Source organism: Dickeya dadantii NCPPB 898 (assembly GCF_000406145.1).
Lineage (GTDB): Bacteria > Pseudomonadota > Gammaproteobacteria > Enterobacterales > Enterobacteriaceae > Dickeya > Dickeya dadantii.
Genome location: NZ_CM001976.1, coordinates 4,788,634 through 4,829,443, shown reverse-complemented (window position 1 = coordinate 4,829,443; position 40,810 = coordinate 4,788,634). Strand labels below are relative to the sequence as shown.

The following is a 40,810-nucleotide window of genomic DNA, read 5'->3' as shown; positions in this document are numbered from 1 at the left end:
TAAATAGCTTTAAATGCCGGGTAAAACCAGTAGTTATCCAGATAATAACTCCAGATGGTTTTTTGAGCTGTGTATAATTACCCTTTCAGATCCCAGCTAATACAGGCTGGGATCACCGATCATTCACAGCTAGTGATCGGTAATAACCCATTGATCTTCTTTTTGGATCCCGCCTTATCCACAACCAACCGGGATCCTAATAAGAGATCTAATAAAGAGATCTTTAAATAAAAAGATCTTTCTTTAACTACCCAACGATCCAACAGGCTTGGTCGACGGCACAAACTTAAGTAGAATCCCCCACCCCAGGGCAAGTAACGATCGTTCGCAACCACGCGAGGTGTAGCACCATGTTTTATCCGGATCCTTTTGACGTCATCGTGATCGGTGGCGGTCATGCGGGCACTGAAGCCGCCATGGCCTCGGCCCGAATGGGACGTCAAACCCTTTTACTGACGCACAATATTGATACGCTGGGCCAGATGTCCTGCAACCCGGCGATCGGCGGTATTGGGAAAGGCCATCTGGTAAAAGAGATCGACGCCATGGGCGGCCTGATGGCGCGCGCCATCGATCGCGCCGGCATTCAGTTTAGGATACTAAACTCCAGCAAAGGCCCGGCGGTACGCGCCACACGCGCTCAGGCGGACCGGGTACTGTATCGTCAGGCGATACGCACCGCGCTGGAGAACCAGCCTAACCTGACGCTCTTCCAGCAGGCGGTGGAAGATCTGATTGTGGAAAACGATCGAGTGGTCGGCGCGGTTACCCAAATGGGGCTTAAATTCCGCGCCAAAGCCGTGGTGCTGACAGTTGGCACCTTCCTGGACGGCAAGATCCATATTGGCCTGGATAACTACAGCGGCGGGCGTGCAGGCGATCCGCCTTCCATTTCCCTGTCGCACCGTCTGCGTGAGTTGCCGTTGCGCGTCGGTCGCCTGAAAACCGGCACCCCGCCGCGTATCGATGCCCGTACTATCGATTTCAGCGTGCTGGCGCCGCAGCATGGCGACGATCCTATGCCGGTCTTCTCCTTCCTGGGCAAAGCCAGCGAACACCCGACGCAGATGCCGTGCTACATCACCCATACCAATGAACGCACCCACGACGTGATCCGCAGCAATCTGGATCGCAGTCCGATGTACGCCGGGGTGATCGAAGGGATCGGCCCTCGCTATTGCCCGTCTATCGAAGACAAGGTGATGCGGTTTGCCGATCGCAACGCGCACCAGATTTTCCTGGAGCCGGAAGGACTAACCAGTAACGAAATTTACCCGAACGGTATCTCCACCAGCCTGCCGTTCGATGTGCAGTGGCAAATCGTTCGTTCTATGGACGGCATGGCGAACGCGCGTATCGTTCGGCCAGGATATGCCATTGAGTATGATTATTTCGACCCGCGCGACCTGAAACCGACGCTGGAAAGCAAGTTTATCCACAATCTGTTTTTTGCCGGGCAGATCAACGGCACTACCGGTTACGAAGAAGCCGCAGCGCAGGGGATGCTGGCGGGATTGAACGCCGCCCGTCTGGCGTTTGATCAGGAAGGCTGGACGCCGCGCCGCGATCAGGCCTACATCGGTGTGCTGGTGGACGATCTCTGCACGCTGGGGACGAAAGAACCCTATCGCATGTTTACCTCCCGCGCCGAATACCGGCTGATGCTGCGCGAGGATAATGCCGATCTGCGCCTGACCGCGATGGGTCGCGAGCTGGGCATGGTGGATGACGAACGCTGGGCGCGTTTCAACGAGAAGCTGGAAAATATCGAGAAAGAGCGCCAGCGTCTGCGTGACGTGCTGGTCCACCCACAGACTGAAGGCGTAGAGCAGATCAACAGCCTGCTGAAATCGCCGTTATCGCGCGAGGCCAATGGCGAAGAACTGTTAAGACGCCCGGAAATGGATTACGCGCAGCTGACCGGTTTAGCGATGTTCGCGCCAGCGTTGAGTGACGCCGAGGCGGCCGAACAAGTGGAAATTCAGGTCAAATACGAAGGCTATATCGCCCGCCAGCAGGATGAGATCGAAAAGCAACTGCGTAATGAAAACACCTTGCTGCCGGCGGATCTGGATTACCGTCAGGTGACTGGTTTGTCAAACGAGGTGATCGCCAAGCTCAACGATCACAAACCGGGATCGATTGGTCAGGCATCGCGTATTTCCGGCGTCACGCCCGCCGCCATTTCGATTCTGCTGGTCTGGCTGAAAAAACAGGGTATGCTGCGCCGCAGCGCCTGAGAAACGCTACCGCTTACGTTGACGCATGGCCGCTTTTCGCGGCCATGTTGCATTAACCGACAATCAGGATTCATTCGTGCTCGATACACTCAACAGTCTGCTACAGCGCGCCGGAATAGCGCTGACCGATCGGCAGAAAGACCAGTTGCTTCAGTATGTGGCATTACTCCACAAGTGGAACAAAGCCTATAACCTGACATCGGTACGCGAACCGGAGCAGATGCTGGTCCGCCATATCATGGACAGTCTGGTGGTTGAGCCGCATCTGGCTGGAAGCCGTTTTATCGATGTCGGCACCGGCCCCGGCCTGCCCGGCGTACCGTTGGCTATCGCCCGTCCGGATGCGCATTTTGTCCTGCTGGATAGCCTGGGAAAACGGGTTCGTTTCCTGCGTCAGGTTCAGCATGAGCTGAACCTGGGCAACATCGAACCCGTGCAGAGCCGGGTGGAAGATTTTCCGGCACAGCCGCCGTTTGACGGCGTGATCAGCCGGGCGTTCGCGTCGCTGCAGGATATGGTGAATTGGTGCCATCACTTGCCGTCGCGCCAGCACGGGCGCTTTTACGCTCTGAAAGGCATTGTGCCGCATGACGAGATGGGATTACTGCCGCAGGGCGTGACGGTCGAGAAAGTAGTTCCATTGTCGGTTCCCGGACTGGAAGGGGAGCGGCATTTGGTGGTGCTTAAGCCCAACTGATTTTGTCATTTATCAAAAAAATCATGAATAGTTGTAAAATTCTCAGGCTGATAGCTAAAAATGAAATAATGACCTGAGTAACCTTCTGCATTCACCGAAATTTTACAACTCTGCTGTATAGCCTTTTATCGAGGAGGCTGAAAATCGATCTGGCGGTAGAATGCTTTCATGATTCTAAAGCGTTTTGATGGCAAAACTGTGTTAAAAACATGAGAAAAAAATATCCTGCTTGTCAACAGATGGTTTTGAGGCTGTATTCGTGCTGTTTTGTGAATGTTCTTTTTTAAATTATTGAAATTAAAAAAGATAAATGGCTTTTTTTGCTAAAGACAAAAAAAAATCAATTCAGATATAAAAGCATCAGTTCAATTTTATGTGAGAAATATCACATATTGTCGGCACCAGAGGCGCCAGGTCTCCAAAATGGACTTCGGGGATAGTTGGTGAAAATAAGGCTTCGGAAATAAATTTAAATAATCGTTCACCTTTTTGCTACTTATCGATTGAATTCGCATGGATGACCCGTATAATTTGCTCGTTTTTCGCTGCTTGACTCGGTACTGCAAAGGCAGTTTTATACGGTCATTCAGCATACCTCTGAAAAGGTACGGAGAATCGCCATGTCTGTATCCCTTTACAGTGGGAAAATAGCCCGGTTGTCACTGTTGTTGCAGCTAACGGTGATTCTTGTTGTCAGCGCGGCGTTCTGCGTCGGTGGCATTAAAGCGGGCGTTTCCGCACTGGCTGGGGGGCTGGCAGCCTGGTTGCCAAACATGGTGTTCATACTGTTTGCCGTGCGGCATCAGACGGACAAGCCACCGGAAGGTCGGGTAGCCTGGTCGTTTGCCGTTGGGGAAGCGCTGAAAATGCTCTTCACCATCGTGCTGTTGGTGGTGGCGTTGGGTGTGTTTCATGCGGCATTTTTTCCGCTTGGCCTGACGTACTTAGTGGTGCTGATCACGCAGATCGTGGCACCGGCTGTAATTAACCGTTACCGTAGTTAACAACAAAAGGGTAAGAGACATCATGTCTGCATCTACTCCGCAAGAGTATATCGGTCACCACCTGACCCATTTGCAGGTGGGCTCGGGATTCTGGTCGATTAACGTCGACTCGATGTTTTTCTCCGTGGTTCTCGGCGTACTCTTTCTGGCCGTCTTCCGCAAGGTTGCCAAGACCGCGACCAGCGGCGTTCCGGGTAAACTGCAAACGGCGGTCGAACTGGTGGTGGGCTTTGTCGATGGCAGCGTGCGCGACATGTTCCATGGAAAAAGCAAGCTGATCGCACCACTGGCGCTGACTGTTTTCGTCTGGGTCTTCCTGATGAACCTGATGGATCTGTTGCCTATCGATTTGCTGCCGCAAATCTGGGCGCATATCTATAGCGCTCTTGGTCATGATCCTGCGCATGCTTACCTGCGTGTGGTGCCTTCCGCCGACGTGAACGTCACGCTGTCCATGGCGCTGGGCGTGTTCATCCTGATTCTGTTCTACAGCATCAAGATGAAAGGCGTGGGCGGGTTCGTTAAAGAACTGACCATGCAACCGTTCAATCATCCTGTTTTTATTCCCATCAACCTGATTCTTGAAGGGGTCAGCCTGCTGTCCAAACCGGTTTCTCTCGGCTTGCGACTGTTTGGCAACATGTATGCGGGTGAGTTGATCTTCATCCTGATTGCCGGTCTGTTGCCGTGGTGGTCACAGTGGATTCTGAATGTGCCCTGGGCCATTTTCCACATTCTGATTATTACGCTGCAGGCTTTTATCTTCATGGTTCTGACGGTTGTTTATCTTTCGATGGCATCTGAAGAGCATTGATTTTTCACAACACTACAAACGTTTTAACTGAAACAAACTGGAGACTGTCATGGAAAACCTGAGTATGGATCTGCTGTACATGGCTGCCGCTGTGATGATGGGCCTGGCGGCAATCGGTGCTGCAATCGGTATCGGCATTCTGGGTGGTAAATTTTTGGAAGGTGCTGCCCGCCAGCCTGACCTGATCCCGCTGCTGCGTACACAGTTCTTTATCGTTATGGGTCTGGTGGATGCTATCCCGATGATCGCGGTAGGTCTGGGTCTGTACGTGATGTTCGCAGTGGCCTAAGCAAGCGTGAGCTTGCCAGGTAAAAAGACATCGACTCATTTAACTCATGAAAGAGGCATTGTGCTGTGAATCTTAACGCAACAATCCTCGGCCAGGCCATTGCGTTCGTCCTGTTTGTCTGGTTCTGCATGAAGTATGTATGGCCGCCGATTATGGCTGCCATTGAAAAGCGTCAGAAAGAAATTGCTGACGGTCTTGCTTCTGCCGAACGTGCCAAAAAAGATCTGAACTTAGCGCAGGCCAATGCGACCGACCAACTGAAGAAAGCCAAAGCGGAAGCTCAGGTGATCATCGAGCAGGCAAGCAAACAGCGTGCTCAGATTCTGGACGAAGCCAAAGCGGAAGCGGAAGCGGAACGCAACAAAATCGTGGCGCAGGCGCAGGCTGAAATCGAAGCCGAACGCAAACGTGCCCGTGAAGAGTTGCGTAAGCAGGTTGCCATTCTGGCGATTGCCGGTGCCGAGAAAATTATTGAACGTTCCGTGGATGAAGCTGCCAACAGCGACATCGTTGATAAACTGGTCGCTGAACTGTAAGGAGGGAGGGGCTGATGTCTGAATTTGTCACGGTAGCTCGCCCCTACGCCAAAGCAGCTTTTGACTTTGCCGTTGAAAACCAGGCGTTGGATCGCTGGCAGCAGATGCTGGCGTTTGCCGCTGAAGTCGCGCGTAACGAACATATCGCCGGGATGCTGGCCGGAGCTATCGCTCCTCAGACCATGGCGCAAACGTTCATTACCGTGTGTGGTGATCAACTGGATGAAGCGGGCCAGAACCTGATCCGGGTGATGGCTGAAAACGGACGTTTGCCGGTGCTGCCTGAAGTGCTGGAACAGTTTGTTCAATTGCGTGCGGAGCTGGAATCGACCGTGGATGTCGAGGTTATTTCCGCCGCCACGTTGAGCGAGCAGCAGTTATCCGGGATAACCGCTGCGATGGAACAACGTCTGTCACGTAAAGTGAAGCTGAATTGCAAAATTGATAAGTCTGTTATGGCCGGCGTGGTGATCCGCGCGGGCGATATGGTGATAGACGGCAGTATTCGTGGTCGTCTTGAACGTCTGGCAGACGTCTTGCAGTCTTAAGGGGACTGGAGCATGCAACTGAATTCCACCGAAATCAGTGAACTGATCAAGCAGCGGATTGCTCAGTTCAACGTCGTGAGCGAAGCTCACAACGAAGGTACGATTGTTTCCGTTAGTGACGGGATCATTCGCGTACACGGCCTGGCCGATGTTATGCAGGGCGAAATGATTTCCCTGCCGGGCAACCGTTACGCGATCGCACTGAACCTGGAGCGCGACTCCGTTGGTGCGGTAGTGATGGGTCCGTACGCGGACCTGGCCGAAGGCATGAAAGTCAAATGCACCGGCCGTATTCTGGAAGTGCCGGTTGGCCGTGGCCTGCTGGGCCGCGTAGTGAATACGCTGGGTGCGCCGATCGACGGTAAAGGTCCGCTGGAGCACGATGGGTTTTCTCCTGTAGAAGCTATCGCGCCGGGCGTTATCGACCGTCAGTCCGTTGATCAGCCGGTGCAGACCGGTTACAAGTCCGTTGACGCCATGATTCCGATCGGCCGTGGTCAGCGTGAACTGGTCATCGGCGACCGTCAGACCGGTAAAACCGCACTGGCGATTGACGCGATCATCAACCAGCGCGATTCCGGCATCAAATGTATTTATGTCGCTATCGGCCAGAAAGCCTCCACGATTTCCAACGTGGTGCGTAAACTGGAAGAGCATGGCGCGCTGTCCAACACCATCGTGGTGGTGGCAACGGCGTCTGAGTCTGCTGCGCTGCAATACCTGGCGCCGTATGCCGGTTGCGCCATGGGCGAATACTTCCGCGATCGCGGTGAAGACGCGCTGATCATTTATGATGATCTGTCCAAGCAGGCTGTCGCTTATCGTCAAATTTCCCTGCTGCTGCGTCGTCCGCCAGGTCGTGAAGCCTATCCGGGCGACGTGTTTTACCTGCACTCCCGTCTGCTGGAGCGTGCCGCGCGTGTTAACGCCGAGTACGTAGAAGCCTTTACCAAAGGGGAAGTGAAAGGGAAGACCGGTTCTCTGACCGCACTGCCGATCATCGAAACGCAGGCTGGCGACGTTTCCGCGTTCGTTCCGACCAACGTTATCTCGATTACCGACGGTCAGATCTTCCTGGAATCCAACCTGTTCAACTCCGGTATTCGTCCGGCGGTTAACCCGGGGATCTCCGTATCCCGTGTGGGCGGCGCCGCGCAGACCAAGATCATGAAGAAACTGTCCGGTGGTATCCGTACCGCGCTGGCGCAGTACCGCGAACTGGCGGCGTTCTCCCAGTTTGCTTCCGATCTGGACGACGCGACCCGTAAACAGCTGAGCCACGGTCAGAAAGTGACCGAGCTGCTGAAACAGAAACAGTATGCGCCGATGTCCGTTGCGCAGCAGTCTCTGGTGCTGTTCGCGGCGGAACGCGGTTACCTGGAAGACGTTGAACTGGCGAAAGTCGGCAGTTTCGAAGCCGCACTGCTGGCCTATGCCAGCCGTGAGCACGGCGAGCTTCTGCAGCAGATCGACCAGACTGGCGCTTATAACGATGAGATCGAGGGTAAATTCAAAAGCATCCTCGATACCTTTAAGGCAACCCAGTCCTGGTAACGCCCCGTGGCCTGCCTTAATGGCAGGCCGCTAGGCATTGAGGAGAAGCTAAGATGGCCGGCGCAAAAGAGATACGTAGTAAGATCGGAAGCGTCCAGAATACGCAGAAGATCACCAAAGCGATGGAAATGGTCGCCGCTTCCAAAATGCGTAAATCGCAGGATCGTATGGCGGCCAGCCGTCCTTATGCGGAAACCACACGTAAAGTGATTGGTCACCTTGCGTTAGGGAATCTGGAATATAAACACCCGTACCTGGAAGAGCGTGAAGTTAAGCGTGTCGGGTATCTGGTGGTGTCTACCGACCGTGGCCTGTGTGGCGGCCTGAACATCAACCTGTTCAAGAAGCTGCTGGGTGACATGAAAGCCTGGAATGAAAAAGGCGCCGAGATCGATTTGGCGATGATTGGTTCCAAAGGCGTTTCTTTCTTCGGTTCAGTGGGCGCAAACATTGTTGCTCAGGTTACCGGCATGGGGGATAACCCTTCGCTGTCCGAACTGATCGGGCCGGTGAAAGTCATGCTGCAGGCCTACGACGAAGGTCGTCTGGATAAACTGTACGTGGTGAGCAACAAGTTCATCAATACCATGTCTCAGGTTCCACAAGTTGTTCAGCTGCTGCCATTGCCTCCGGCAGAAGAAGGCGAGCTGACGAAGAAATCCTGGGATTACCTGTATGAACCCGATCCTAAGTCGCTACTGGATACCCTGTTGCGCCGCTATGTGGAGTCTCAGGTTTATCAGGGCGTCGTAGAAAACCTGGCCAGTGAACAGGCCGCGCGAATGGTAGCGATGAAGGCCGCAACGGATAACGGCGGCAACCTGATTAAAGAGCTGCAGTTGGTTTACAACAAGGCTCGTCAGGCAAGCATCACTCAGGAACTCACCGAAATCGTATCGGGAGCCTCCGCGGTTTAAATCAGGTTTTACGAATTACGTATTGTCGAATTACGTAGAGGATTCAAGATGGCTACTGGAAAGATTATCCAGGTAATCGGCGCCGTGGTGGACGTCGAGTTCCCTCAGGATGCCGTACCGAATGTGTACGACGCCCTTGAGGTAGAGAACGGGGCTGAGAGGCTGGTGCTGGAAGTACAGCAGCAGCTGGGCGGCGGCCTGGTTCGTTGTATTGCAATGGGTTCTTCGGACGGTCTGCGTCGTGGTCTGAAAGTCGCTAACCTGGCGCATCCGATCGAAGTACCGGTTGGTAAGGCTACGCTGGGCCGTATCATGAACGTACTGGGTGAACCGGTCGACATGAAAGGGCCGATTGGCGAAGAAGAGCGTTGGGCGATTCACCGCGCGGCGCCGACGTATGAAGAGCTGTCCAACTCCCAGGAACTGCTGGAAACCGGCATCAAGGTTATCGACCTGATCTGTCCGTTCGCGAAGGGCGGTAAAGTCGGTCTGTTCGGTGGTGCGGGCGTAGGTAAAACCGTAAACATGATGGAGCTGATCCGTAACATCGCGATCGAGCACTCCGGTTACTCCGTGTTTGCAGGCGTGGGCGAGCGTACCCGTGAAGGTAACGACTTCTACCACGAAATGACCGACTCCAACGTTATCGACAAAGTATCGCTGGTGTATGGCCAGATGAACGAGCCGCCAGGCAGCCGTCTGCGCGTGGCGCTGACCGGTCTGACCATGGCGGAAAAATTCCGTGACGAAGGCCGTGACGTTCTGTTGTTCGTGGACAACATCTACCGTTACACCCTGGCGGGGACCGAAGTATCCGCGCTGCTGGGTCGTATGCCGTCCGCAGTAGGCTACCAGCCGACGCTGGCGGAAGAGATGGGTGTGCTGCAGGAGCGTATTACCTCCACCAAGACCGGTTCAATCACCTCAATCCAGGCCGTTTACGTGCCTGCGGATGACTTGACTGACCCGTCTCCGGCGACCACCTTTGCGCACCTGGACTCTACGGTAACGCTGAGCCGTCAGATCGCGTCTCTGGGTATCTACCCGGCCGTTGACCCGCTGGATTCCACCAGCCGTCAGCTGGACCCGATGATTGTGGGTCAGGAGCACTACGATGTGGCGCGTGGCGTGCAGTCCATTCTGCAGCGTTACCAGGAACTGAAGGACATCATCGCGATTCTGGGTATGGACGAGCTGTCTGAAGAAGACAAGCTGGTGGTATCCCGTGCGCGTAAAATCCAGCGCTTCCTGTCCCAGCCGTTCTTCGTAGCTGAAGTCTTCACCGGTTCTCCGGGTAAATACGTAACGCTGAAAGACACCATCCGTGGCTTCAAAGGCATTATGGAAGGCGAATACGACCACCTGCCGGAACAGGCGTTCTACATGGTTGGTTCCATTGACGAAGTAGTGGAAAAAGCCAAGAAACTGTAACGCCTTGATAGGAGGGTGATATGGCTGCTATGACTTACCATCTGGATGTCGTTAGTGCGGAACAGGCAATGTTTTCCGGTCTGGTGCAGAAAATCCAGGTGACCGGTAGCGAAGGCGAACTGGGAATCTATCCTGGCCACGCCCCCCTGCTCACGGCCATTAAGCCTGGTATGGTGCGCATTGTTAAACAGCACGGCGAAGAAGAGTATATCTACCTGTCCGGCGGTATCCTTGAGGTACAACCGAACATGGTGACCGTGCTGTCCGATACCGCCATTCGTGGGCAGGATCTTGATGAAGCGCGTGCGCTGGAAGCGAAGCGCAAAGCGGAAGAGCATATCCGCAATTCACACGGTGATGTGGATTATGCTCAGGCTTCTGCCGACCTGGCAAAAGCCATTGCCAAGCTGCGCGTCATCGAGCTGACCAAAAAAGCGATGTAACAGATGCAGATTTAACCATCATGCAGATGTAAAAAAGCCAGCTGATTTAGCTGGCTTTTTTTATGCCCGACGCCCTGTCAGGCTGGTGTTGACGGGCGCCGGTTTCGGCGCCCTCTGGTTTATGTCGGTTATTTCTTCTTCAGAAAATCGCCCAGTTGCAGATTGCCTTTTTCATCGCGGCTGAACACCGCCGGCACCGTAACGGATTTGTAGTTCGCCGTCGTGATTTCCTTGCCCTGACTGTTGACCGAACGGTTATTCTTGATGAAGTAGTTGCTGGCGTCCACCCGGCCCACCACGGCATCGTCATACTTGCCGGGTTGAGTACGCAGTGACACGTTGTTTTTGAAAATCCCTTGTTTTTCCGGGCCATAATAAGGGCTTGGGCGGAAGATAAAGTTGAAGCGAACGTTATCCAGCGCAATGTTGTTGGAAACTTGCAGCGCGCCTGGGTTGAAGTTGTCGCTGAACCCGTCCATGTGGTTGCCGATAGCGATGCTATTTTTCACCTGATGGGCCACTGGCTGGCCTTCGCCCCCCAGTTTAAAGCCGTTGCTGGTGTTGTTGACCGAAATGGAATTCTCGATCACCACAACCCCGTTCGGGCCGTCTTCAATTTTGTTGAACAGGTCGAAGCCGTCGTCAACGTTGTCGTGGGAGAACGCGCCGCGAATCACGTTACCCTCGCCGACGCGCATTTTCACGGCGAAACCGTCGGCGTCTTTTTTGCTGGGATCCTGATTGCTATGCGATTCCGAGTTCAGAATCAGGTTATGGCTGGCCCACAGCGGACGGCCCACGCTGTCGTTGGAGGACACCTGAATACCGGTGTTGTCACAGTGGTGCGCCAGCACGCGTTCAATCTGGTTGTAGCTGCCTTCAATACGGAAGCTTTTTTCCGTGATTTCAATCCCTTTGACTTTCCAGTAGCTGGCGTTGAGCTGCAGGCCGTGGAATACCGCTTTTTTGCCGACTGGCATCAGCGTTTTAATGCCGTTGGCGTTGCCGCTGGCGCTAACCGGAATCACGGTGGCGCTGTAATCGCCGTCCATCAGCCACAGCGTGCCGCCGGCCTGCAGGGCGTTGATGGCCGTTTTGATATCCAGCGGCGCATCCTTGCTGCCGTTGTTGTCGGCTTTGCCTTCCGGAGAAACATACAACTTTTTGGCATCGGCCAGCTTGATTTTTTCCACGCTGAACGAGGTTTCTTTCGCCGTTTTGTCTTCGCCTTCACCCGGCACATAAACCAGTTTGAAATCCGACTTGGGCTGCGTCAGCTTCGCGGTAAGCGAAAAATAATCGCCGGCGCGAATCTGTTGCGGTTTGCCGAGCGATTTGCCGTTCTGGAACACTTCAATGGTGCCGCTGTAATTGACCCGCGCCTGTACCGGGTAGGTATCGCTGGCGGAAAGCGGTGAAGACGCTACCTGCAACAGCGGTGCGTTGGTTTCCGCTTTGAATGGGGCGGAAGGTTTGGTGTGGGCCGGGCTGGTGGTCAGACTGGCGTTGCTGATGGTGATCTTCGCATTACGGGAGGCGAAGAACCCTACATAGTAGTGATCCTTGTCCTGATGAGTGACTAAATCCGCACCTTTTACCGTCTTGCTGACCCACTGGTCACTGCCCTTGGGCGCATAAGAGGTGATGAACCCGTCGTCGGTGCGTTCCAGTTTCAGACGGAAAGTCGGCGTCTGTTCCAGATTGATTTTTTCCTGGTAGCTGGTGCGGGTGATCTGCGCGTTGGTATTACCCCAGGGTTGCGTAACGCCATCGCGGCTGATGAGCTGCATCTTCACTTCGGTTTTCGACTTCTTATCCTGCGTCATGATGGCGTTCATCACCATGTTCGATGCCGCCGGAAACTCTTCGTACCCTTCTTTCAATGGCTCCTGACGCGGCACGCCGAGAATATCGCGCACCAGCAGACCGGCGCCTTCCTGGGCGTTGGGTTTGGCGTCGCTTTCCGGGCCGAACTGATCGACCGTCACCTCGGATTGCAGCGTGAAATTCACGTTGGCGGGCAACTGGGTGTAGAAGAAGGTCAAACCGTCATGCGTATTGGCGATTTTTCCTCCCCGGCTTTCGATCGTGATCGGCGCGGAGAGATCGACCTTGTCATTTGCCGTCAGTTTTTTGCCATTGATAGTGACATCGTTGACGCCGACCTTGTCCGGCAGGACGTTGGTCGCGAAGTTCACATCCGTGGACTGACCGAACGCGATGCTGTGCCAGACTGGCGCGGTATCCTGAGTGGCGGCAAATGCGGTATTGGAACCCAGAAGCAAAAAAGAATTTAGGGCGACAGAGAGAAGCCCCGAAGCAGCGTATTTCATGTTTTCCCCATCATTATTTGTTATTGATCGACGTATTATGTCAAAAAATGAAACGCTGTTTCTTTTGTCTGCTTCACAAACTGAACGGTAAAATTCACCTGATGAAACAATTAGTTTTGTTTTGTTATACCGCTCTCGGTTTTCTGAAACGCCGGTTCGGTTGCTACCGAAGGGCGGTGTTTGTGCGCCGGATTAAGAAAACCGGCGGGCAGCGCGTTTCCCATTACCCAAACCCTGCCGGGTTGGGTAAACTCTGATTTATGATTTCTTTTCACTGATTACTATTTTTTTTCAGCCTGGAGTAGGTTCTAAGACGTATTTTTCGCTGAAAAATATGTAATAATCCGGCGCGATAACGGGTTTACTTTCGTTCGTCCGCCTTCAGTAGGACACCATTCAGTTTTTAGTCAGGATGCCTATGTCAAACAGTGCAATGAGTGTGGTTATCCTCGCCGCCGGCAAGGGAACCCGCATGTATTCCGATCTTCCCAAAGTTCTCCACCCTCTGGCGGGTAAACCGATTGTTCAGCATGTGATTGATGCCGCGATGGCAGTCGGCGCCCGGCGCATTCATCTGGTTTACGGGCATGGCGCGGATCTGATCCGGGAAACGCTGACGGAAACGTCGCTGAACTGGGTATTGCAGGCCGAACAATTGGGAACCGGTCACGCGGTGCAGCAGGCGGCCGACGGTTTTGACGATAACGAAGACATCCTGATTCTGTACGGCGATGTGCCGCTGATCTCCTCTGAAACGCTGCAACGTCTGGTGGCGGCCAAACCGCAAGGCGGGATTGGCCTGCTGACCGTCAATCCGGCCGACCCCAGCGGCTATGGCCGCATTGTGCGGGACAACGGCGAGGTGGTGGGGATCGTGGAGCATAAGGACGCCACTGAACAGCAGCGTGCGATCGCCGAAATCAACACCGGCATTCTGGTGGCGGGCGGCCGCGATTTGAAGCGTTGGTTAAGCCAGCTCAATAATCACAATGTGCAGGGCGAATATTATCTTACCGATATCATCGCCATGGCGTCGCAGGAAGGCCAGCGCGTGGTGGCGGTGCAGCCGTCGCGGCTGAGCGAAGTGGAAGGCATCAACAACCGCCTGCAACTGGCGACGCTGGAGCGCACTTACCAGCGCGAGCAGGCCGAGCAACTGCTGCTGGCTGGCGTCATGCTGCTGGACCCGGTCCGTTTCGACCTGCGTGGCGAACTGACGCACGGGCGTGATGTGACGATCGATGCCAATGTCATTCTGGAAGGCCGGGTGACGCTGGGTCATCGGGTTAAAATCGGCGCGGGCTGCGTGATCAAAAATAGCGTGATCGGCGACGATTGCGAACTCAGCCCTTACACCGTGGTGGAAAACGCGGCGCTGGAAGCGCGCTGCACCGTCGGCCCCTTCGCCCGTCTGCGACCCGGCGCGGTGTTGGAAGAGGACGCGCACGTAGGCAACTTCGTCGAACTGAAAAAAGCGCGGCTCGGCAAAGGATCGAAAGCCGGTCATCTGACCTACCTCGGCGACGCGGATATCGGCGCCGGCGTGAACATCGGCGCGGGCGTTATTACCTGTAACTACGATGGCGCCAACAAGCACCAGACGGTGATCGGTGACGATGTGTTTGTCGGTTCGGACAGCCAGTTGGTAGCACCCGTCAAGGTAGCCAACGGCGCTACCATTGGGGCCGGCACCACGGTCACCCGCAATGTCGGTGAAAACGAACTGGTCATCAGCCGCGTTAAACAAACCCATATCACCGGCTGGAAACGCCCGGTGAAGAAAAAATAGTCTTATCCCCCCGGATGCTGCGATCCACGCTGGCGCGTGTAGGAAACAGGATTCGGGGGGCTGAATGCGTCTTGAGATAAGACGGTTTTGGCCTGCGTTACGCTGGCGAGCGCAGGCCAAAACATAATAATCCCCATTCTCTACAAGGCTCGGGGAACCCGGAATAAACCGGAACAATCAGGTCTAAAGACATCGTGGTGACACAATATGTCACTTTTACAGGAATACAACCGATGTGTGGAATTGTAGGCGCTGTTGCGCAACGAGATATTGCTGAGATCCTGCTGGAGGGGCTACGCCGCCTCGAGTACCGTGGTTATGACTCTGCCGGTCTGGCGGTGGTGAATGGCGAAGGACAGGTGTCCCGTCTGCGCCGTTTGGGCAAGGTGCAGGTGCTGGCACAGGCGGCGGAAGAACAGCCGCTGGTGGGCGGAACCGGTATCGCTCACACCCGCTGGGCGACTCACGGCGAGCCGTCCGAGCAGAATGCGCACCCGCATGTGTCAGAACACATTATCGTGGTGCACAATGGCATCATTGAGAACCACGAGCCGCTGCGCGAGCTGCTGGTATCCCGTGGTTATCGTTTTGTTTCCGAAACCGATACCGAAGTGGTGGCGCATCTGGTGCACTGGGAACAGCAGCAGAACGGCGGTTCGCTGCTGGACGTCGTGCAGCGCGTTATTCCGCAGCTGCGCGGTGCATACGGCATGGTGCTGTTGGATAGCCGCGACCCTAACGTGCTGGTCGCCGCGCGCTCCGGCAGTCCGCTGGTGATTGGCCGCGGCGTGGGTGAAAACTTCATTGCCTCCGACCAACTGGCCCTGCTGCCGGTAACCCGTCGCTTCATCTTTCTGGAAGAGGGCGATATCGCCGAAGTTACCCGTCGTACGGTGCGTATCGTTAATCGCCAGGGGCAGGACGTTAATCGCGACGAGATTGAATCGAAAGTACAGTACGACGCCGGCGACAAAGGCGCGTACCGTCACTACATGCAGAAAGAGATCTACGAACAGCCGCTGGCGATCAAAAACACCCTGGAAGGGCGTTTCAGCCACGGCGAGATCAACCTGTCCGAACTGGGTCCGCAAGCCGATGCGTTGCTGGCAAAAGTCCAGCATATCCAGATCATCGCCTGCGGTACCTCTTACAACTCCGGCATGGTGTCGCGCTACTGGTTCGAGTCGCTGGCGGGGATTCCGTGCGACGTGGAAATCGCCTCGGAATTTCGCTATCGCAAACCGGCGCTGCGCGCCAACAGCCTGATGATCACCCTGTCCCAGTCCGGCGAAACCGCCGATACGCTGGCGGCTTTGCGTTTGTCGAAAGAGCTGGGGTATCTGGGTTCGCTGGCGATTTGCAACGTGGCGGGGTCGTCGCTGGTGCGTGAATCGGATCTGGCGCTGATGACCCGCGCCGGTACGGAAATCGGCGTGGCGTCCACCAAGGCGTTCACCACCCAATTGACGGTGTTGCTGATGCTGGTGGCGCGTATCGGTCGTCTGCGCGGTATGGATGCCCGTATCGAACACGATATCGTGCACGCTTTGCAGGCGCTGCCGGCGCGTATCGAACAGATGTTGTCGCAGGACAAGCTGATCGAATCGCTGGCGGAAGGCTTCTCCGACAAGCACCACGCCTTGTTCCTCGGTCGCGGCGACCAGTACCCGATCGCGATGGAAGGGGCGCTCAAGCTCAAGGAAATCTCCTATATCCATGCGGAAGCCTATGCGGCGGGTGAACTGAAACACGGCCCGCTGGCGCTGATCGACGCGGATATGCCGGTGGTGGTGGTGGCGCCCAACAACGACCTGCTGGAAAAATTGAAATCCAACATCGAAGAAGTCCGCGCCCGCGGCGGTGAACTCTACGTGTTTGCCGACGAACAGGCCGGCTTCACCTCCGATAGCGACATGATGAAGATCATCCAGCTGCCGCACGTGGAAGAGGTGATTGCGCCGATCTTCTACACCGTGCCGTTGCAACTGCTGTCTTATCACGTGGCGCTGATCAAAGGCACCGACGTGGACCAGCCGCGTAACCTGGCGAAATCGGTGACGGTGGAGTAAGGTTTTTTCCGTCGTAAAAATTAAAATAGCCAGCATCAATGGAAACCTAAAGTTTCGATAGTTGATGTTGGCTTTTTTGTGTCAGGGATCTGTAAGGACTCCATCTGAGTTAGCCCCTGCCCTGTGCTCCAGAGCGGGGGCTTTTTTATTGGCACCATTCAGGTTTGGAAATAGATGGATATGAATTTATTTTAAGTAAAATAGATCAAATCAAATTAATAACACATGGTATATTTATTTTTTACAATGAATATACGCAAACAAATGGATTGAGATAATTCTTAATTATTTTATTCTTTGTCGTGAAACCCTATTCTATAAACTCATATCTTGTTGAAATAAATAAATATTCATATTTCATAAACGTTCTTATTAATCTTTTATATTTTTTCTATTTGACAACAAAAATACGCGAAGCTAATTTTGGTTAACGAAATGTTTGTTTTTTGTTTATTGATCGTGTTACCCGATTTTTAATCCGGCACGTTTAACATTTTATTTTTTAAAACATTTTTTAAGTTCTACGGAAGCACGCTTTCCATGCGTTGATTCTTGTCATCCCCTTTTAATCAGGATGTGTAACAAACAAGGACGTCGATCATGAGTGATAGTCATCAGGCAGCACATGAAGTTTTGGTCGCCAGTAAAGTTCAGATTCCTATTACCATTGGGGATTGGTCGGATAACGGCGCCCAGTTTTATGGATTTGAAAATCTGGTGGACGGAAAGGAACATATCGCTATCGTTTTCGGTGATGTTGAAAATAAAAGTCATGTTTTGGTCAGAATGCATTCCGAATGTTTGACGGGCGATGTATTCGGTTCATTACGCTGCGATTGCGGTCCACAATTGCATGAGTCGCTAAAATCATTGTCTGCCTCCGGCGGCGTTCTGCTGTATTTACGTCAGGAAGGGCGCGGCATTGGTTTGATTAATAAACTGAAAGCCTATGAGCTGCAGCGAAAAGGCATGAATACCTATGAAGCAAATAACGAGTTGGGATTTCCGGATGATTTGCGAAATTATGAATCAGCTGCACAAATGCTCAAGGCGTTAAATGTTACCAGTATCAGCTTGATTACTAATAATCCGGATAAAGCAAAGCAGCTTCGCGCCTATGGCATCACGGTTGTTGAGATGAAAAACACCGGTTGTCACTCGAATGAAAATAACCTGGATTATCTGAAAGCCAAAAAAGAACACACACATCACACTTTATCAATTTGATCGCTATGAACATATTATTTTTTAATGGAAGTTTAAGAGATGACTCGCAGACCGATGCCATTATTCGTTATTTTTCTTCATTGCTGGGAAATGACGCCAGGCAGGCCTACTGGTCACTTCGGGATAACCCTTTACCTTTTATGGATCCCGAGGTTTATGGTTGTGAGATAGAACATCACCCCAATGAAAATGTTCGACGCTTTGTCGGGGAAATTCAGAAATCAGACGTGATATTCATGGCTTGCCCAACGTATCACGGCACGATTAGCGGCGCATTCAAGAATGCGTTGGACCACTTGCAAAAAGGTATCTTTTCAGGAAAGTCGGTAATAGTGGCAAGCACGGGCGGCGGTATAAGAAGCAGCACCCAGACATGTGATGCGATTCGAGCCGTGGTCAGAGCATTGGGTGCTAATTGCCTTATTGAACATATTGCTTCTGGCGGCCCGGATTTTACTCAACTGGATGGGCGAACAGAATTGACTGAGCCGGGCGTGCAATCACGCTGTCAGGCTGCCTTTGATGAACTGCGCCTTGCATATTAACGTAACCTTAGATTAAGGAATAATACCGTGAGCGAACAAGGAAGTTTCAAGGCAAAAGCCGTTGATATTCTGAATAGCTTTAAGTCTTTGGTCACACGTACCGAGCTGATTCAGATCCCATCGCGTTTTCAGCAAGGGGGAAAGGTTTTTGTAAAACTCGAAAACCAGAATTATTCCGAGACAATAAAAGCCCGCACGGTATATGCAATGATGTCCCGCGTTGTCGCTGAAAAATCGGATGCGGAACTAAAAGAGACACATATCATTGAATATACCGGGGGAACATTAGGCGTTTGTCTGGCGAAAATTTGCCAGCAAATGGGTATTAAACTGACGCTGGTATTACTGGATAAGACCCCCGATTCCCTTCAACAGCAAATGATAAACTGCGGCGCGACGCTGGTTAAAGTTCCGGCGAAAGCAGGGTTTTATCAGGTGATTGAAGAAGCCAAAGCGCTGGCTGAAAAAAATCCGTCTCTCACTTTTCTTTATCAGCATGAAAATCAGGCAAACCCTGAATTTCATCGGCTTCAGACCGCGGCTGAAATTACCGAACAATTACGTCGGCACGGCGTACAAAACGTGAGTGCCTGGTGCGCCTCGATGGGAACGGCCGGAACGCTGATTGGCACCGGGCTGGGGCTAAAACAAACCTGGCCGGAGTGCGAAATATACGGTATTACGCCATCGGAATTGCCTTACGGTAGTTTCAGCGAACCCAACGGCTTGCCGAAATATCTCGGCTCCGGCGGTGTCGGCTACGGTATTAAACAACGTTTTGTCAGAGAAAACGAACCGGTGGTAACGGGGCATTTTCATTACAGTTTCGAGCAATCCATCGACGCCGTAAAACAGATTTATGCCCTGACCGGATTAAAGGTCGGCTCCTCTTCGGGTGCGAACTGGCTGGCGGCCACACTACTGGCGCGTGAATTATCCGCGGATGAATGTGTTGTGACGGTCTTTCCTTCCGGCACCAACGATTACGAATGGTCGAAGGTGGACACCGGCGCCTCTTGACGGCGTATGCGGACAGTAGAGCACGCGGGTTTTCGAATAATCTTTGCATGGATTTGAATTGACGAGGGTGTCATGAAAAAACGTCTGTTGATTCTCGATCGCGGAGGAATGGCGCAGTATTTGTCGAAAGAAGGGGGCTCGGTTTTTGATCGTGCTCACTACTTTATCGTTGTCGTCACCAATGCATCAAAAATATCGCAATTTGATAAAGCCTTTTTTGATGAAATACATGTATGGGATACCGATAACGACGATGACGGGCTGATTAATTTTGCTGTCGCACTGCATGCCAAAACGCCTTTCCACCGAGTGATTGCCTGTTCCGAGCGGCTGTTATTACCTGCGGCCCAAATACGTGAAATTATCGGGTGTGGTGGCGATCGTTATCAGGATATTGTCGGCGTGCGCGACAAAGCCGTAATGCACGGGATAGCGAAAGCGCATGGGTTGAATGTGCCCCAACAGTGGCCGGCCTGCGATTATGCGGAATGCGCCGCCGCTTTATCGCAAGGCGTATCGCTGGTGGTGAAACCCCGTAGCGGCATGGGGTCGCGCGGGATATGGCGGGTAAATGACGAGAAGGCATTGCGCGCCGTCATTGCCGAGCTGCTGCAACAGGACACGGATCTCGATACTTATCTGATAGAAACCTACATCGAAGGCAGCGTATTCCACGTCGATACCGTTATTGCCGATGGCGTTATTCTGTTTCAGGTAGGCTTCGAATACTTGTCTTCACCGATGCAATTTACCGATGCCAAACCCCGGGCGGCTATTATGCTGTCGAATTCTGAGGTATCCACGGCGATTTATCAGGCGAACCGACAGGTTATTTCAGCCTTTAATATCCGTGATGGCGTCACCCACAGCGAATATTTCTATACGCCGGAGGGGGAAGTGGTGTTTGGCGAAGTCGCCAAGCGCGTCGGCGGCGGCGCTATCAGCGAAACCATTTACCAGTTATCCGGCGTTGATCTTAATAAGGCGATGGCCCAGTCTCAGCTTGGCGATGCCATTAGCCTGGCGCCGAACCCGACATTGCAATACGGCGGCTGGTTGCAGTTTCATCCCCGCCCAATGACGATTTCCCGTTTATCCAATATCAGCGATTTCAGCGATGACTGGGTTAAATTCTGCGTGATCAAAAAGCAAATCGGCGATCAATTACATGCGCCTTATATGACAGGCGATACGATTGCCGACTTTGCCATCGCAGCGTCAAACGAACCGCTGTTACGCGCCAGAATCAACAGTGTAATCAACAAATTCTACTGCGAGTAATAATATGAAAAAGGTCGCATTGATTGGCGGGTGGGATGCTCTGGTGGATTTGGTGGTTGATCAGGGGCACGCACTGTATCTGTATTATTTTAATGATGACGACTTTAATGAGATAAGCATCAGTCGCTGTCAGATGGCGATGAAATTATCACATGTCAACAAACTGGATGATGTTATTTCCTCTCATTGTAAGCGATATGGTTTTGATCTGATTTATTCTCATAAAGAAGTACATCAGGAGAAAGTGGCGAAACTGGCCGAAGCGCTGGAAGTTAACGGGCTAAATTTTCAGGCGGTTCACGCCTTTAAGAACAAATTCGCTTTCAGGTCGCTATTGGAAAAGTTGACACATCACTCCACCGCCTGGAAAGAGGTTAATTCCAGGGAGGAGATCGCTCATTTTATTGAGCAGGTCGGCAGTGATATTATTCTTAAGCCCCATGATGGAATGGGTAGCAACAATATCAGAAAAATAAGTCACATCAACGAACTTGAAAATATTCAAGATTTCCCCTTGCTGGCTGAGACTTTCGTTGGCGGTAATGAGTACAGCGTGGAGTTTATTTCCTGTAATGGACAGCACTATCCTGTTGGCATTACGGAAAAAGTGACGTCCGGTCAGCCTTATTTTTTTGAAATAAGCCACACATTTCCGGCTGAGTTGTCAGTCCATCAGGCCGAAAATGTGTATAGCGCTACCCGCGCAATGCTGAGTCTGGCTGGTTACCAGAATGGCGCCTCGCATACCGAGTTTAAAATTCAGGATCAGCAGGTGTTTTTAATCGAATCACATACGCGTGTGGGGGGAGACAGAATCCCTGTTCTGATCAGTGAATCATCGGGCTATGACATTATTAAAGAAAATATGAATGCCCTGCTGGGAGAACCGGTCCATCTCCCTGTAGATATTCATTATCAGAAAAATGCGTCAATTATTTATTTTCACGGGGACGGCGGTGAATTAATCAGTACCAGTTTTCTGGATGAGATCCGTAGCCGATGCGGTGAAAAACTGTTGCTGTTGAAATTTGACTATAAATTGAATGATCTGATTCCCGAAACGAAATCTTCATCAACAAGATATGGTTTTGCCATTATCTCCGGTTCAGAAAAGGAACTTGTCGAAAAAATTATCAAGCTTTCCGATATAAGTACTTTTTTGAAGAAATAATCAACCACTTGGTTCATCAGCAATATCATAAGGAGTGTGAGATTGGTCATTCAATTAAAACCCATCTGTCAGACAGAAATGACAGATCGGGAGGCACTGGGTTTGCCTGATAACTACATCGATACACCTATTTCTGAAAATAATCTGAGTCAGACTCATTTTGCCGCTTTCGATATACCGGGGCTGATCGATGTTGTTGAAAGCGATAAGCCGTTGTATGAACGCTATTATGCCGGTCTGTTGTTGTCATTATCAGGCGACCCGCGAATAGACGTGTTTAATCCGACAATGATTGCCATTGCGGCGACCGAGTTTGTCATGGGCATTGATAAGGCGCGCGCCGATCGCGTTGTTGAGCAATATAAGCATCTGGGCGTACTTCCTGAGTGGATATATAAAGAATGCCCGGCACATAGCGTGCGTTGCGCGCCTTTCAGTATCGCCAAATATCCGGTTACCAATGCCGAATACCGCGCTTTCTTGCTGGAGACGAAACACACCGGGCTGCCGAGTTCGTGGCGTTTAGGGCAATTTCCGGTTGAGAAGGCCAATCACCCGGTTTACAGCGTAACGCTCGACGATATTGAAAAATATATTGCCTGGCTGAACCGGAAAACGCAGGGAAATTATCGTTTGCCTACCGAAGCCGAGTGGGAATTGGCTGCATCGGGGGGCGTGCCGCGCGAATTTCCGTGGGGCGATGTATTTGATGCTTCACGGCTGAACACGGTTGAAACCGGCATTTATACCACAACCCCGGTCGGCATGTTTCCTGGTGGACAGTCCCCCTTCGGCGTTATGGACATGGCGGGGAATGTCGAGGAATACGTAGCTGACGATTATTACGTTTATCCGGGTGGGGAGCGTCAGAAAGACCACCTGAATGAAACGACAGAAACCTATCGGGTTGCCCGTGGCGGCAGCTTTGCCAGATTTGCCGACCTGGCGCGCAATGCGCGTCGTCACGGCAAGTTCCCCCGCTTTGATCGTGAAATCTTTGCAATGGGCTTCCGGCTCGCTCAATCATGAAGGATAAGGATATGATTCATACAGCGCCAATCAGCGGCATCGCTGCTTATAAAAATCGTTATGTTGCTACTGCAGGTTATGACAACCGCCTGATTCTTTGGGATGCACAGACGCATAACGCAATTGCAATGGGGACGCACGACCACCTGGTGAACCAGTGTGCGTTCTCGCCATGCGGTACGAAGCTGGTTTCCGCCAGCAGCGATTATAGCGCCCGCATATGGCAGCTACCTGAAATGCGGTTGCAGAAGGTCATCAATTTTCATCAGGACGATGTACTGAAAGCCGACTTCAGCCCATCGGGCGAATATATCGCCACCTGCTCTTACGACTGTACGCTGACGGTATCGGATCTGGACGGTAATCTGGTTAGCCGGATGGTCGGTCATGAAAATATCATTGAAAGTTTTGACTGGTCGCATGACAGTTTAACGCTGACCTCGGTCGGAATGGACGGCACCGTCAGAACCTGGGATATCAAAACCGGGGAGCAAATTAATATTGTCAGCAACGGCAATACCGATATTGATGCCATCGCCCATATTTCGGCCAAAACCAAGATTGTCGGCGACAATGAAGGCTATATTTCTCTGATCCGCGAGGACGGTGAAACCAAAATCAAAGCTCATAATTCCGCGGTCAAAAAAATTGCCATCAATAAAGACGCCAGCCTGTTTGCCACGACATCCTATGATGGTCGGCTGATCATCTGGGAATTGGTCGGCTATGATCAGTTGGAAAAAGTGAACGAAACCGAATTGCCGAAGATCGCCTGGCCGCGTTCGGTGGCGTTTCTGGACGATAATACGCTGGTTATCGGCACATTCGCTTCCAGTTATCTGGCCTGGAATCCCTATACCAAACAATGGATGAACAGCGAACTCATCCCGTCCCAAAGCCTGAATTCCATTCATATTGAAGGCGATGATATCTATGCGATTGGTGATGCCGGGCGCACGCTTAAAAATGGTCAGGATATTGGCGGGCCTGGTTCGCTGTGTAATTTCATTACCCGTTTTAAATCACGTCTGGTATGCGGCGGGCAGACCGCGACACTGTATGACGCCGTTACCGGCGAGAAACTGTATGATCTTGACTCACCCATTAACTGTGGCGTCAGTTTTTCATCAAACGACGACACCCTGCTGGCGGTAGGCACCTATTCGGGCAATATTTTCGTCTTTTCGGAAAATGAGCGCTTTGAATATGTGACCGTGATTAAAGCACACAGCAATGCGATTAAAGGCATTTCGTATGATGGCACATCGCTTTTCGGCGGATGCGCCGATGGTGAATTAAGCATTATCGATCCTGATAAACTGGCAATCGTGAAGGTTATTCATGGCGCCCATGATGGAATACTGAATGACTGTTCTCCTTTCGCTCATGGGTTTGCCACGATATCCCGCGACTTGCACCTTGGTTTGTGGGGGAATAATGACAACACCAGCAAGGTGAAAAGTCGTCATACCAACTCAATTAAATGCGTAGCCGCCAGTGATGACGGGTTATTTATTGCCTGCGGCAGCTACGTGGGAGTCGTCGATATCTATTCGGTCGCAGATAAAAAATGGATTGGTTTGCCCAAACGTCCCACCCATGCGGGTATTTCATCCTTATGCTGGAGCAATAAGAAGAATGCGTTTTTTGCTTCATCCTATGATGGAAAATATTATCAGGTGAATGTAACGGAATAAATAACCCGACGGGCAGTGGCATCACTGCCCGTCGTGGAGGGAAATAATGGAACATATCCTTTTTATTGAAACCCGGGGAATGAACCCGACAGGGATTTTAAACGCGGCGATTGCCCGTGGATATCATCCCGTTATTGCTACAGTGCAGGGTGACGAGTGGCGACAGCGCCTGCGGGAACAGCATATCGAGGCGACGTTATTGACGGTGCCCTGCCTGGCTCCGCAGGATATTCTGGCGGCATTGCCTTTCCGGCCGGTTGCAGTAATTACGCTTTCTGATCAGTACATTGAAATCGGCGCCGATGTCGCCCGCCAGTTGGACTTGCCGCATACCCCCGTTGACGTGCTGGTGAGTTGCCGCGATAAGCAGGCGACGCGCAAGCTGGTGGCGGCGACCACCGTCAAGCAGCCTGCGTTCGCCAGGATAGAAAGTCGGGAGAATATGCATGATGTTGTGCTGTCTGAGCTTGTCGGTTTTCCATTAATATTCAAACCGTTGTTAGGGCACAGCTCGCTGGGGGTCCACAAGTTTTATGCTCAGTCCGACGTGGATGATTTCTTTCGGCAAGAGACGGACAGATTCGATTTTCCCTATATTGTTGAGCATCTTATCGAAGATGCCGAACTGATTAGCGTCGAAGGCTTTGTTGATCGCATCGGGGTTCACTTTTTGGGATGCAGCAGCCGCCTGCTTGGCGGAGAAGGCGATTGCGTAGAGCTGGGCGGCATTTTCCCTTATCGGCCCTTCGAAGCCCTTTTATATCAGGCCAGCCGGGAGATTATCCGGGCGATCGATATGTCATTTGGCGCGTTCCATATCGAGTATCTGGTGCGAGATAATCAGGTCTATCTGGTTGAAGTCAACCCGCGATTCCCCAACGGTCCGGCGCCGAGTAATATTTCACGCGCGTTGGGAGGTTCTCTCGATGATGTGATTATCGATCTTTTTGTTAATGGGTTCTCAGCATCCAGACCTATTCCTAAATATGTTTCGATAGCACGAGCGTTATATTCTGAGCAGGGTGGAACGATAACAAATATTCATGTTCCTGATGATATTGATGCTGACGTTTTCATTTCTTCATCAACACCATTTAAGGTCAATCGCATCAGAAGCAATGCCGACAGATTTGGTTTTGTTATAACTGCGTCAGACGATGTGGCTCTGTTGGATGACAAAGTGAATGCAATCATGAAGCAAATAGCGATAGAGATTGGTTGATAACGAGCACAGGTGACGTGGTATGGTTTATAGTATCAAGGATGTTAATTTAATACGGCTGGTTTCCATACCCTGGGGATTTCTGCTTTTAAATGGGATTACCTTCCCATTTTTGATCCATAAAGGGCTATCGGTAAGCGAAGTTTTCATGATTCAGAGTATCCTCGCTTTTTCCATGGTGGTTGCCGAGGTACCCAGCGGTCTGTTTACCGATAGATTCGGCAACAAAAGCGCGCTGCTTCTGGCCGGCCTTTTCAAAGGCATCGGCGGCATGATGGCCTGGGCGCTCGATGGTTTTTTTGCCATGGCGATTACCTGGATTTTTATCGGGCTGGCAAACAGCTTTTACTCCGGAACCAACCTATCGGTCATCTATCGTTCTTCATTAAATCAGGAGCGAAAGACCGGTATTTTCTCAGATATATATCAGTGGGGGAATTGCAGCTTTTATCTGGCGATATTCCTTGGCGCCTGGATCTCCAAATACTCGATAGAAATCGCCGCGTTGATTAATGGTCTGGTAGCCTGTACGCCGGTGGTGATCTTTTCCTTCATCTCGAAAGATTCACGATTTGAAGTAGTAAAGAAAGAAGTAAATAAGACATCGGTACTGGAGAAAATAAAACTGTCTTTCTCTTTTTCAGGCAATAAAGGCATGGTTTTATCTCTGTTTGCCTTTTCCGCCGTGTTTTGCGTTATTTTTAACCAGTCGTCTAACCTGGTTCAGGTGTTTCTGTTAGCTAAAGGGTTTGAAGCGCATCAGATTGGTTTGGCGGTTGGCGGGCTTGGTTTGCTGGGGCTTTTTCTGACCAAGCTGCTTTCCCGGAAAATTTTAGCGCTCTCGGTCAGTCAGACGGTTTTTTTGGTTATTGGCTTAACGCTGGCCGCGCTTTCCTTGTTTATGAATGGCGTTGTCGCGGTTTTTATTGCGGGGGCTATTCTACTCGAATTGGTTAAATATCTCACCGAAGTCTACATTGTCGATGCTATTAATCGCTCGTATCAGGGGGATATGATTGCTTCGCTGAACTCTTTATTAAGTCTGGTGAAGCGCTTTGCCGTCATGCTGTTTGCGCCTTTAATCGGTGTGCTCCTTGAAAAGCATGGCCTTGATATAACGCTGAAAAGCTTGACCTGTTTTTATCTGGTCATCTCAGCCATGGTTGCCGCATCGATTTTTTTTATGTCGTTAAAGTTAAAAAAACACACCTCCAGTGAAAACCGATTAGTAAGGACAGCCATGAAAAAGAGTGATGTTGTTGAGCAGATCCCTGAGTTTGGCGAATATCAGCAAACGCTTTATGCAAGTTTTGACCAGCATTATAAAGAAGGGCGCGATGGGTGGTCAGGTGCGGAAGCCAGTCGCAAAACCACATTAAAATTGCTGGGATTGCTGAAGCGTTCTTCATCGGTATTGGATATCGGCTGCGGTAAAGGAATTGAGTCTAAGGTGATCGCCGAACAGGGCCATAAGGTGTTGGGGATTGATATTATCGACAGCTTTGAGTTTCCACCTGACCGAACGCTTGACCTGAATTTCCGGGTGGGGAATTTCCTCGGCGACAGTCTGGTGTTCGAAAAATACGATGCCGTTTTGGATAATGGATGTTTCCATCATCAGCATCCGTCGCTTTATATAACCTATTTGCAGAAAGTCTATGACTGCCTGAATGACGACGGTTTTTTTGCCATCAGTATTTTTGCCACGGAAGATGAGCGGCAGGATAAAGGCGAGATCTATGTGCATAAAGATGGCCGCCTGGGTAAAGAATTCAGCGCGGCGGAAATTATGGCGCTCTTTTCTCAGGCAGGATTCACCGCGTGCTATCAGGAACGCTATATCCGCGACAACATCCCGCTTCCCAACTACCTGTGCGTCTTTCAGAAAAATTTGGCCGCTGAGGGGCGGGCATGAACCCGGTGTTTTCTGCGTTTGGTCGTGATTGCATGGCTCGGGCTATCGACATTGCCCGCTATGGACGATACACCACGGGCTACAACCCCAACAGGTATTCTCTACTACCGGTGCCAAAGGCCATATAACCAAAGCCCTGAGATTTATCTCAGGGCTTTTTCATCACACAGCGACGATCATTATTCTATTTTTTTCTGCATTTCATTGATATCACGGGTTTGAATTCCCGAGCGACAAATATCCTTACCAAACCAGAGAAATCTGTCTCTGCTGCTATTTCCATACCACCCGATTGCGGCCGGCGTTTTTGGCTTCGTACAGCGCGTCGTCGGCCCGCTTCATGTCGCTTTCGAAGCTGTCCTTCAGGCTCTGAACATTACGGTGTTTGATAAAGGTTGCGCCGATGCTGACGGTAAAATGGAAGGAATAGCCGTCAACCGTGAACAGGGTGTTTTCCACTTCGGTACGAATCCCGTTCATGATGGCATCGACATTATCGAGATTGGCGTTGTGGACGATCAGACCAAACTCTTCGCCGCCCAGCCTGGCGACGAAGTCGTCGGTACGTAGTTTGCCGGTAATGATCTCCGCCAGGCGGCAAATCGCCACGTCTCCAACGTGATGACCGTACTGATCATTAACCTTTTTGAAGAAATCGATATCGATGATCGCCAGTGCGGTATTTTTCTCATGATTGCGGTAGCACTTTTCCGTTTCCAGAATATAGGCGCGCCGGTTATGGATGCCGGTCAGGACGTCGGTGTTGGCCATTTCCAGCAGTTTTTCTTCCAGCTCTTCTCTGGCCCGCTGGGTTTCCAGCGCGTAGAACAGCGAACCCAGCGTGTCGACGAACGGGCTGAGAAAGCGCAACTGCCGCTCGTTGTAACCGTCGAAGCGGTTGCCCAGCCCGATCATCCCTACCACTTCATTGCGAAAATAGATGGGTAACCCCATGAACTGGCGCAGGATTGGATGGCCTGACGGCACGCCGCGCGAGGCGGAGTGGGAACGCGGCGAGTTGGTGATAACCGGTTTGCCGGTAATCACCACATGCCCAAACAGGTTGTCCAGGCTGGTGAACTGCAGTCTGTTTTGCAAAAAGGTATCGTAAGAGTTTTTGCTGTCGCCGTTCCAGCTGACGTTGGAAATAGCGACGATGTGCAGCACTTTCTTCTCATCGTGCTCTCTGACCTGACCGATGAAACCGAACTCCGATTCAGAGATAGAAAGCAGGTCGTCAAAGATAGACATGCAGGCTTCCTGAATATCGGTTTTTTCCAGAAAGATTTTTTGGGCCCGGTTAATCAGCTCCAGCAGGCGTTTATCCGCCTCTTCCTGTAATTCTTTGTTTTTCTTTTCAGTAATATCCCGATGGGTGCCGGCGACCCGAATGGGTTTGCCTTTTTCGTTGTATTCCACCACCTTGCCGTAGGTTTCAATCCATACCCAGTGGCCTTTATTATGACGCATCCGGTATTGCTCGTTGATCAAGGTTGCCTGGCCGGTGATGCAGGCTTCCGCCGCCAGCACCATTTTTTCCCGATCCAACGGGTGCATCAGCTGTTGCCAGTAATCCATTGAGGAATCGAACTGATCCTGCGTGACCCCCATCATTTCGCACCACTGTTTATTAACGCGAATGTTGTGCCGCCCCAGATCCCAGTCCCAGGTGCCGAGACTGGACGACTCCAGCACCAGTCTCATTTGGTTGTTGGTGTCCACCAGCAGTTTTTGCAGGTATTTCTGATGGGAGTTATCAATCAGCAGCGCCTGCACGTGGCTGAGTTTGCCGTTGTGGTGATAATTGGCGATGGAAAGCTGGCGAATCCACAGGGTTTTTCCCCTGGGCGACAGAAACCGGTATTCGCATTCCAGATTCGCCACGCCTTTTTTATGGTTATCCAGCGTAAACAGTAGGTTTTCATAGTCGTCCGAGTGGACATAGCTCTCCATCACCGTGTTGTTATGTCTAAGTTCTTCTTCGGTAAGGCCCAGAACGTGCTGCGCGTTGGGAGAAATGTAGGAAATGTGCAGCATATTATCCTGCTGCCAGTTGACGAGCACCACGGACGAGTTGTTCAACAGCCGGATTTCCTGTTCCCGATGCAACTGTTCATTGTGCAGCTTGAACAGGGATTCGGTGGTGCTGGCGACGAAGGACGCGGTTTCGCGCGTCGCCTCATCCAGGTTACGCGGCTGATAGTCGATGGCGGCGAGGGTTCCTACCACGACTTTGTCGAGCACCAGAGGGATGCCAAAGTAGCTGCGAATATGCGGGGCGCCGGTAACCAGCGGATGTTCGCGAAACTGACTGTTCGTCAGCGTGTCGGGAATACACATGGTGGCGGCGGTGGCAATCACCGTGTTGCAAAACGCCACTTCCCGGTCCGTACATTCGATATTGAGGCCTTCGCTGAAGATCAGCCACTGCTTATCGTGATCGATAATCGAGATAAACGCGGCGGGGAAATTCAGTATGCGCGCAAATAATCTGACCTGGTTTTGAAAGGATTGCTGTAAGTGTAAGTCGAGCAAATGATATTCATTGATCTTTGCGACGCGCTGAGCATCGGTATTATATTTTTTCATTGTCACTCTTCCTATAAAAATAAATAAAAATCAGCGCATTATGTCCTGGCGGCGAAACAGAAAAGCGCGAATGCCAAGCTCAGTTATAAAAGTGGGAACATCCTGTAGGAGGGCCGATCCTGAAGTGAGAGTGTTGTTTTTTCAGCTACATATCTGAGTATAGAACAGGATTTTTCATCGCTGTGCGACAGGGAAAGCGAACAGCGCTAAAAATAAAACATACCTTTAGATTGCGGCGTTAAAAAGGGATGGTCTGATGTAGAACCATTTTGATGAGTAATGCAGCCATCGTCTGAGGCGACAGCGCAGCGTTTCGACTCTTTGAGAACATATCTTTCTTGGCATTATTACTCTTCTTTCAGGTGATACTGGTCGGTATCTGATAGTAGCCAGACTATGGCGGACTACCGAATCTGACTCCCATGTCACACAACTGTCATATTAAGTACATTTTACTGTCACTGAATTGACCTATTTTCTCCACCAGCAAACTACACTCTGATTAAACAATAGCTCCGGGTCTACACGTCTACATATCCCACAGGAGGGATTATGAAACTCATGCGTACCACTGTTGCCAGTATCGTTGCTGCAAGTTTTTCTCTGACGGCGGTTTCTGCTTTCGCCGCGGCAAACCTCACTGGTGCAGGTGCGACATTCCCCGCTCCGGTTTATGCAAAGTGGGCTGATTCTTACGAAAAAGAAACCGGCAACAAAGTTAACTATCAGGGCATCGGTTCTTCGGGCGGCGTGAAACAGATTACCGCTAAAACCGTGGATTTCGGCGCCTCCGATGCACCGCTGACGGATGACAAGCTGGCTCAGGACGGCCTGTTCCAGTTCCCGACCGTGATCGGCGGTATCGTACTGGCTGTCAACGTGCCGGGCGTGAAAACCGGTGAGCTGACGCTGGACGGCAAAACGCTGGGTGATATCTACCTGGGCAAAATCAAGAAATGGAACGACGAAGCCATCGTCAAACTGAACCCGGGCGTTAAACTGCCGGATCAGGACATTGCCGTGGTGCGTCGTGCAGACGGTTCCGGCACCTCCTACGTGTTCACCAGCTACCTGGCTAAAGTGAACAGCGAGTGGAAAGAGAAGATTGGCGCGGGCAACACCGTAAACTGGCCGACCGGTCTGGGCGGTAAAGGCAACGACGGCATCGCGGCGTTCGTTCAGCGTCTGCCGGGGTCAATCGGTTATGTTGAATACGCGTATGCCAAGCAGAATAACCTGGTTTACACCAAGCTGATTTCTGCCGACGGCAAGGCTGTCAGCCCGACTGAAGGGTCTTTCAGCAACGCTGCTAAAGGTATTGACTGGAGCAAGTCTTTCGCACAGGACCTGACCAACCAGAAAGGCGCCGACGTATGGCCGATCACCTCTACCACCTTCATTCTGATTCACAAAGAGCAGAGCAAGCCTGAGCAGGGCAAAGAAGTGCTGAAGTTCTTTGACTGGGCTTACACCAAAGGCGGCGATCAGGCCAAAGCGCTGGATTACGCTACGCTGCCGAAAGAAGTTGTGGCGCAGGTGCGTGCGGCATGGAAAACCCAGATCAAGGACAGCAGCGGTAAAGCGCTGTACTGATTGCGGTTAGCAGGATCCATTGTGTGAGTACCGAGAGGTGGATAAACCGGAAACGGGGTATCCACCTCTGACATTCATTGGGGTTTCCTTCTTCATTGGGGTTTCCTCCAATGACCTGATTAAAGACGCAGTTATCTGAAAAACGCAGTTATCTGAAAGAAGAGAGACGTATGGCTGAACACAAGCCAACCATTACACCTCCGGGAAAACAGGGCGACATTCTCTTCGGGGCGCTGGTTAGACTGGCGGCCCTGTTGACGTTGCTGCTGTTGGGCGGAATTATCGTTTCCCTGATTTTTGCCTCCTGGCCAAGCATCAAAACGTTTGGCTTTTCCTTTCTGTGGACCAAAGAGTGGGATGCGCCCGCCGGGCAATTCGGCGCGCTGGTGCCGATTTACGGCACTATCGTGACTTCGCTGATCGCGCTGATCATCGCCATTCCGATTAGTTTCGGTATTGCGCTGTTCCTGACGGAACTGGCGCCGGGCTGGCTGAAACGTCCGCTGGGTGTGGCGATTGAACTGCTGGCCGCGATCCCGAGTATCGTTTACGGCATGTGGGGGCTGTTTGTGTTCGCCCCGTTGTTCGCCAGGTATTTCCAGCAGCCGGTAGGCAACGTGCTTTCCAGTATCCCACTGGTCGGTAACCTGTTCTCCGGGCCGGCGTTCGGCATCGGTATTCTGGCGGCCGGGGTGATTCTGGCCATCATGATCATCCCTTACATCGCCGCTGTAATGCGCGATGTGTTCGAACAGACGCCGGTGATGATGAAAGAATCGGCTTACGGCATTGGCTGCACCACCTGGGAAGTTATCTGGCATATCGTGCTGCCGTTCACCAAAAACGGCGTGATTGGCGGCGTTATGCTAGGGCTCGGCCGCGCGCTGGGCGAAACCATGGCGGTGACGTTCATTATCGGCAACACCTACCAGCTCGACAGCTTCTCGCTCTATATGCCGGGCAACAGTATTACCTCCGCGCTGGCCAACGAATTCGCGGAAGCCGACACCGGGCTGCATACCGCCGCGCTGATGGAGCTGGGCCTGATCCTGTTTGTGATTACCTTTATCGTGCTGGCTTGTTCGAAGCTGATGATCATGCGTCTGGCTAAAAACGAAGGAGCGCGCTGATGGCGAGCATTGGCATTGAAAACCGTTCTGACTCGCTGGAAACCCGTCGCAAGATGCAGGCCTGGCGCCGTCAGAAAAACCGCATCGCGCTGTGCATGTCGATGCTGACGATGGCGTTCGGCCTGTTCTGGCTGGTGTGGATTCTGATGTCCACCGTGACCAAGGGCATCGACGGCATGTCGCTGTCGCTGTTTACCGAAATGACGCCGCCGCCTAATACGGCCGGCGGCGGTCTGGCGAATGCGATCGTCGGCAGCGGCCTGCTGATTCTGTGGGCGACGCTGTTCGGCACGCCGCTGGGGATTCTGGCGGGCGTCTATCTGGCGGAATACGGCCGTAAATCGCTGATCGCCGAAGTGATCCGCTTTATCAACGACATTCTGTTGTCGGCGCCGTCGATCGTGGTGGGGCTGTTCGTCTACACGCTGGTGGTGGCTAAAATGGAGCACTTTTCCGGCTGGGCGGGGGTGATTGCGCTGGCGCTGTTACAGGTGCCGATCGTGATTCGTACCACCGAGAACATGCTGAAACTGGTGCCGGACAGCCTGCGTGAAGCGGCTTACGCGCTGGGTACGCCGAAATGGAAGATGATCTCGGCGATTACCCTGAAGGCGTCGGTTTCCGGCATCATCACCGGGGTACTGCTGGCCGTGGCGCGTATCGCCGGAGAAACCGCGCCGCTGCTGTTCACCTCGTTGTCGAACCAGTTTTGGAGCACGGATCTGATGCATCCGATCGCCAACCTGCCGGTCACCATCTTCAAGTTTGCCATGAGTCCGTTCAAAGAGTGGCAGGGGCTGGCGTGGGCAGGGGTACTGCTGATCACCCTGTGCGTGCTGCTGCTGAACATTGTGGCGCGCGTGCTGTTTGCCCCAAAAACACATTAATCGTCTATAAGAAAACACATTAACCGTCACCCAAAAGACAGATTAACAACGCAATATTAATGAATATCCGGGCGTCGCGCAGGCGGCGTTCGCCAGAAGAGAGAAGTCTTGATGAGTATGGTCACAGAGACATCCGCCAGCAAAATCCAGGTGCGCAACCTGAACTTCTATTACGGAAAATTTCATGCGCTGAAAAACATCACGCTGGATATCGCTAAAAACCAGGTGACGGCGTTTATCGGGCCGTCAGGGTGCGGCAAGTCCACCTTGCTGCGTACCCTGAATAAAATGTATCAGCTCTACCCGGAGCAACGCGCCGAAGGCGATATCCTGCTGGATGGCAACAATATCCTGACCGATAACCAGGATATCGCGCTGCTGCGTGCCAAAGTAGGGATGGTGTTCCAGAAGCCGACGCCGTTCCCGATGTCGATTTACGACAATATTGCCTTTGGGGTGAAGCTGTTCGAGAAACTGTCGCGTGCGGAAATGGACGAGCGCGTACAGTGGGCGCTGACCAAGGCGGCGCTGTGGCAGGAAACCAAGGACAAGCTGCACCAGAGCGGTTACAGCCTGTCCGGCGGTCAGCAGCAGCGTTTGTGCATCGCCCGCGGTATCGCCATTCGCCCGGATGTGCTGCTGCTGGATGAACCCTGCTCGGCGCTGGACCCGATTTCCACCGGCCGCATCGAAGAGCTGATTTCCGAATTAAAGAAAGACTATACCGTGGTGATCGTGACGCATAACATGCAACAGGCGGCGCGTTGTTCCGACCATACGGCGTTTATGTATCTGGGCGAGCTGATTGAGTTCAGCGATACCGATACCCTGTTTACCGCGCCACGGCAGAAACAGACCGAAGATTACATCACCGGTCGTTACGGTTGATTACGGGAGTATCATGGAAAATCTCAATCTGAACAAACATATTTCCGGTCAGTTTAATGCCGAGCTGGAAAGCATCCGCACCCAGGTGATGACCATGGGCGGGCTGGTGGAACAGCAACTGACCGACGCCATCACCGCCATGCATAACCAGGACGCGGAACTGGCGCAGCGCGTGATCGAAGGCGACGCCAAAGTAAACATGATGGAAGTGAGCATTGACGAGGCGTGCGTGCGCATCATCGCCAAACGCCAGCCTACCGCCAGCGATTTGCGTCTGGTGATGGCGATCATCAAGACCATTTCCGAGCTGGAGCGTATCGGCGATGTGGCGGACAAAATCTGCCGCACCGCGCTGGAGAAATTCTCCCATCAGCATCAGCCGCTGTTGGTAAGCCTGGAGTCAATGGGCAACCACACCGTACAGATGCTGCACGATGTGCTGGACGCTTTCGCCCGTATGGATCTGGATGAAGCCAAGCGCATCTACATGGAAGACAAGAAGGTGGATAAAGAGTACGAAGGCGTTGTGCGTCAGCTGATGACCCACATGATGGAAGACTCCCGCACCATTCCCAGCGTGCTGACCGCGTTGTTCTGCGCCCGTTCCATCGAACGTATCGGTGACCGTTGCCAGAACATTTGCGAGTTTATTTTCTACTTCGTTAAAGGCCAGGACTTCCGTCATCTGGGCGGCGACGCGCTGGAAAAAATGCTGGCGCAGAAAGACGCTGAAAAACCGGAATAAGTCTGGCTTATTGATTGCCGGCTTGCCGACGATGTTCTCAACGCCCCGCCCGTGCGGGGCGTTGTCGTTTGTGAGGCTGTAATGGTAACGCCGCATCGCACCCTGTCACCCGAGGTTGCCAGCGACCGGATATAACATAAGTTCATATTATGGGTGTTTATGTTATTTCCGACGCGCCGGGGCCGCTGTTAGCCTGCATTCATTGGATTAACGATCGTTTCAAAATCGTTTATGAACAGCGGCTTATAGGCGGATAATAAAGATGAAAAAATCTCTTTTGGCATTTTCCCTTCTGGCAGGACTAGTTTCTCTCGCAGGCAACGCGCAAGCCGACAAGCTGGATGACATCCAGAAAGCGGGCGTGGTGAAAGTGGCGGTGTTCGACAGCAATCCGCCGTTTGGCTATGTCGATCCGCAAAGCAAAAAGCTGGTGGGCTACGATGTGGACGTAGCGGAAGCCATCGGCAAGGCGCTGGGCGTCAAAGTAGAGCTGCGCGCCACCAATCCGGCCAACCGTATTCCGCTGCTGACCTCGAAGAAAGTCGATCTGATTGCGGCCAACTTCACCATTACCGATGAACGCGCCAAACAGGTCAATTTCAGCGTGCCTTATTTCGCCACCGGCCAGAAGTTCATCGCCCACAAAGGCGTGCTGAAAACGCCGGATGACATCAAGAATTTGCGCATTGGCGCCGACAAGGGCACCGTGCAGGAAATCACCCTGCGTGAGCACTACCCGACCGCCAAAGTGATTTCCTACGACGATACCCCGCTGGCGTTCACCGCGCTGCGTAACGGCAACGTGCAAGCCATCACCCAGGACGACGCCAAGCTGGTCGGGCTGCTGGGTAACCTGCCGGCGGCGCAGAAAGCCGACTTTGAAATTTCTCCGTTCAGCATCACCAAAGAGTATCAGGGCATCGGTATTCCGAAGGGCGAGGACCGCCTGACGCAGAAAGTGAATGACATCCTGCTGAATCTGGAAAAACAGGGCGACGTGGTGAAAATTTACAATCGCTGGTTCGGGCCGGAAACACCGTCTGCCCAGCCGCGCGGCGATTTCAAAATCGCGCCGCTGGATCAGCAACCCAAGGCTTGAGTACGCTGTCACAGTATTCTCAATCCGATAGTTGTTACCGTAGTTTCTTACTTGATGGTTGTGATTTGCCCCCGGACCGATCCCGGGGGCCTTCTTGTTTATGATGACTGATGAATCTATCCGACAATGGCTGACCGACTGGCTGCTGGCGCCTCAGTATCTGCAATGGCTGTGGCAAGGCTTTCAGGTCACGCTCGGTATCGCCGCCGCCACCGTGGTGTTGGCGACCGCGCTGGGTCTGGTGCTGGCGGCCGGCCGCGACAGCCGTACGCCGCTGCTGCGCTGGCTGGCTATCGCGTATTGCTCCTTGTTTCGCAACACCCCGCTGCTGGTGCAATTGTTCTTCTGGTACTTCGGCGCGGCGCAGTGGCTGCCCGCCGGGCTGATGCAGTGGCTCAACAGCTCGCACGTGATTCCGCTGCTTGGGCTGAACGGGCCGTCGTTTGAGTTTCTGGCCGGACTGTTTGGCCTGACGCTCTATTCCGCCGCCTTTATCGCGGAAGAGATTCGCGCCGGCATCGCCGGCGTGGCCCATGGTCAGAAGTACGCCGCCTGCGCGCTGGGGCTGACCGACTGGCAGGTGATGCGTTATGTGGTGTTGCCGCAGGCGCTGCGCATCGCGCTGCCGCCGTTGCTCGGTCAGTACATGAACGTGATTAAGAATTCATCGCTGGCGATGGCGATCGGCGTGGCGGAACTGTCCTATGCTTCCCGACAGGTGGAAACCGAAACGCTACGCACGTTTCAGGCGTTCGGGGTGGCGACGGTATTTTATATCGCGGCGATCGCCCTGCTGGAAGGCTGGGGACAGTGGCGTCAGCACCGGCAACCGCTAAAGGAGCACTGAAATGGATTTTTCGATCATCCGCGACAATTTTAGCTACCTGATGTGGGGCACGTTCCCGGAAGGTCCGTTGGGCGGCGCAGCGCTGACGCTGGCGCTCAGTTTGATGGCCGGGATCGCATCGGCGGTGTTGGGTACGGGGCTGGGGGTCGCGCTGGCGATGTATCGCGGCTGGGCTGGCGGACTGCTGGCGATGGTGCTGGGCTTTTTCCGCGCGATTCCGGTGATCATGCTGATTTTCTGGACCTACTTCCTGCTGCCGATGCTGTTTGGCGTCGATATCCCCGAAATCACTACCGTGGTGTGCGCGCTGGCGTTCATCGCCTCCGCCTATCTGGCGCACGGCGTGAAGGCCGGCATCGTGGCGATAGGCCGCGGTCAGTGGCAGGCGGGGATGTCGCTGGGGTTGGGACGCTGGCAGACGTTGTGGTACATCGTGTTGCCGCAGGCGCTGCGCATGATGGTGCCGTCGTTCATCAACCAGTGGATTTCGCTGATTAAAGATACCTCGCTGGCTTACATCGTCGGCGTTGGCGAACTGACTTTTTTGGCGACTCAGGTCAACAACCGCAGCATGGTCTATCCAACCGAAGTGTTCCTGTTCGTCGCGCTGGTCTATTTTATCTTTTGCCTGTTGCTGGACCTGCTGGCGCAGGGCGTCAGCAGGCGTTTTCGCGCCGGACCGAAACCCGCCCGGCGTCGGCTATTCGGTAGACGCAAACCGGTCAGTACGCCGGAATCGCTGTCGCACGAAGCCGGCTGAGCCGTCAGGCGGCGGTCAGCGCCCAGCCGCGGGCCTGCCACAGCGCCGGTAACTGCGCCATGTCGTGGAACATCGTCACCAATGGGTGATGGATCGGGGCGTTATGTTCGTCGGCGCAGTAGTAGAACACCGGTATGCCGGCGGCAATGCCGGCCTGCGTGCCGGAAACCGAATCTTCCACCAGAATGCAGTTTTCCACCGTCACTCCCATCTGCTGCGCGGCGTGATGCAGCAACGCCGGATCCGGTTTCCATTTGCCGATGTCGTAGCCGCTGTACAGGTGCTCGCCAAAGAACGGCAGCAGGCCGGTCAGCCCCAGTGAATGCTGCATTTTGCTGACCGGGCCGTTGGACACCACCGCGGCGGGCGCTTGCAGCGCCGTCAGTACGTCCCGCACTCCCGCGATCGGCTGTAACGAAAGGTCGAACAGTCGCGCCACTTCCTGGCGGAAATGGCGTTCCATCTGCTCCATTGAAACCGTCAGGCCGAAACGCTCGCTGATGCGTTCGATGATGTCGTAGAGCTTCATGCCTTTGAAGGTTTTGATGACCTCATCCAGCGGCAACTGCACGCCGTAAGGAATAAAGATATTGATGTAGGCCTGGCAGCAAATAACTTCGCTGTCCACCAGCGTGCCGTCGCAGTCGAAAAATACGCATTCAATCCGGGACATGGGCATTCCTTGTTGAGGGACGAAAATCCCCACTTTACCTGACTGACGGGATAATGCGATGTTTGTGAAAACAAGCGACTCGTCACCCCTTATCTCTGTGGCAGACAAACGTTTTCCCGTCGGGAAGTGAGGCGAAACCGCTGCGAACAGGCTGGAGATATAGAAAATTGTTATCGTCGGGAAAAAAAAGCCCGCCGGCGCGTTAACTGCTCCGCATTTTGGTATAGGATACCGGGCGATTATCTTTCCTTTCTTCTCTTTGGGTCATTTATCATGGATAAATCTCAGTCTGGTTCCGCTGCTGAGCAGGGGCTGCTGGATCGCGTGTTCAAACTGAAGCAGCACGGCACTACCGCTCGTACCGAGACTATTGCCGGGTTCACCACCTTCCTGACGATGGTGTATATCGTTTTTGTTAACCCGCAGATTCTGGGCGCCGCCGGGATGGACACCAAAGCGGTGTTTGTCACCACCTGTCTGATCGCCGCCTTTGGTAGTATTTTCATGGGCCTGCTGGCTAATCTGCCGGTGGCGCTGGCGCCGGCGATGGGTCTGAACGCGTTTTTCGCCTTTGTGGTGGTCGGCACCATGGGTTTGCCGTGGCAGGTGGCGATGGGCGCTATCTTCTGGGGCTCGGTCGGTTTCCTGCTGTTGACGATATTCCAGGTTCGTTACTGGATGATCGCCAATATTCCGCTCAGTCTGCGCTTGGGCATCGCCAGCGGCATCGGGCTGTTTATTGCTATGATCGGGCTGAAAAACGCCGGGATTATCGTGCCGAATCCGGAAACGCTGGTGTCGGTCGGCAAGCTGACCTCGCATAGCGTGCTGCTGGGCGCGTTGGGCTTTTTCATTATCGTGGTGCTGGCGTCCCGCAATATTCATGCGGCGGTGCTGATTTCCATCGCGGTAACCACGCTGCTGGGCGCGTTGCTGGGGGATGTGAAATTCGCAGGCGTGTTCTCCATGCCGCCGAGCGTCAGCAATGTGGTCGGTCAGGTGGATCTGGCCGGGTCGCTGAATCTGGGCCTGTCCGGGGTGATTTTCTCCTTCATGCTGGTGAACCTGTTTGACTCCTCCGGCACCCTGATTGGCGTGACCGACAAGGCCGGTCTGGTGGATGCCCGCGGCAAATTCCCGCAGATGAAGCAGGCGCTGTATGTGGATAGCATCAGCTCGGTGGCCGGTTCGTTCATCGGCACCTCATCCGTGACCGCGTATATCGAAAGCTCTTCCGGCGTTTCCATCGGCGGTCGTACCGGCCTGACGGCGGTGGTGGTGGGGATTTTATTCCTGCTGGTGATGTTCCTGTCTCCGCTGGCGGGCATGGTGCCGGCTTATGCGGCGGCGGGTGCGCTGATTTATGTCGGTGTGTTGATGACCGCCAGCCTGGCGCGCGTTAACTGGGATGACCTGACCGAATCCGTACCGGCGTTCGTGACCGCCGTGATGATGCCGTTCACCTTCTCTATTACTGAAGGCATCGCGTTGGGCTTCATTTCTTACGCGGTAATGAAAGCCGCGACCGGCCGCTGGCGTGATATCAGCCCGTGCGTCATCGCCGTGGCGGTGTTGTTCCTGCTGAAAATCGTGTTTATCGACGCCCATTGATCATCCGCGAGCCGGGGTTACCCGGCTCGCTACGGCTGACTTCTTTTTTTCCTGCGGTTGACCTACTTTTTTCGCGTTCCTGTCGCTACATCGCCAGCAGCGGTGAGGCGTTTTCCGTCGCGTGGCTGCTCAGTTTGATATAGCGCCGCGACTGACGCTGCTGTTGGACGATTTCGCCGGATTTCCGCATGCCGTAGGCCGAGGTGTAGTTCCACAT

35 protein-coding genes (1 of these 35 cut by a window edge) are annotated in these 40,810 nt (G+C 52.9%); 31 read left to right on the top strand and 4 right to left on the bottom strand.

Annotated elements, in window-relative coordinates:
* Positions 1–350: 350 nt before the first annotated feature.
* The 11 genes from mnmG to DDA898_RS21600 all read left to right on the top strand — a co-directional run bounded on the left by mnmG (position 351) and on the right by DDA898_RS21600 (position 10,473).
* Entirely contained in the window at positions 351–2,240 is a 1,890-nt protein-coding gene (gene mnmG / locus DDA898_RS21650; protein WP_038912364.1) for a tRNA uridine-5-carboxymethylaminomethyl(34) synthesis enzyme MnmG, read from the top strand.
* A gap of 76 nt (positions 2,241–2,316) precedes the next feature.
* Positions 2,317–2,937, top strand: coding sequence for a 16S rRNA (guanine(527)-N(7))-methyltransferase RsmG (gene rsmG / locus DDA898_RS21645; protein ID WP_038912692.1), 621 nt, complete (start codon positions 2,317–2,319; stop codon positions 2,935–2,937).
* 620 nt (positions 2,938–3,557) lie between these two features.
* Complete coding sequence (gene atpI, locus DDA898_RS21640; protein WP_038902496.1) at positions 3,558–3,941, top strand: F0F1 ATP synthase subunit I; 384 nt, start codon at positions 3,558–3,560, stop codon at positions 3,939–3,941.
* A 22-nt stretch (positions 3,942–3,963) separates the two neighbouring features.
* A complete protein-coding gene (gene atpB, locus DDA898_RS21635) occupies positions 3,964–4,755 on the top strand; it encodes a F0F1 ATP synthase subunit A (protein ID WP_013320160.1) in 792 nt (263 codons plus the stop codon).
* Positions 4,756–4,804: 49 nt separating this feature from the next.
* On the top strand, positions 4,805–5,044 hold the full coding sequence (gene atpE / locus DDA898_RS21630; RefSeq protein ID WP_004093904.1) for a F0F1 ATP synthase subunit C: 240 nt from the start codon (positions 4,805–4,807) through the stop codon (positions 5,042–5,044).
* Between the two features lie 65 nt (positions 5,045–5,109).
* Positions 5,110–5,580 carry a F0F1 ATP synthase subunit B gene (gene atpF, locus DDA898_RS21625; RefSeq protein ID WP_013320159.1) on the top strand — a complete coding sequence of 157 codons (471 nt, stop codon included), beginning with the start codon at positions 5,110–5,112 and terminating at the stop codon, positions 5,578–5,580.
* Positions 5,581–5,594: 14 nt separating this feature from the next.
* Complete coding sequence (atpH, locus tag DDA898_RS21620; protein WP_015848478.1) at positions 5,595–6,128, top strand: F0F1 ATP synthase subunit delta; 534 nt, start codon at positions 5,595–5,597, stop codon at positions 6,126–6,128.
* 12 nt (positions 6,129–6,140) lie between these two features.
* Positions 6,141–7,682, top strand: a complete 1,542-nt coding sequence (atpA, locus tag DDA898_RS21615) for a F0F1 ATP synthase subunit alpha (RefSeq protein WP_013320157.1) — start codon at positions 6,141–6,143, stop codon at positions 7,680–7,682.
* A 53-nt stretch (positions 7,683–7,735) separates the two neighbouring features.
* Complete coding sequence (gene atpG / locus DDA898_RS21610) at positions 7,736–8,599, top strand: F0F1 ATP synthase subunit gamma (protein ID WP_013320156.1); 864 nt, start codon at positions 7,736–7,738, stop codon at positions 8,597–8,599.
* A gap of 48 nt (positions 8,600–8,647) precedes the next feature.
* Positions 8,648–10,030: a F0F1 ATP synthase subunit beta gene (atpD, locus tag DDA898_RS21605; protein ID WP_038912363.1), complete on the top strand. Its 1,383-nt coding sequence runs from the start codon at positions 8,648–8,650 to the stop codon at positions 10,028–10,030.
* A gap of 29 nt (positions 10,031–10,059) precedes the next feature.
* Positions 10,060–10,473: a F0F1 ATP synthase subunit epsilon gene (locus DDA898_RS21600; protein WP_161451031.1), complete on the top strand. Its 414-nt coding sequence runs from the start codon at positions 10,060–10,062 to the stop codon at positions 10,471–10,473.
* Positions 10,474–10,601: 128 nt separating this feature from the next.
* Here the strand turns inward: DDA898_RS21600 and pelX are convergent, their stop codons facing one another.
* Entirely contained in the window at positions 10,602–12,806 is a 2,205-nt protein-coding gene (gene pelX, locus DDA898_RS21595; RefSeq protein WP_050570305.1) for a pectate disaccharide-lyase PelX, read from the bottom strand.
* A 418-nt stretch (positions 12,807–13,224) separates the two neighbouring features.
* Between pelX and glmU the strand changes: the two genes are divergently transcribed.
* The 11 genes from glmU to DDA898_RS21540 all read left to right on the top strand — a co-directional run bounded on the left by glmU (position 13,225) and on the right by DDA898_RS21540 (position 27,771).
* A complete protein-coding gene (gene glmU, locus DDA898_RS21590) occupies positions 13,225–14,595 on the top strand; it encodes a bifunctional UDP-N-acetylglucosamine diphosphorylase/glucosamine-1-phosphate N-acetyltransferase GlmU (RefSeq protein WP_038912361.1) in 1,371 nt (456 codons plus the stop codon).
* Between the two features lie 233 nt (positions 14,596–14,828).
* Positions 14,829–16,664, top strand: coding sequence for a glutamine--fructose-6-phosphate transaminase (isomerizing) (glmS, locus tag DDA898_RS21585; RefSeq protein ID WP_038912360.1), 1,836 nt, complete (start codon positions 14,829–14,831; stop codon positions 16,662–16,664).
* 600 nt (positions 16,665–17,264) lie between these two features.
* On the top strand, positions 17,265–17,891 hold the full coding sequence (gene ribA, locus DDA898_RS21580) for a GTP cyclohydrolase II (protein WP_013320150.1): 627 nt from the start codon (positions 17,265–17,267) through the stop codon (positions 17,889–17,891).
* Positions 17,892–17,896: 5 nt separating this feature from the next.
* Positions 17,897–18,436, top strand: coding sequence for an NADPH-dependent FMN reductase (locus tag DDA898_RS21825; protein WP_050570304.1), 540 nt, complete (start codon positions 17,897–17,899; stop codon positions 18,434–18,436).
* Positions 18,437–18,463: 27 nt separating this feature from the next.
* Positions 18,464–19,456, top strand: a complete 993-nt coding sequence (locus DDA898_RS21570) for a pyridoxal-phosphate dependent enzyme (protein ID WP_050570303.1) — start codon at positions 18,464–18,466, stop codon at positions 19,454–19,456.
* Positions 19,457–19,528: 72 nt separating this feature from the next.
* Positions 19,529–20,737, top strand: coding sequence for an ATP-grasp domain-containing protein (locus DDA898_RS21565; RefSeq protein ID WP_038912359.1), 1,209 nt, complete (start codon positions 19,529–19,531; stop codon positions 20,735–20,737).
* A gap of 4 nt (positions 20,738–20,741) precedes the next feature.
* Positions 20,742–21,908 (top strand): ATP-grasp domain-containing protein, encoded by a 1,167-nt coding sequence (locus DDA898_RS21560; protein WP_038912358.1) that lies wholly within the window; start codon positions 20,742–20,744, stop codon positions 21,906–21,908.
* A gap of 36 nt (positions 21,909–21,944) precedes the next feature.
* Complete coding sequence (locus DDA898_RS21555; protein ID WP_081639277.1) at positions 21,945–22,937, top strand: formylglycine-generating enzyme family protein; 993 nt, start codon at positions 21,945–21,947, stop codon at positions 22,935–22,937.
* Positions 22,938–22,948: 11 nt separating this feature from the next.
* Positions 22,949–24,634, top strand: coding sequence for a WD40 repeat domain-containing protein (locus DDA898_RS21550; protein WP_038912357.1), 1,686 nt, complete (start codon positions 22,949–22,951; stop codon positions 24,632–24,634).
* A gap of 46 nt (positions 24,635–24,680) precedes the next feature.
* Positions 24,681–25,856 carry an ATP-grasp domain-containing protein gene (locus DDA898_RS21545; protein ID WP_038912355.1) on the top strand — a complete coding sequence of 392 codons (1,176 nt, stop codon included), beginning with the start codon at positions 24,681–24,683 and terminating at the stop codon, positions 25,854–25,856.
* A 22-nt stretch (positions 25,857–25,878) separates the two neighbouring features.
* A complete protein-coding gene (locus DDA898_RS21540; protein WP_013320142.1) occupies positions 25,879–27,771 on the top strand; it encodes an MFS transporter in 1,893 nt (630 codons plus the stop codon).
* A gap of 273 nt (positions 27,772–28,044) precedes the next feature.
* Here the strand turns inward: DDA898_RS21540 and DDA898_RS21535 are convergent, their stop codons facing one another.
* Positions 28,045–30,360 carry a sensor domain-containing diguanylate cyclase gene (locus DDA898_RS21535; RefSeq protein ID WP_038902472.1) on the bottom strand — a complete coding sequence of 772 codons (2,316 nt, stop codon included), beginning with the start codon at positions 30,358–30,360 and terminating at the stop codon, positions 28,045–28,047.
* A gap of 552 nt (positions 30,361–30,912) precedes the next feature.
* Here DDA898_RS21535 and pstS point away from each other — a divergent pair.
* From pstS to DDA898_RS21495, 8 genes are all read left to right on the top strand, one after another.
* The gene (gene pstS, locus DDA898_RS21530) at positions 30,913–31,953 is read left to right on the top strand and encodes a phosphate ABC transporter substrate-binding protein PstS (protein WP_038912354.1); all 1,041 of its coding nucleotides are present in this window, start codon (positions 30,913–30,915) and stop codon (positions 31,951–31,953) included.
* A gap of 170 nt (positions 31,954–32,123) precedes the next feature.
* Entirely contained in the window at positions 32,124–33,083 is a 960-nt protein-coding gene (gene pstC, locus DDA898_RS21525; protein ID WP_013320136.1) for a phosphate ABC transporter permease PstC, read from the top strand.
* A complete protein-coding gene (pstA, locus tag DDA898_RS21520) occupies positions 33,083–33,970 on the top strand; it encodes a phosphate ABC transporter permease PstA (RefSeq protein WP_013320135.1) in 888 nt (295 codons plus the stop codon). The genes pstC and pstA overlap by 1 nt, the downstream gene beginning before the upstream one ends.
* Positions 33,971–34,081: 111 nt before the next feature.
* The gene (gene pstB, locus DDA898_RS21515; protein ID WP_013320134.1) at positions 34,082–34,858 is read left to right on the top strand and encodes a phosphate ABC transporter ATP-binding protein PstB; all 777 of its coding nucleotides are present in this window, start codon (positions 34,082–34,084) and stop codon (positions 34,856–34,858) included.
* Positions 34,859–34,871: 13 nt separating this feature from the next.
* A complete protein-coding gene (gene phoU / locus DDA898_RS21510) occupies positions 34,872–35,603 on the top strand; it encodes a phosphate signaling complex protein PhoU (RefSeq protein ID WP_038912353.1) in 732 nt (243 codons plus the stop codon).
* A gap of 262 nt (positions 35,604–35,865) precedes the next feature.
* The gene (locus DDA898_RS21505) at positions 35,866–36,702 is read left to right on the top strand and encodes an ABC transporter substrate-binding protein (protein WP_038912352.1); all 837 of its coding nucleotides are present in this window, start codon (positions 35,866–35,868) and stop codon (positions 36,700–36,702) included.
* Between the two features lie 103 nt (positions 36,703–36,805).
* Positions 36,806–37,549 carry an amino acid ABC transporter permease gene (locus tag DDA898_RS21500; RefSeq protein WP_038912689.1) on the top strand — a complete coding sequence of 248 codons (744 nt, stop codon included), beginning with the start codon at positions 36,806–36,808 and terminating at the stop codon, positions 37,547–37,549.
* A 1-nt stretch (position 37,550) separates the two neighbouring features.
* Entirely contained in the window at positions 37,551–38,309 is a 759-nt protein-coding gene (locus DDA898_RS21495; protein WP_038912350.1) for an amino acid ABC transporter permease, read from the top strand.
* 4 nt (positions 38,310–38,313) lie between these two features.
* Here the strand turns inward: DDA898_RS21495 and yieH are convergent, their stop codons facing one another.
* Complete coding sequence (gene yieH, locus DDA898_RS21490; RefSeq protein WP_038912348.1) at positions 38,314–38,982, bottom strand: 6-phosphogluconate phosphatase; 669 nt, start codon at positions 38,980–38,982, stop codon at positions 38,314–38,316.
* A gap of 273 nt (positions 38,983–39,255) precedes the next feature.
* On the opposite strand from yieH, the gene DDA898_RS21485 reads away from it, so the two are divergent.
* Entirely contained in the window at positions 39,256–40,593 is a 1,338-nt protein-coding gene (locus tag DDA898_RS21485) for an NCS2 family permease (RefSeq protein WP_038902467.1), read from the top strand.
* An 85-nt stretch (positions 40,594–40,678) separates the two neighbouring features.
* Here the strand turns inward: DDA898_RS21485 and DDA898_RS21480 are convergent, their stop codons facing one another.
* Positions 40,679–40,810: the 3' portion of a 4'-phosphopantetheinyl transferase family protein gene (locus tag DDA898_RS21480; RefSeq protein ID WP_013320127.1), read on the bottom strand. It continues 609 nt past the right edge of the window; only the last 132 of its 741 coding nucleotides appear in the window; its start codon lies beyond the right edge, outside the window; it ends in the stop codon at positions 40,679–40,681.

Bases quoted from the DNA above. Each gene is read 5' to 3' on its own strand.
- mnmG (WP_038912364.1), top strand. From the start codon at position 351: ATGTTTTATCCGGATCCTTTTGACGTCATCGTGATCGGTGGCGGTCAT.
- atpI (WP_038902496.1), top strand. From the start codon at position 3,558: ATGTCTGTATCCCTTTACAGTGGGAAAATAGCCCGGTTGTCACTGTTG.
- atpB (WP_013320160.1), top strand. From the start codon at position 3,964: ATGTCTGCATCTACTCCGCAAGAGTATATCGGTCACCACCTGACCCAT.
- atpE (WP_004093904.1), top strand. From the start codon at position 4,805: ATGGAAAACCTGAGTATGGATCTGCTGTACATGGCTGCCGCTGTGATG.
- atpH (WP_015848478.1), top strand. From the start codon at position 5,595: ATGTCTGAATTTGTCACGGTAGCTCGCCCCTACGCCAAAGCAGCTTTT.
- atpA (WP_013320157.1), top strand. From the start codon at position 6,141: ATGCAACTGAATTCCACCGAAATCAGTGAACTGATCAAGCAGCGGATT.
- atpG (WP_013320156.1), top strand. From the start codon at position 7,736: ATGGCCGGCGCAAAAGAGATACGTAGTAAGATCGGAAGCGTCCAGAAT.
- atpD (WP_038912363.1), top strand. From the start codon at position 8,648: ATGGCTACTGGAAAGATTATCCAGGTAATCGGCGCCGTGGTGGACGTC.
- DDA898_RS21600 (WP_161451031.1), top strand. From the start codon at position 10,060: ATGACTTACCATCTGGATGTCGTTAGTGCGGAACAGGCAATGTTTTCC.
- pelX (WP_050570305.1), bottom strand. From the start codon at position 12,806: ATGAAATACGCTGCTTCGGGGCTTCTCTCTGTCGCCCTAAATTCTTTT.
- glmU (WP_038912361.1), top strand. From the start codon at position 13,225: ATGTCAAACAGTGCAATGAGTGTGGTTATCCTCGCCGCCGGCAAGGGA.
- glmS (WP_038912360.1), top strand. From the start codon at position 14,829: ATGTGTGGAATTGTAGGCGCTGTTGCGCAACGAGATATTGCTGAGATC.
- ribA (WP_013320150.1), top strand. From the start codon at position 17,265: ATGAGTGATAGTCATCAGGCAGCACATGAAGTTTTGGTCGCCAGTAAA.
- DDA898_RS21825 (WP_050570304.1), top strand. From the start codon at position 17,897: ATGAACATATTATTTTTTAATGGAAGTTTAAGAGATGACTCGCAGACC.
- DDA898_RS21565 (WP_038912359.1), top strand. From the start codon at position 19,529: ATGAAAAAACGTCTGTTGATTCTCGATCGCGGAGGAATGGCGCAGTAT.
- DDA898_RS21560 (WP_038912358.1), top strand. From the start codon at position 20,742: ATGAAAAAGGTCGCATTGATTGGCGGGTGGGATGCTCTGGTGGATTTG.
- DDA898_RS21550 (WP_038912357.1), top strand. From the start codon at position 22,949: ATGATTCATACAGCGCCAATCAGCGGCATCGCTGCTTATAAAAATCGT.
- DDA898_RS21545 (WP_038912355.1), top strand. From the start codon at position 24,681: ATGGAACATATCCTTTTTATTGAAACCCGGGGAATGAACCCGACAGGG.
- DDA898_RS21540 (WP_013320142.1), top strand. From the start codon at position 25,879: ATGGTTTATAGTATCAAGGATGTTAATTTAATACGGCTGGTTTCCATA.
- DDA898_RS21535 (WP_038902472.1), bottom strand. From the start codon at position 30,360: ATGAAAAAATATAATACCGATGCTCAGCGCGTCGCAAAGATCAATGAA.
- pstS (WP_038912354.1), top strand. From the start codon at position 30,913: ATGAAACTCATGCGTACCACTGTTGCCAGTATCGTTGCTGCAAGTTTT.
- pstC (WP_013320136.1), top strand. From the start codon at position 32,124: ATGGCTGAACACAAGCCAACCATTACACCTCCGGGAAAACAGGGCGAC.
- pstA (WP_013320135.1), top strand. From the start codon at position 33,083: ATGGCGAGCATTGGCATTGAAAACCGTTCTGACTCGCTGGAAACCCGT.
- pstB (WP_013320134.1), top strand. From the start codon at position 34,082: ATGAGTATGGTCACAGAGACATCCGCCAGCAAAATCCAGGTGCGCAAC.
- phoU (WP_038912353.1), top strand. From the start codon at position 34,872: ATGGAAAATCTCAATCTGAACAAACATATTTCCGGTCAGTTTAATGCC.
- DDA898_RS21505 (WP_038912352.1), top strand. From the start codon at position 35,866: ATGAAAAAATCTCTTTTGGCATTTTCCCTTCTGGCAGGACTAGTTTCT.
- DDA898_RS21500 (WP_038912689.1), top strand. From the start codon at position 36,806: ATGACTGATGAATCTATCCGACAATGGCTGACCGACTGGCTGCTGGCG.
- DDA898_RS21495 (WP_038912350.1), top strand. From the start codon at position 37,551: ATGGATTTTTCGATCATCCGCGACAATTTTAGCTACCTGATGTGGGGC.
- yieH (WP_038912348.1), bottom strand. From the start codon at position 38,982: ATGTCCCGGATTGAATGCGTATTTTTCGACTGCGACGGCACGCTGGTG.
- DDA898_RS21485 (WP_038902467.1), top strand. From the start codon at position 39,256: ATGGATAAATCTCAGTCTGGTTCCGCTGCTGAGCAGGGGCTGCTGGAT.